Origin of the sequence: Olsenella kribbiana (genome assembly GCF_036408795.1) — a bacterium.
GTDB lineage: Bacteria > Actinomycetota > Coriobacteriia > Coriobacteriales > Atopobiaceae > Olsenella_L > Olsenella_L kribbiana.
In genome coordinates, this window is the sequence record NZ_JAZGJP010000008.1 from 1 (window position 1) to 55,567 (window position 55,567).

Annotated in this window: 54 protein-coding genes (1 of these 54 cut by a window edge); 38 read left to right on the plus strand and 16 right to left on the minus strand. The window is 60.6% G+C overall.

The window, feature by feature from the left end; all coding sequences use genetic code 11:
* The first annotated feature begins 539 nt into the window (after positions 1-539).
* A complete protein-coding gene (gene mgtA, locus VXJ24_RS06555; protein ID WP_330972125.1) occupies positions 540-3,269 on the plus strand; it encodes a magnesium-translocating P-type ATPase in 2,730 nt (909 codons plus the stop codon).
* A 42-nt stretch (positions 3,270-3,311) separates the two neighbouring features.
* On the opposite strand, the gene VXJ24_RS06560 is transcribed toward mgtA, so the two are convergent.
* Positions 3,312-3,929 (minus strand): tRNA (cytidine(34)-2'-O)-methyltransferase, encoded by a 618-nt coding sequence (locus tag VXJ24_RS06560; RefSeq protein ID WP_330972126.1) that lies wholly within the window; start codon positions 3,927-3,929, stop codon positions 3,312-3,314.
* An 80-nt stretch (positions 3,930-4,009) separates the two neighbouring features.
* Here VXJ24_RS06560 and VXJ24_RS06565 point away from each other — a divergent pair, with 80 nt between their 5' ends.
* Positions 4,010-4,789: a YaaA family protein gene (locus tag VXJ24_RS06565; RefSeq protein ID WP_330972127.1), complete on the plus strand. Its 780-nt coding sequence runs from the start codon at positions 4,010-4,012 to the stop codon at positions 4,787-4,789.
* Here VXJ24_RS06565 and VXJ24_RS06570 read toward each other — a convergent pair.
* Both VXJ24_RS06570 and VXJ24_RS06575 read right to left on the minus strand, forming a co-directional pair.
* Positions 4,783-4,983, minus strand: a complete 201-nt coding sequence (locus VXJ24_RS06570) for a hypothetical protein (protein ID WP_330972128.1) — start codon at positions 4,981-4,983, stop codon at positions 4,783-4,785. The two genes, VXJ24_RS06565 and VXJ24_RS06570, sit on opposite strands and share 7 nt — an antisense overlap.
* 30 nt (positions 4,984-5,013) lie before the next feature.
* Positions 5,014-5,856 (minus strand): histidinol-phosphatase HisJ family protein, encoded by an 843-nt coding sequence (locus VXJ24_RS06575; RefSeq protein WP_330972129.1) that lies wholly within the window; start codon positions 5,854-5,856, stop codon positions 5,014-5,016.
* Between the two features lie 207 nt (positions 5,857-6,063).
* On the opposite strand from VXJ24_RS06575, the gene VXJ24_RS06580 reads away from it, so the two are divergent.
* The 3 genes from VXJ24_RS06580 to VXJ24_RS06590 all read left to right on the plus strand — a co-directional run bounded on the left by VXJ24_RS06580 (position 6,064) and on the right by VXJ24_RS06590 (position 9,057).
* A complete protein-coding gene (locus VXJ24_RS06580) occupies positions 6,064-6,756 on the plus strand; it encodes a DUF4230 domain-containing protein (RefSeq protein WP_330972130.1) in 693 nt (230 codons plus the stop codon).
* A 15-nt stretch (positions 6,757-6,771) separates the two neighbouring features.
* Positions 6,772-7,359, plus strand: a complete 588-nt coding sequence (thpR, locus tag VXJ24_RS06585; protein ID WP_330972131.1) for an RNA 2',3'-cyclic phosphodiesterase — start codon at positions 6,772-6,774, stop codon at positions 7,357-7,359.
* A 117-nt stretch (positions 7,360-7,476) separates the two neighbouring features.
* Positions 7,477-9,057, plus strand: coding sequence for a zinc-ribbon domain-containing protein (locus VXJ24_RS06590; RefSeq protein ID WP_330972132.1), 1,581 nt, complete (start codon positions 7,477-7,479; stop codon positions 9,055-9,057).
* Between the two features lie 63 nt (positions 9,058-9,120).
* On the opposite strand, the gene VXJ24_RS06595 is transcribed toward VXJ24_RS06590, so the two are convergent.
* The gene (locus VXJ24_RS06595) at positions 9,121-9,822 is read right to left on the minus strand and encodes a DUF434 domain-containing protein (RefSeq protein ID WP_330972133.1); all 702 of its coding nucleotides are present in this window, start codon (positions 9,820-9,822) and stop codon (positions 9,121-9,123) included.
* Positions 9,823-9,930: 108 nt separating this feature from the next.
* On the opposite strand from VXJ24_RS06595, the gene VXJ24_RS06600 reads away from it, so the two are divergent.
* Positions 9,931-11,079 carry a glycerate kinase family protein gene (locus VXJ24_RS06600; RefSeq protein ID WP_330972134.1) on the plus strand — a complete coding sequence of 383 codons (1,149 nt, stop codon included), beginning with the start codon at positions 9,931-9,933 and terminating at the stop codon, positions 11,077-11,079.
* A 94-nt stretch (positions 11,080-11,173) separates the two neighbouring features.
* The gene (locus VXJ24_RS06605; protein WP_330972135.1) at positions 11,174-11,872 is read left to right on the plus strand and encodes a B3/B4 domain-containing protein; all 699 of its coding nucleotides are present in this window, start codon (positions 11,174-11,176) and stop codon (positions 11,870-11,872) included.
* 61 nt (positions 11,873-11,933) lie between these two features.
* Here VXJ24_RS06605 and VXJ24_RS06610 read toward each other — a convergent pair whose 3' ends face one another.
* The gene (locus tag VXJ24_RS06610; RefSeq protein ID WP_330972136.1) at positions 11,934-12,650 is read right to left on the minus strand and encodes a NifB/NifX family molybdenum-iron cluster-binding protein; all 717 of its coding nucleotides are present in this window, start codon (positions 12,648-12,650) and stop codon (positions 11,934-11,936) included.
* Between the two features lie 232 nt (positions 12,651-12,882).
* Here VXJ24_RS06610 and VXJ24_RS06615 point away from each other — a divergent pair, with 232 nt between their 5' ends.
* Positions 12,883-13,332 carry a Dps family protein gene (locus VXJ24_RS06615; protein WP_330972137.1) on the plus strand — a complete coding sequence of 150 codons (450 nt, stop codon included), beginning with the start codon at positions 12,883-12,885 and terminating at the stop codon, positions 13,330-13,332.
* Positions 13,333-13,373: 41 nt separating this feature from the next.
* Here the strand turns inward: VXJ24_RS06615 and VXJ24_RS06620 are convergent, their stop codons facing one another.
* The gene (locus tag VXJ24_RS06620; protein WP_330972138.1) at positions 13,374-14,396 is read right to left on the minus strand and encodes a helix-turn-helix transcriptional regulator; all 1,023 of its coding nucleotides are present in this window, start codon (positions 14,394-14,396) and stop codon (positions 13,374-13,376) included.
* A gap of 153 nt (positions 14,397-14,549) precedes the next feature.
* On the opposite strand from VXJ24_RS06620, the gene VXJ24_RS06625 reads away from it, so the two are divergent.
* Positions 14,550-14,897, plus strand: coding sequence for an HIRAN domain-containing protein (locus VXJ24_RS06625; protein ID WP_330972139.1), 348 nt, complete (start codon positions 14,550-14,552; stop codon positions 14,895-14,897).
* A 25-nt stretch (positions 14,898-14,922) separates the two neighbouring features.
* Complete coding sequence (locus tag VXJ24_RS06630) at positions 14,923-15,771, plus strand: FxLYD domain-containing protein (protein WP_330972140.1); 849 nt, start codon at positions 14,923-14,925, stop codon at positions 15,769-15,771.
* A gap of 72 nt (positions 15,772-15,843) precedes the next feature.
* Here the strand turns inward: VXJ24_RS06630 and VXJ24_RS06635 are convergent, their stop codons facing one another.
* Positions 15,844-16,035, minus strand: a complete 192-nt coding sequence (locus VXJ24_RS06635) for a hypothetical protein (protein WP_330972141.1) — start codon at positions 16,033-16,035, stop codon at positions 15,844-15,846.
* 406 nt (positions 16,036-16,441) lie between these two features.
* On the opposite strand from VXJ24_RS06635, the gene VXJ24_RS06640 reads away from it, so the two are divergent.
* The 5 genes from VXJ24_RS06640 (at position 16,442) to VXJ24_RS06660 (ending at position 23,715) form a co-directional block, all read left to right on the plus strand.
* On the plus strand, positions 16,442-17,839 hold the full coding sequence (locus VXJ24_RS06640) for a TrpB-like pyridoxal phosphate-dependent enzyme (RefSeq protein WP_330972142.1): 1,398 nt from the start codon (positions 16,442-16,444) through the stop codon (positions 17,837-17,839).
* Positions 17,840-17,972: 133 nt separating this feature from the next.
* Positions 17,973-19,478, plus strand: coding sequence for a M20/M25/M40 family metallo-hydrolase (locus VXJ24_RS06645; protein ID WP_330972143.1), 1,506 nt, complete (start codon positions 17,973-17,975; stop codon positions 19,476-19,478).
* Positions 19,479-19,510: 32 nt separating this feature from the next.
* Positions 19,511-20,842, plus strand: coding sequence for an MFS transporter (locus tag VXJ24_RS06650; protein WP_330972144.1), 1,332 nt, complete (start codon positions 19,511-19,513; stop codon positions 20,840-20,842).
* A gap of 71 nt (positions 20,843-20,913) precedes the next feature.
* Positions 20,914-21,282 carry a VOC family protein gene (locus VXJ24_RS06655; RefSeq protein WP_330972145.1) on the plus strand — a complete coding sequence of 123 codons (369 nt, stop codon included), beginning with the start codon at positions 20,914-20,916 and terminating at the stop codon, positions 21,280-21,282.
* A gap of 441 nt (positions 21,283-21,723) precedes the next feature.
* Entirely contained in the window at positions 21,724-23,715 is a 1,992-nt protein-coding gene (locus tag VXJ24_RS06660) for a DUF4012 domain-containing protein (protein ID WP_330972146.1), read from the plus strand.
* 81 nt (positions 23,716-23,796) lie between these two features.
* Here the strand turns inward: VXJ24_RS06660 and VXJ24_RS06665 are convergent, their stop codons facing one another.
* From VXJ24_RS06665 to VXJ24_RS06675, 3 genes are read right to left on the minus strand one after another with little or no spacing between them, the layout of a single operon-like run.
* On the minus strand, positions 23,797-25,521 hold the full coding sequence (locus tag VXJ24_RS06665) for an acyl-CoA dehydratase activase (RefSeq protein WP_330972147.1): 1,725 nt from the start codon (positions 25,519-25,521) through the stop codon (positions 23,797-23,799).
* Positions 25,514-26,839: a 2-hydroxyacyl-CoA dehydratase subunit D gene (locus VXJ24_RS06670; RefSeq protein ID WP_330972148.1), complete on the minus strand. Its 1,326-nt coding sequence runs from the start codon at positions 26,837-26,839 to the stop codon at positions 25,514-25,516. The genes VXJ24_RS06665 and VXJ24_RS06670 overlap by 8 nt, the downstream gene beginning before the upstream one ends.
* A complete protein-coding gene (locus VXJ24_RS06675) occupies positions 26,840-29,809 on the minus strand; it encodes an insulinase family protein (RefSeq protein ID WP_330972149.1) in 2,970 nt (989 codons plus the stop codon). It abuts the gene before it with no gap.
* A 206-nt stretch (positions 29,810-30,015) separates the two neighbouring features.
* Between VXJ24_RS06675 and VXJ24_RS06680 the strand changes: the two genes are divergently transcribed.
* From VXJ24_RS06680 to VXJ24_RS06690, 3 genes are all read left to right on the plus strand, one after another.
* Entirely contained in the window at positions 30,016-30,147 is a 132-nt protein-coding gene (locus tag VXJ24_RS06680; protein ID WP_330972150.1) for a hypothetical protein, read from the plus strand.
* Positions 30,148-30,470: 323 nt separating this feature from the next.
* Positions 30,471-30,983 carry a pyridoxamine 5'-phosphate oxidase family protein gene (locus tag VXJ24_RS06685; protein WP_330972151.1) on the plus strand — a complete coding sequence of 171 codons (513 nt, stop codon included), beginning with the start codon at positions 30,471-30,473 and terminating at the stop codon, positions 30,981-30,983.
* A 110-nt stretch (positions 30,984-31,093) separates the two neighbouring features.
* Entirely contained in the window at positions 31,094-32,002 is a 909-nt protein-coding gene (locus VXJ24_RS06690) for a DMT family transporter (protein ID WP_330972152.1), read from the plus strand.
* A gap of 54 nt (positions 32,003-32,056) precedes the next feature.
* Here VXJ24_RS06690 and VXJ24_RS06695 read toward each other — a convergent pair whose 3' ends face one another.
* A complete protein-coding gene (locus VXJ24_RS06695) occupies positions 32,057-32,506 on the minus strand; it encodes a universal stress protein (RefSeq protein ID WP_330972153.1) in 450 nt (149 codons plus the stop codon).
* A 219-nt stretch (positions 32,507-32,725) separates the two neighbouring features.
* On the opposite strand from VXJ24_RS06695, the gene VXJ24_RS06700 reads away from it, so the two are divergent.
* The 6 genes from VXJ24_RS06700 (at position 32,726) to VXJ24_RS06725 (ending at position 39,544) form a co-directional block, all read left to right on the plus strand.
* Positions 32,726-33,661, plus strand: a complete 936-nt coding sequence (locus VXJ24_RS06700) for an undecaprenyl-diphosphate phosphatase (RefSeq protein ID WP_330972154.1) — start codon at positions 32,726-32,728, stop codon at positions 33,659-33,661.
* 26 nt (positions 33,662-33,687) lie between these two features.
* Positions 33,688-34,899 (plus strand): peptidase U32 family protein, encoded by a 1,212-nt coding sequence (locus VXJ24_RS06705; RefSeq protein ID WP_330972155.1) that lies wholly within the window; start codon positions 33,688-33,690, stop codon positions 34,897-34,899.
* Between the two features lie 101 nt (positions 34,900-35,000).
* Positions 35,001-37,481, plus strand: a complete 2,481-nt coding sequence (locus VXJ24_RS06710) for an ATP-dependent helicase (protein ID WP_330972156.1) — start codon at positions 35,001-35,003, stop codon at positions 37,479-37,481.
* A gap of 1 nt (position 37,482) precedes the next feature.
* Positions 37,483-38,304 (plus strand): mechanosensitive ion channel family protein, encoded by an 822-nt coding sequence (locus VXJ24_RS06715; protein ID WP_330972157.1) that lies wholly within the window; start codon positions 37,483-37,485, stop codon positions 38,302-38,304.
* Between the two features lie 30 nt (positions 38,305-38,334).
* A complete protein-coding gene (locus tag VXJ24_RS06720) occupies positions 38,335-38,823 on the plus strand; it encodes an S-ribosylhomocysteine lyase (RefSeq protein ID WP_330972158.1) in 489 nt (162 codons plus the stop codon).
* A gap of 10 nt (positions 38,824-38,833) precedes the next feature.
* Positions 38,834-39,544: a 5'-methylthioadenosine/adenosylhomocysteine nucleosidase gene (locus VXJ24_RS06725; RefSeq protein WP_330972159.1), complete on the plus strand. Its 711-nt coding sequence runs from the start codon at positions 38,834-38,836 to the stop codon at positions 39,542-39,544.
* Positions 39,545-39,623: 79 nt separating this feature from the next.
* Here the strand turns inward: VXJ24_RS06725 and VXJ24_RS06730 are convergent, their stop codons facing one another.
* Both VXJ24_RS06730 and VXJ24_RS06735 read right to left on the minus strand, forming a co-directional pair.
* On the minus strand, positions 39,624-40,451 hold the full coding sequence (locus VXJ24_RS06730) for a carbon-nitrogen hydrolase family protein (protein ID WP_330972160.1): 828 nt from the start codon (positions 40,449-40,451) through the stop codon (positions 39,624-39,626).
* Between the two features lie 54 nt (positions 40,452-40,505).
* Positions 40,506-41,768, minus strand: a complete 1,263-nt coding sequence (locus VXJ24_RS06735; RefSeq protein ID WP_330972161.1) for a DUF349 domain-containing protein — start codon at positions 41,766-41,768, stop codon at positions 40,506-40,508.
* Positions 41,769-42,924: 1,156 nt separating this feature from the next.
* Between VXJ24_RS06735 and VXJ24_RS06740 the strand changes: the two genes are divergently transcribed.
* Positions 42,925-43,353 carry a hypothetical protein gene (locus VXJ24_RS06740; RefSeq protein WP_330972162.1) on the plus strand — a complete coding sequence of 143 codons (429 nt, stop codon included), beginning with the start codon at positions 42,925-42,927 and terminating at the stop codon, positions 43,351-43,353.
* A 56-nt stretch (positions 43,354-43,409) separates the two neighbouring features.
* Here VXJ24_RS06740 and VXJ24_RS06745 read toward each other — a convergent pair whose 3' ends face one another.
* Positions 43,410-43,901: a hypothetical protein gene (locus VXJ24_RS06745; protein ID WP_330972163.1), complete on the minus strand. Its 492-nt coding sequence runs from the start codon at positions 43,899-43,901 to the stop codon at positions 43,410-43,412.
* A gap of 144 nt (positions 43,902-44,045) precedes the next feature.
* On the opposite strand from VXJ24_RS06745, the gene VXJ24_RS06750 reads away from it, so the two are divergent.
* The 4 genes from VXJ24_RS06750 to VXJ24_RS06765 are packed head-to-tail and all read left to right on the plus strand — an operon-like array spanning position 44,046 to position 46,685.
* Positions 44,046-44,729, plus strand: coding sequence for a YdcF family protein (locus VXJ24_RS06750; RefSeq protein ID WP_330972164.1), 684 nt, complete (start codon positions 44,046-44,048; stop codon positions 44,727-44,729).
* 33 nt (positions 44,730-44,762) lie between these two features.
* Positions 44,763-45,611 carry a Cof-type HAD-IIB family hydrolase gene (locus VXJ24_RS06755; protein WP_330972165.1) on the plus strand — a complete coding sequence of 283 codons (849 nt, stop codon included), beginning with the start codon at positions 44,763-44,765 and terminating at the stop codon, positions 45,609-45,611.
* 11 nt (positions 45,612-45,622) lie between these two features.
* Positions 45,623-46,147, plus strand: coding sequence for an HD domain-containing protein (locus VXJ24_RS06760; RefSeq protein ID WP_330972166.1), 525 nt, complete (start codon positions 45,623-45,625; stop codon positions 46,145-46,147).
* On the plus strand, positions 46,140-46,685 hold the full coding sequence (locus VXJ24_RS06765) for a GNAT family N-acetyltransferase (protein WP_330972167.1): 546 nt from the start codon (positions 46,140-46,142) through the stop codon (positions 46,683-46,685). The genes VXJ24_RS06760 and VXJ24_RS06765 overlap by 8 nt, the downstream gene beginning before the upstream one ends.
* Before the next feature lie 61 nt (positions 46,686-46,746).
* Here the strand turns inward: VXJ24_RS06765 and VXJ24_RS06770 are convergent, their stop codons facing one another.
* Positions 46,747-47,673: a DMT family transporter gene (locus tag VXJ24_RS06770; RefSeq protein WP_330972168.1), complete on the minus strand. Its 927-nt coding sequence runs from the start codon at positions 47,671-47,673 to the stop codon at positions 46,747-46,749.
* 114 nt (positions 47,674-47,787) lie between these two features.
* On the opposite strand from VXJ24_RS06770, the gene VXJ24_RS06775 reads away from it, so the two are divergent.
* The gene (locus tag VXJ24_RS06775; RefSeq protein WP_330972169.1) at positions 47,788-48,666 is read left to right on the plus strand and encodes a LysR family transcriptional regulator; all 879 of its coding nucleotides are present in this window, start codon (positions 47,788-47,790) and stop codon (positions 48,664-48,666) included.
* Here VXJ24_RS06775 and VXJ24_RS06780 read toward each other — a convergent pair.
* On the minus strand, positions 48,663-49,220 hold the full coding sequence (locus VXJ24_RS06780) for a macro domain-containing protein (protein WP_330972170.1): 558 nt from the start codon (positions 49,218-49,220) through the stop codon (positions 48,663-48,665). The genes VXJ24_RS06775 and VXJ24_RS06780 overlap by 4 nt on opposite strands.
* A 69-nt stretch (positions 49,221-49,289) precedes the next feature.
* On the opposite strand from VXJ24_RS06780, the gene VXJ24_RS06785 reads away from it, so the two are divergent.
* The 8 genes from VXJ24_RS06785 to VXJ24_RS06820 all read left to right on the plus strand — a co-directional run.
* Positions 49,290-49,913, plus strand: coding sequence for a DUF362 domain-containing protein (locus VXJ24_RS06785; protein WP_330972171.1), 624 nt, complete (start codon positions 49,290-49,292; stop codon positions 49,911-49,913).
* A gap of 22 nt (positions 49,914-49,935) precedes the next feature.
* A complete protein-coding gene (gene murI / locus VXJ24_RS06790) occupies positions 49,936-50,709 on the plus strand; it encodes a glutamate racemase (protein ID WP_330972172.1) in 774 nt (257 codons plus the stop codon).
* 2 nt (positions 50,710-50,711) lie between these two features.
* A complete protein-coding gene (locus tag VXJ24_RS06795; protein WP_330972173.1) occupies positions 50,712-51,386 on the plus strand; it encodes an HAD family hydrolase in 675 nt (224 codons plus the stop codon).
* 120 nt (positions 51,387-51,506) lie between these two features.
* Entirely contained in the window at positions 51,507-51,947 is a 441-nt protein-coding gene (locus VXJ24_RS06800; RefSeq protein WP_330972174.1) for a hypothetical protein, read from the plus strand.
* 185 nt (positions 51,948-52,132) lie between these two features.
* Positions 52,133-53,044, plus strand: coding sequence for a cysteine synthase A (gene cysK, locus VXJ24_RS06805; RefSeq protein WP_330972175.1), 912 nt, complete (start codon positions 52,133-52,135; stop codon positions 53,042-53,044).
* A 362-nt stretch (positions 53,045-53,406) separates the two neighbouring features.
* The gene (cysE, locus tag VXJ24_RS06810) at positions 53,407-54,072 is read left to right on the plus strand and encodes a serine O-acetyltransferase (RefSeq protein WP_330972176.1); all 666 of its coding nucleotides are present in this window, start codon (positions 53,407-53,409) and stop codon (positions 54,070-54,072) included.
* Positions 54,073-54,209: 137 nt separating this feature from the next.
* A complete protein-coding gene (locus VXJ24_RS06815; protein WP_330972177.1) occupies positions 54,210-55,241 on the plus strand; it encodes a 3-deoxy-7-phosphoheptulonate synthase in 1,032 nt (343 codons plus the stop codon).
* A 165-nt stretch (positions 55,242-55,406) separates the two neighbouring features.
* Positions 55,407-55,567, plus strand: the 5' end (the start) of a protein-coding gene (locus VXJ24_RS06820) for a C69 family dipeptidase (protein WP_330972178.1). Its footprint extends 1,336 nt past the window's final position; the window shows 161 of its 1,497 coding nt (coding positions 1-161); its start codon is at positions 55,407-55,409; the stop codon falls past the right edge of the window.

A 55,567-nucleotide genomic window follows, 5' to 3' on the forward strand; every position in this document is an offset into this window, starting at 1 on the left:
CCTGCGGAGAGCCTTCTCGTAGTCGCTATAGGGAACCATTCCTGCCATCGTTACCACTCCTTCAAGTGTTCCGGAGGCCCTTCTGGACCTCCTCGGGTTTCGCTTATATATATTGCCGGCTAAGATAGTTTTATACACTAGAAAGAAGAAAATTTTAGTCAATAAGACTTAGATAACGTGAAAGCAGAGAGACAGATAGAAACAGGCAGCTGGTGCTGGCAGTGCTGCAGACACTGCGGACAGGGCGCTTTCCGGGTACAAGGAAGATATGGGCCTTCCGTGGTGCGGCAAGGTCCCATGATACGGTTTATCACCACATGCGTGAGGCGTGCATCGATCCTTTGGCCCTGTGCCCCAACTTCTGGGAGGTGCTTCCTATGAGCGACGGCTCTTCTCCATCCGGAAAACGAACTGAACTGAGAATGGGATGCCCGCACATCGGGGAGCGGGGCATCGCTGCAGGGCTCCTCTGGAGCTGATGCAGCCCGGAAGATGAGCATGCTTGCTTCCGGCTGGTCCCCGGGATTGGCGGACCATATATGTTCACCATCAAGAATCTGAAGCATCTGTCCTCCAAGCGTGCCTCCAAGGCAGAGGCCTATCCCGTCTCCTGGGTGCGCCAGATTGCCGCTTCTGGCACCGAGGAGCTCTTCGAGGAATTCAACACACGGCCAGGAGGGCTCGAGCCTGATGAGGTCGAGCTGGCGCGCGCCTCATATGGCGCAAACGAGCTCAGCCACAAGAAGCGCGACCCAGAGTGGCTCCGCTTCCTCAAGGCCTTTGCCGATCCCTTCACCGGTGTGCTCGCACTTCTTGCGCTCGTGACCCTTGCGGGAGATGTGCTCTTTGCCGCGCCTGAAGACAGGAATCCGCTGTCCCTCCTCATCATCTGCGGCATGATCTTGGTCTCCGGCATCCTGCGCTTTGTCCAGGAGGGCAAGAGCAGCGTGGCGGCAGATGCCCTGGCAAGCTCCATCGAGACGTTCTGCTCGGTCGAGCGGGCAGGGGAGGGCGTCATCGCGCTGCCGCTCTCCGAGATTGTCGCAGGAGATATCGTGCATCTTCAGGCAGGAGACATCGTGCCGGCAGATGCCTGCCTGATATCTGCCCGCGATCTCTTTGTCGGCATGTCCTCGCTCACGGGCGAGAGCCTCCCTGTGGAGCGTGTGGCTGGACCTGCTGCGGCAGATGAGACGGTGCCCGTGGCCGATCTTTCCGATATCGTCTTCATGGGCTCCTCCGTCGTTTCCGGAAGCGGCAAGGCGGTCGTCTTCGCGACGGGCTCCCATACGCTGATCGGAAGCATGGCAAGAGGACTCGACGAGGGGCGCACGAAGACGGCCTACGACGAGGGCATCGCCGACACGAGCAGGCTGCTTCTGCGCTTCATGCTTGTTATGGCGCCTCTGGTCTTTGCTATCTGCGGCCTTACGAAGGGCGACTGGCTCCAGGCGCTCCTGTTTGCGCTCTCCGTGGCGGTGGGCCTTACGCCTGAGATGCTGCCGATGATCGTCACGACCTGCCTTGCAAAGGGCGCACGCGACCTGGCCGAGCATGAGGTCATCGTGAAGAGGCTCGATGCGGTGCAGAACCTCGGTGCGGTCGATGTGCTCTGTACAGACAAGACCGGCACGCTTACGGAGGACCATGTGATACTCGAGCGCCATCTCGATCTGGATGGCAAGGAGGATGCACGGGTCCTGGGCTATGCCTACCTCAACAGCTTCTTCGGCACCGGCGTCAAGAACCTGATGGATTCTGCCATCATCGAGCGTGCGGCGCTCGAGACGAAGCGCACAGGCGCTCTCGATGCGGACAGGCTCGCGGATGCCTGGCAGCATGCAGACGAGCTGCCCTTCGACTTCAGCCGCAGGCGTGTCTCGGTCATCGTACGTGCAGATGATGGCACGCTCCTTATGGTCGAGAAGGGGGCTGTCGAGGAAGTGCTCGCGACCTGCACGGAAGCTGAGCTCGGAGGCGTGGCTACGCTGCTGACTCCTGAGGTGCGCAGCCTCATCGAGCGCAAGGTGGCAGATCTGGGGCGGCGCGGCATGCGTGTCCTTGCTGTGGCAGTGAAGGAGTGCACAGGGCATGTGGGTGCCTTCACGGCAGAAGACGAGTGCGACATGAAGCTTGTCGGCTATCTTGCCTTCCTGGATCCTCCCAAGAGGAGCGCCGCTTCTGCCATCGAGGCGCTCACTGCACACGGCGTGGCAACCAAGGTGCTTACCGGCGATGCTCTGGGTGTCGCCGTGACCGTGGCGCAGACAATCGGCATCCCCACCGATCATGTGCTCGAAGGGGCGAAGATCCAGACGCTTTCGGACGAAGAGCTCGAGCGCCGCGCAGAGGAGACGACGATCTTTGCAAAGCTCACGCCTGACCAGAAGGTGCGTGTCGTCTCGGCGCTGAGGCGTGCAGGCCATGTCGTTGCCTTCATGGGCGACGGCGTGAACGATGCCGGTGCGATGCGGGCAAGCGACTGCGGCATCTCGGTCGACACGGCAGCCGATGTCTCGAAGGAGGCAGCAGACATCATCCTCACGAAGAAGGATCTTGCCGTGCTCGAAGAGGGCATCGTGAGCGGCAGGCGCACGTCTGTCAACATGAACAAGTATGTGAAGATGTGTGCGAGCTCGAACTTCGGCAACATCTTCTCCGTGCTCGTGGCAAGCATCTGCCTGCCCTTCCTGCCCATGACCGCCGTGCAGCTCCTGCTTCTCAACTTCATCAATGACTGCGCATCCTGCGCCCTGCCGTGGGACCGCGTGGACGAGGAAGCGCTGGCACGGCCTGTGAAGTGGCAGTCGGGCGCCGTCTCGGGCTTCATGCGTCTCTTCGGCCCCGTGAGCTCTGCCTTCGATATCCTGACCTTTGTGGCCCTCTTCTTCTGGATCTGTCCTGCTGTGGCAGGAGGGAGCTGGGAGGCATTGGCTGGAGATGCTGCTGCCCGTCTGCTCTTTGCCGGGACATTCCAGGCGGCATGGTTTGCGGAGTCGATGGTCACGCAGATGCTCTTCGTCCATCTGGCAAGGACGGAGAAGAAGCCTTTCGTGGAGTCGCGTGCAGACGTGCGCCTTGCAGGTCTCAGCGCAGGTGCCGCTCTTCTGTCGCTCCTGATTCCCGAGACTGCCATCGGTGCCTCTCTGGGCTTTGCAGCGCTTCCGGCAAGCTTCATTGCGCTCCTGCCGGCACTGGCGCTCGGCTATGCGGTCTCAGTGCTGCTGCAGCGCAGGCGCTACATCGCCCGCTTCGGCAGGCTCATCTGAATGTCTGGTGCTCCGGGGGATGTCCTCCGGAGCACTCAGCGTCTAGCTGAGGCCGGGATAGCCGCACTGCCGAAGCGCTTCGAAGAGCACGATGGCGCAGGCATTCGAGAGATTGAGCGACGTCACGACCGAGGCTCTCGGGTCGACGAAGTTGCCGCAGGCGTCGCGCTCGAGTTCGGGGTGGAGGGCGTCGAAGCGCTCATGCCAGCTCTCGGCATTTGCAAGCACCATATCGGTCTTCATCGGGATGCGTTCAGCCAGGGCAGGATGGGCTGAGATGAGCTCGCGGGAAAGGCCTGCGCTCTCCTTTCCGAAGACGAGATAGTCGCCGTCGTGGTAGATGCTCTCGCCGATGCTTCTCTTTCCTGCCTTCGTGAGCAGATGCACGTGGATATCGGACGCCTCCGAGCTCTCTTCCGTATTGCGGACAAGGGCAGCCCGCACTGCAGGATTTGCCTCGACGAAGCTTTTCCAGCCGGGGTAGGTCACGATATCGAGGCTCTGCCAGTAGGCGAGGCCTGCACGCTTCAGGGCATGCGCATCGAGGGAGAAGCCGAGAGGGCCGACCAGGTGGAGACGGGCGCCAGCAAGGACGCAGGTACGGCCTATGTTTCCGGTATTGGCAGGAATCTCGGGCTCGACGAGCACGACATTGAACACGATGCATCCCTTCTCTTGTGAGCTGGAGGAGCTCCCAGTATAGACTGAAGGGGACAAGCACCGAAACGAAGGAGGTCTCCGTGCTCTTTCTCATATCTCCCGCCAAGCAGATGCAGCGAGACGACGGATTCTCGCTCAGGCTCCAGGAGCCGCGCTTCCTGGCCGAGGCAGAGGAGCTTGCCGGCGCTCTCTGCTCTCTGGGAAAGCAGGGCGCCCAGAAAGTGTGGCGCACGAGCGACACGCTTACGGAGCGTGCCTGGGAGATCACGGAGCACCTGCCGGAAGAGCTTAGCTACGGCGTGCGCACCCCTGCTGTCATGGCATATGTCGGCATCCAGTACCGGCATCTGGCGCCTTCTGTCATGACAGAGAAGGAGCTCCTGTGGCTCGACCGGCATCTCCGGATTCTCTCGGGGCTCTATGGGGTGGTGGCACCGAATGACGGAATCGTCCCGTACAGGCTCGAGATGGGATCGAAGCTCGCCGTGGGCGGAGGCAAGGATCTCTACAGCTTCTGGGGAGGAAAGATCGCAGCATCTCTTGCAGAGGAGCGAGGAGGGGAGACCTTCGTGCTGTGCGCCTCGCATGAGTATGCGCGCGCCGTGCTCCCGCATGTGCCGGAGGGCGTGGCTGTCCTCTCGTGCGAGTTCATGGCACCACGGAAGCGGGATGGCAAGCTCGCCGAGGCAGCGCCTGAGGTCAAGGCAGCGCGGGGCTGCTTCGTGCGCTGGTGTGCCGAAGAAGGCATAGAGGATGCGTCAGAGCTCGTGCACTTTGCCGAGCGTGGCTACCGCTTCGCGCCTACGCTGTCTCTCGGAGGGCATCTCGTCTTTGTCCGGGCGGCCTCGTACTCTCAATAGTCCATATCCGCGTCGAGGTCCTGCTTGCCGATGCCGGAAAGCGATGCTGATGCTGCGGTCCCGAGAGGCTCGGGCGCTCGAGGCGGCTCTTCGAGTGCGGCGTCGATCTCTTCGCGCGAGAGGCCGGCCAGGGTGTGCCCTGCCCCATGGGACGTCCTGGGGCATCCTGCCTGTGCCGTCTTCTCTCTCCTCATCGCTTCCGCCTTTCTTGCAGCGAGCATCTGCTACAGGATGTGATGGTGCGGCTCGAGGTTCTCGAACGTGCAGAACGAGGAGAAGCCGAGCGAGCGTGCCATGTCCTCGGCGACCTTCAGGTAGGCGCCGAGCTGGCCCTGGCGGATGCAGCCCGATCCGAACGTGAGGATCGTGCCGCCGAGGTCGCGGTAGAGCGTGAGGATGTCTCTTGACGGCATGGGCGCCTTCTCGCCGTGGCACAGGGCTGAAGTGTTTATCTCGAGTCCATGGCCGCCCTCGATCGTCTTCTCGAGGATGGCAGCCACGATATCCTCTGTGCTCTCGAACGGAAGCGGGCCTTCGCCTGAGTAGTCGTGATAACGGATGAGGTCGAGGTGCGCAAGCACGGACCAGGAATCGAAATGCTCGATGCAGCCGAGCACGGCCTCATAGTAGCCGCGCGTGAATTCGAGCTGCGTCTTGCCTTCCTGATACTCGTTCGTCCAGAACTCGAGGTTGCCGATCTCATGCACGGAGAGAAGGACCATATCGAGGTGGTCCTGCCACTCGCCGAAGAGCTTCTCATAGGCAGGGATGGTCTCTTTCTGGATGCCGAACTCGAGGCCACGACCGCACCAGAGCACCTTGCCATAGCGCTCGCGCATCTCTTCGAGCTCTGCGAAGTAGGCAGGATAGGCACAGTTCGTGAGGGGGCGTCCGTTCTCGAAGCGGGCACCTTCTGGGTGGTCCCAGTCAGGCTTCACGCCGTAGTCGACCCGCTCTGTGAAGCATATGCCATCGAGGTTGAGCCTGATTGCATCGATCGTGGCCTGCTCCATCGGATAGTCGGACTCGGGAGAGTAGCTGGAGTGGACGTGGCAGTCGTGGAGCATGGAGGCCCCTTTCGGTCTGGGAAAGCTGCTTCATGAAGCATGGCGCAGGAAGAGGGACAGTTTTCTGAGGATTCTCTGAAGGGAGCTGTCGATTCCGTGAAGTGCCTATAGAGAGAAGCTGGAAAGTGGCTGCAGGTTTTCTGGAGGCATGAGGGGCCTCCCCGAATGGGGTACGACCTCAATCTATGGAACTCAAGAAGGAGGATCATGCATCTTTTCAAGAAGAATGGGAAAGACCCGAAGACATCTCGCACGAAGGGCTGGCGTCCTCTGGTCCTGGCAGCGCTTGCCGGTGCAGTCCTTGCTATCGTGCTTGTGGCAGCGTTCTCGAATTTCCAGACAGCGCAGCCGTCATCCGTCGCCTCGACGACGATCAAGAATTCGCTCTCGGACATCTCGGAGCTCTCCACAGAAGAGTACAGCTTCGCGAATGTCGGCAAGTATACCGAAGACGACCTCAAGGTCCTCGGCATCTCGATTCCATTCACGGGCAGCTCCTTTGTCGCAACCTACGAAGGCACCGTGAAGGCAGGCATCTCTGATATCGAGGCAGCCGATGTCGCGGTCGACGACAGCACGAAGACCGTGACCGTGACGCTTCCGGATGTCGAGATCCTGAGCTGCTCGATCGATCCCTCGACGATCGAGGCCTACGACCAGACGTTCAATCCGATCAACCAGATCCAGGTCTCGGATGTCTCGAGCTTCCTCTCGTCTGAAGAGGACAAGGAGGAAGAGGAGGCCAAGACGAACGGCACGCTCGACAAGGCACGTACGCATGCAGAGAAGATTGTGAAATCTGTCGTCTCCTCGATCCTTTCGGGCACAAGCCGCGACGGCTATGCGGTCAAGGTGTCCTGGACCACGTCCGGAACCGATACGTCAGCGGATGCTGCATAAGGAGGCCTTGGAGGCATGATGCTTGAGGAGCAGGGTGCGCCACGCCGCCTCTTTCTGGCGCTGCGCTTCACAGATGCGGAAAGAGACGAGCTTGAAGGAATAGCCTGTGCCGCTGCTGCAAGGATGGGGCGCGGCACGCCTGCACTCAGAGAGAACCTCCATCTGACGCTTGCCTTCCTCGGCATGTGTGATGCCAGGACCGAGGAGGCGGCAAGGCTTGCAGGGGCGGCAGCTGCAGAGGCAGCGGGACCAGTTTCAGAGACTCTTGGAGACCTTGGGTCCTTCTCGCACCGGCGATCTTCTGTGATATGGCGAGGAGTGGCTGAGGAGTCGGGGCTTCGGGAACTGCAGGCCAGAATCGCTGCAGAGCTCAAGGAGCAGGACGTTCCCTTCGACGACAGGCCGTTTGTGCCCCACGTGACGCTTGTTCGCGGAGCGGCAGCGCAGCAAGGCGAGGATATCGATAAGATTCTTGCAGACCTGTCGGGGAAGCTCCATCCTCTCTGTGCACACCATGCAGAGGTCGCGCTCATGTGGAGCCACCATCCAGAGGGGTCGCCTGTGATCTATACGCCGGTTGCCTGCTTCCCTCTGCTTGCGTAGGTTTTCTGGACGCAGGGTCCGTATGCGGGCAAGGGTCTAGGATATGAGAGGGCGCAATGGTTCCATGCCTGCGCTCTGGTCTGCCTGCCCGGCAGACGAAACGAGGAGGAATGACTCATGATTTGCCCTCACTGCGGATCCGTGATACCGGACAACAGTGCGTTCTGTGCGCAGTGCGGAGCACGCCTTGCTGAGCCTCAGCAGGATGGCGCTCCTGCAGCTGAGCCGGCCAAGGCACAGGCTCCAGGTACCGAGGCAAATACGCGCGCAGCAGAGATTGCAGGGAGCGTGCCTCCTGTCGATGCTCCTGCCGGTACGGCAGAGCCTGCCGCTGGTGCAGGAGAGACCCAGCTCATGCCTGAGGGGGCAGCTGGCGCATCTTCTTCACCCAGCCCAGAGCAGGTGCCCGAGATAGACAAGACCATGGTGCGCCCCGGTGCGTTTGCTGCGCACAGAGACTCTGCCGCAGCCGAAAAGGAGCTGGCCCAGCTTCCCCGCATCGACGAGCCTCCTGCTGACATGCCTCCTGCCATCCCTATCGAGGGAACGCCTGTCGCAGAGCCGGAACCGGACATCTCCGATTTCCTGCCGAAGCAGCCTGCGGTGTCTGAGGTCCCCGAAGCTTCCGATGTGCCGGAGGTTCCTGGTGTACCCGAGGTGCCGGCAGCGCCGGAGCGTACCGAGCAGAGGATGCCTGAGCCGGAGCGCATCGTGCAGAGGAATGCTCCTGCAGCGGCGCATCCTGAGCCGTTCCAGACAATCTCTCCATCTGCTGGTGCAACGCCGCTTCTCAAGGTGCCCGTGAATTCGCATGACACGTCCGACTACCGCAACAGCGTGAAGCGCCGCCGCCACGCCCGTGCCGAAGCCCAGCAGTCGCATCCGTTCGCGCAGACGGTCTCCCGCTCCGTGTATGAATCCCGCATGCAGGATGAGAGCTACACGGAGGCAGTGAGCGAGGTCTCCGGCGCAGCGTCTCAGCGCAGCTCTTCGGCCTTCAGGCCGGAGGAGGGGCAGAGCTTGGAAGAGCATGCCCGCCGTGCGGAGAGCGCGCTTTCGGGTGGCGTCTATGTCGCAGAGCGCCGCCGCTCCAAGGGCCCCATCATTGTCGCTATCTGCCTCATCTGCGCCGTCGCGGCTGCGGGCTATCTGATCTATCAGAACATGCAGGCAGCTGAGACCACCGCCGATACAGAGACGACCGAGGCCGTCGCGACCGATACGGAAGCCGCTGTACCCGAGCCGGCAGCGACGTCTCCGGTCACAGCATCCGACGAGGTCTCCTACAACTCCGATACGGGGCTTCTGACGATGGAGAACTACGGCTTCTCCGTGACGCTTCCGACCGGCATGACCGCGGCTGTCTCCTCTGACGGCTATGGCCTCGATCTCACGGATGAGACGGACGGTGTCCAGATCAATGCCTGGGTGAAGCCCAATACGCAGGGCGCAACCCTGGACCAGCTCTCGGATGAGGCCATGGACGTGACGAACCTCACATATGCCCACGTCTCGACCCTGAACAACTGGTTCGTCGTGAGCTACTGGAAGGGATCGGAAGGCTACTACATCCGCGAGTATGTCGACTCAGAGCGCATCCTTGCACTCGAGTTCACGTGGCAGAAGGCAAGCGAGACGGCAGCCACTGAGGTCATCGACAACATGACAGACACAATCTCCATGGCGGGGGAGAAGTAGGCACAGGTCTGCGGAAAAGCCATTCGGAAGGGCTCTCTTCGCAGGAAGGGAGCCCTTCTTCTGTCACGAGAAGTCGAGGAGCCAGGCATCGGGGCAGAGGCGCAGGAGATCTCGGTCGAGCGAGACCCAGGACAAAGCTTCGTCTATCACATGGGAATCGTTCGAGGCTGCGCACCGAGCTTTGCCGAGCGTTCTGTCGCAGGTACGGTCAAGCGTGATGGAGACCGGATAGGGGAGATTCTTGAGTGCCTCCTCATAAAGCCCTGCGAGCTTTCCTGAGTTCGAGACTGGCTCATCGAGGAGGATGTGCGCTTCGGCAAGAGGTGCTGCAGCGAGTGCCTGCGCGACGAGCGAGAGGGCCTGCTCCGTTGCAGGAATCGGGCGCCAGGTGCCCGAGAGGCCGGCAAGGTCTCTGACAGAGCCATCGTCTGCCAGGATCACGGGTCCTCCTGTGAGGGCGACTTCGAGAGGGATCAGCACATTGAAGCCATCGATGAGGAGCACTTCGTCTGCGCAGCAAGAAAGCGCGCGGAGCTTCTTCTGGCGTGCTGCAGCGGCACGCTTCCCTGCAGTCGCACGCAGGAGAGCAAGGCGCTGGCGCTCCTGGAACTGGTAGCGGTTGCCGACGAAGGCGGCAGCGGTGTCTCTCGGATAGCCATGATCGAGAAGATAGCCGAGCTCCTCATGCGCCTTCCTGAGGCGTCTGACATTCTCAGGCGAGAAGGTCCTTCTGTCCTTCGGGTCGTATCCGCGGTGTGTTCCCATGAGCTGCGCCTCCTGCAAGAAGCATAAGGCTTGCTCCTGCAGACAGGCGAGGGAAGATTGGAGGACCTGAGCGCTACGATAGTGTCCAGTCGATTCCAGGAGGCTGCCATGGGCGCACATACCTTCATCCTTGCATCCGATTCCTACAAGGGCTCTGCCACAAGCCAGGAGGTCGAGAGCTCTATCGCAGAAGGCATCTGGTCGCTTCTGCCGGATGCCACAATCTATTCCTATCCGGTAGCCGATGGCGGGGAAGGGACGGTTGCAGCGCTGGTGGCGGCAGGAAAGGGGACGCTCCGCACAAGGCTCGTGCATGGTCCTCTCGGGGATATGGCAGAGGCATCCTATGCCGTGCTCGAAGACGGCTCTGCCCTCATCGAATGTGCGGCCGCTTCCGGCATCACGCTCACGCATCAGGCGGAAGATGAAGCGCTTCGTGCCTCCACGTACGGCACAGGCGAGCTCATCCGTGATGCGCTCGACGAGGGATGCCGGCATATCCTTGTCGGCCTCGGAGGGAGTGCCACGACCGACGGGGGAGCGGGCATGGCTGAGGCCCTCGGGGTGCGCTTCCTCGACAGTGCAGGCCAGTCCATAGGTTCCGGCATTGCAGGGCTCGAAGAACTTGCGGAGGTCGACCTTTCCGGGATAGATCCGCGTCTTGCCGCCTGCACGTTCGAGGCGCTTTCCGATGTGCAGAATCCTCTTGCCGGACCGGATGGCGCCGTCTTCGTCTACGGGCCGCAGAAGGGCCTTCCTGCCGCACGCCTCTCCGAGCTTGACCGGACGCTCGAGCGCTATGGGGAGCTTGTCAGCAAGGCAGTAGGCAGTGACATATCCTGTCTTCCTGGTGCGGGGGCAGCAGGCGGCCTCGGCGCTGGCCTTGCCGCCTTCTGCGCAGCGAAGATCAGGTCGGGAATCGATGCCGTGCTCGATGCGCTCTCCTTCGACGAGCACCTCGGCGAGGCCGATCTCGTCGTCACCGGCGAAGGGCGCATGGATGCACAGACCGCCAAGGGAAAGGCTCCTGTCGGCATTGCCCGGCGTGCTGCGCGCTACGGCGTGCCGGTAGCTGCCATCGTCGGCTCCTGCGCAGATGATATCGAGGCGGTGCACGAGGCTGGCATCGATATCGTGCTTTCCTGCGTGATGGCGCCATCGACCCTCGAAGAATGCATCGAGAAGACGCCGGATGCTCTGAGGCGTGCCGGAAGGAGGCTTGCCCGCATCGTAGCCCTTGCGGAGCGCCTCCGCTAGGAGCTGTCTCCTTCTTTGCATCTTGAAGAAGGTTCTGCCTGATGGAAATCCCTGCTTCTATACTCCACAGCATATGGCAAGCAAGGAGGCAGGCATGTTTTCCATCGACAAGGATGTCTTCGATGTGCTGCCGACGCTCTGCGTCGGCCTTGTCGTAGCCCATAACATCGACAATACGAAAGACTATCCGGCAGTCGACGGCGTGCTCGACAAAGCGGTGGATGAAGCACGAGAGCGTCTTTCTGGCATGAATGCATCAGAAGACCCGAGAGTCCAGCCCTATCGGGAGGCCTTCCATGCCCTCGCCATGAGTCCCTCGCGCTATCCTTCATCGAACATTGCGCTGCTGCGCCGCATCGTGAAGGGCAAGGCGCTCTGGCGCGTGAATCCTGTTGTCGACCTCGGCAATGCCATCTCGATCGGCTATGGGGTGCCGTTGGGCGCCCATGCGCTCGAGACGCCTGACGAGCATCTCGAGCTTCGCTTCTCGCGTCCGGATGATGTCTTCATCGCGCTCGGAGAGGATGCGCCCGATCCGACGCTCGAGCCAGGCGAGCTCGTCTACGCTGTCGGCAATCTCGTGCACACGAGGCGCTGGACCTGGCGGCAGAGCGAGAACGGAAAGATCGTGCCCGAGACGACCTCTGTCGCCTTCCCGATAGATGGCTTCACGGACAGGAATCTCGGCCAGGTAGAGTCCGCCTGCGGAGACCTCAAGAAGGAGCTCGAAGACATCTTCGGCTGCACGGCGACGTTTGCGCTCGCAGATGCCGAGCATCCAATCGTTGCGTAAGCGAGAAGGAGGGCGCGCGTCCACAAGGACCCGCGCCCTCCTGGCAGATATATATGCACTCTTAGTGGCAGCAGTGGCCGCCCGCGCCGCAGTGGCCGCCTTCATGATGATGGGCACCGCAGGTCGGTGCCGCCGAAGGTGTGAGCGTGCCTGCGAGGAAGGCCTTGACGGCCTCATCTGCAGAGCCTGAAGCGCCCGGCACGACGCGGATGCCCTGCGAAGCAAGTGCCGCGAGCGCGCCTCCGCCGATGCCGCCGCAGATCAGTACATCGACGCCGCCCTGTGCAAGAAGGCCAGCAAGCGCGCCGTGGCTCACACCGTTCGAGCTGACGACCTCGGAGCGCTTCACCTCGCCGTTCTCGATATCGTAGAGCTTGAACTGCTCGGCCCTTCCGAAGTGGGGGAAGATCTCTCCGCCGGAATAGGTTGCAGCGATACGCATGATGTTTCCTTCCTTCCCTGTCCAGGAGGCTTCTGGCTCGCCTTCGAAGTTGGCAGCGCCGCGGACGACTTCGATCGTCTTGCCGTTCACGAGGGCATCTGCCACCTTCCGGTGTGCCGAAGCGGCAATGCTCGCGATGGTCGCACGCGAGACGCCGAGCGAGGCAGCTGCTTCCTTCTGGCTTCTGCCTTCGTAGTCGAGGATTCTCAGGACTTCGAGCTCATCTGCTGCAAGCTCGATTTTCCAGCAGCAGCATGCGGGCACTCCTATGGGTGCGAATCCCGTATATTCGGGTACGAGCTGCACCTTCCTGCGCTTTTCTGGCCTTCCTGCCATGAAGCCTCCTATTACTGACATATGTCAGTAATTACTATAGCGAGCAGATGGGAGAGTGCAAGGAAGAGATCAGGGAAGCTGAAGATGAATGGTTCTCCTTTATTAATGATAGATAGTATCAATATAAAGAAACTGTGAAGAAAAAACTAAGAGCAAATCTCATTAATGAAAACTGGTTGCTGGGTATATTGTCACTAACAAAAACAAGTACTAACAAAAGAAAGGAACTGATATGGCAACCACCAAGAACATCGACGCTCTCAACCAGCTCCTCGCAGATCTTACGGTCGACTACCACAAGCTCCAGAATGCCCACTGGTACATCACGGGCAAGGATTTCTTCCAGGTGCACGCAACGCTCGAAGAGCTCTATGACGGCGTGCTCCCGCACATCGACGAGGTAGCAGAGCTCATCCTCCAGGAAGGCGGACGTCCTGTTGCCTCCCTCAAGGAGACCCTTGCGCTTTCGAAGGTCGAAGAGCGTCCCTCCGAGCCGCTATCGAGCGAGGAAGCTTTCTCGATCGTGAAGGCTGACTTCGAGCTTCTCCAGAGCGATGCTGCTACCGTGAAGTCGCTCGCAGATGAGTCCGGACGCACGGTCGTGAGCGCCGCTATGGACGATATCCTGGCCGAGCTCTCGAAGAATCTCTGGATGCTCCGCCAGCAGGCGCAGGAGATCTAGACCATCCCCCGGGCCTTTTGGGGAAGGAGGCCCGCATACCTTCATCGGAGGGAGGAAGCAGGTGCGCTTCCTCCCTCTTCTTCTGTCTCGGCAAGAAGCCTCTCGAGGAAGGCACGCCAATCCTCTCTGAGCCAGGACGGTCCTGCAATCTTCACCATGCCGCCCATGCCGGCTATCCAGCCGAAGAACTGGTCTGATTCGAAGACCTTCGCATGGGCCAGGACCCAGCCATCTCCTGCCGGCTCGAATGTGGCCGATGTCCCGAAGCGGTCGCGCACGATCTCGGTCTTGCCATCACGTACGGCAAGCAAGGCGTCTGCCTTCCTTCCCTTGAAGCGTCCGAATGCCTCATAGGCACTTTCTGCATAGTGCCAGGAGGCTATCGTCTCGTTCTCATCTGCAGGGGCATACTCGATCCGTACGGGGCCCATGCGGTCGCATCTGAACTCTGCGATATCCTGCCGTGCTTCCTCCCAGGCGCTCAGATAGTAGAAGCCCTCGTCGTAGACGATATCGAGCGGCGTCACGACATAGCGCTTGCCGTTGTGGACAGCTCTCGGTGTGCCTGTCGCATCGAGGTGGAAATAGGGAAACGAGATCTGCCGCCTCTCTCTCAGCGCTTCATGGATCTGGTCGATGTTTCCAAAGACGCTCCTGTTCTGCGACTTGATGCGTCCCACGACGTGGATCCGTCTGTCGAGCTTCTCCTGCTCATAGCTGTTTGCAAGCGTCTTGATGCTTGCAACGAGGTTTCTGGCCTGCCGCTCCGTGATGGCACGGCAGGATTCGATTGCATCGACCATAAGCATGAGCTCGCCGAGCGTGAAGTCGGGATGTGCCAGAGCGTAGCGCGGAGGATGCGTGCCATAGGTCGCGATTGCGATATCGAAATCGCGGAGTGCCTGGATGTCGCGATAGATGCTCTTGCGCTCTGCCTCTATGCCATACGCCTTGAGCTTCTCGATGAGCTCTGCCATCGTGAGTCCATGCTCAGGGTCGGTCTCCTCCTGGAAGATCTTCCAGAGATAGAGGATCTTGAGCTTCTCGTTTCCGGTCTTGGCCACGTGTCCTCCTTTGCTGTTCGGACCCCATGATAGGCTCGGCGAGCCCCACAATCTCCACCTGTCCCATAAACGGTACTGTCCCATAACTGGGACAGATAAAGGAAGGACGATGGATACCATAAGCTTTGAGAACGGAAGCTGAAAGGGGCAGATATGGCAGAGGATTCAAGGCATCTTGCAGATTTCTTCGTGGCTGGCATGCGCTATTGGGATGGCGCTCTCGTCGTCTCCGACCTGAAGCCGGGAAAGAAGCTCCGCCTTGTGGCAGAGCCCGACAATGCCTACGACCACAACGCCGTGGCAATCTGGCGCAAGAAGACGAAGCTCGGCTATATCCCGGCTGACGAGAATGCGCTCGCAGCCCAGCTCCTGCGCTTCGGGCACGGCGATGTTATCGAGTGCCGAGTGCTTTCGGTCGACCCGACCGCAGATTCCTGGAAGCAGGTCAGGGCAGGACTCTTCATCACCGACGCACGCAAGGATGCGCAGACGCAAGAATAGCGTCCGCGGAGAGGAAGGAGCAGCTATGGAGAAGGATGAAGACAAGGCGCCAGCGCCCGCAGAGCCTGAGGAGGGAAAGCCTGAGAAGAAGCACAGGAGGGGACGCGTCGTCCTCATTGCCGCAATCGTCCTCGTCGTCCTCATCGCTCTTGTCGGCGCCTTCGGCGGCAGCAAGAAGAAATCGGACGAACCCTTCGATCCGAGCACCTATGAGAGCATGGACTACGCGGCAGTCGCGCAGAATCCCGACTCCTACAAGGGCAAGAAGCTCTATGCGAAGGGTAAGATCGTGCAGGTCATCGAAGGCGACTCTGAGACGGATCTGCGCGTCGCGACTGCCACGAACGGCTACGACGATATCGTCTTCGTTGCCTACGATCCCGATATCCTCGACGGTGCGCATCTGACGGAGGGGCAGTATATCGGCGTCTATGGGCACTGCAAGGGCCAGGTGAGCTATACATCTGCGCTCGGTGCAAAGATTTCGATTCCGGGACTCGATGCCGACTCCATCGACCAGACCGTCAAGAATCCTCAGGAAGTCCAGATCGAAGCCATGCAGGCAATGCTTGACGGAGCAGACTTCGAGAAGGTCGACACATCGGGATACGGCACCTGGAAGTACGTTGCAAAGATCCAGAACACGACGGAGAACGACTACAGCAATGTGTCTCTTGTCCTCGGCATCTACGATGCATCGGGCATGCGCATCGGCGAGACCTATGCCAATGCGACAAGCTGGGCTCCGGGAGAGACCGTACAGTTCGAAGGCTATCTCGACAGCACGAAGGCCGATGCGGCCGTCTCTGTGAAACCCGAGATTCAGGGCTTCTCGATCGGGTCGGACTATTATTCGCCAAGCCAGCTCTCGTAAGCGAGCTTGCTTATAGGAAGGGAAGAGGAGGAGGCCTTCGGGTCTCCTCTCTCTTGTGTGGAGCGGCAAGGCTCAGGATTTCCTTGCCCTGTGTGCGACATAGCAGGCAAGCGCGAAGAAGCCGGCCGTCACGATGGGGAGGATGACCTGCCAGAAGGCGGCAAAGGCACCCCCGACCCAAAGGGCAAGACACTCCACGGCGAGCATGAGGCCGAGGACGCAGGCGGCGTAGAGGCTGTATTCCTGAAACGAGATGTCTCCCATCATGGCCTCCCGGACAAGAAGCGGATTGCAGCCTATGCTAGGCAGCTCCGATAAGCGCAGAGAAAGCCATCTGTCAGCCATCTGTTACGGAGATTCGAACAGGGCGCTGAGGACTCTGCACAAAAGCTGAAGGAAAAAGCGGGCGAGCCGTAATATGGCCGAAACAGAATCTCCGTATGCTCGTCTTATCGTCCACAGGAAGGATGCAGTCCATGTTCGCAGCCACCGACAATGCAGTTCTGAGCGCTCAGCGCGTGCTGGGTGCATGGTGGCGTACAAGGACTTCGAAACTTCCGGCGTGACGACGGCCTTGTCTTCATACACATCTGGGGCTCTCGGTTACGTACCGGGAGCCCCTTTTTTGTATGCAGACGCACAGCATTCCCTGAAGAGAAAGAGGAACAAGATGGGCGCAGAAGCAGCAAAGACCGATCCTTACCGCATCTATCTGAAGGAAGACCAGATTCCGACCGCCTGGTACAACCTGCGTGCCGATATGCCGGAACCACCCGAGCCGATGAGGCTGCCGAATGGCAAGGTCGCGACGGTCGACGATATCAAGCCAGTCTTTGCGGACGAGCTCTGCCGCCAGGAACTCGATGACACGACGCGCTACTTCGAGATTCCAGCTCCTGTCATGGAGATGTACAAGGTCTACCGGCCGAGCCCGCTCTGTCGTGCCTACAACCTCGAGCGCGCGCTCGACACCCCGGCGAAGATCTATTACAAGTTCGAAGGCAACAACACGTCCGGCTCGCACAAGCTGAACTCCGCCCTTGCCCAGGCCTACTATGCCTATGCCCAGGGCATCACGAACATCACGACCGAGACCGGCGCTGGCCAGTGGGGCACGGCGCTCTCCGAGGCAGCAGCGCACTTCGGCCTCAACCTCGACGTGTTCATGGTGAAGTGCTCGTATGAGCAGAAGCCCTTCCGCCGTTCTGTCATGCAGACGTTCGGCGCGACAATCACGCCGTCGCCGTCCGATACGACCGAGGCAGGCAGGAAGATCCTTGCCGCCGATCCGACGTGCACGGGATCTCTCGGCACCGCCATCTCCGAGGCGGTCGAGCGTGCGCTCAACGTGCCGGGCAACAAGGGACGCTACCAGCTCGGCAGCGTGCTCAACCAGGTCGTGCTCCATCAGTCGATCATCGGCCTCGAGTCCTATGAGGCGCTCCGTGAGCTCGGCGAATATCCTGACATTGTTATCGGCTGCTGCGGTGGCGGCTCGAACTTCGCTGGCCTCATCGCCCCCTTCATGCGCGACAAGCTGACAGGCGTGCATCCTGATACACGCTTCATCGGTGTCGAGCCGGCAAGCTGCCCGTCGCTTACCCGCGGCGTCTATGCCTATGACTACGCTGATACGGGCCAGACCTGCCCGCTCTGCAAGATGTATACGCTCGGCAATGGCTTCATCCCGAGCTCTGACCATGCAGGTGGCCTGCGCTATCACGGCATGAGCCCAATCGTCTCGAAGCTCAAGCACGATGGCTGTATGGAGGCTGTCGCCGTGAAGCAGACTGATGTCTTCGCTGCAGCAGAGAAGTTTGCAAAGCTTGAGACGATTCTGCCGGCACCGGAGAGCTCGCACGCAATCCTTCAGGCCATCCGCGAGGCAGAAGCCTGCCGAGAGACGGGCGAGGCGAAGACGATCCTCTTCGGCCTCACCGGCACCGGCTACTTCGATATGGTCGCTTATGACAAGTACAACAAGGGCGAGCTCGAGGACCATATCCCCACGGACGAAGAGCTGCAGGCTGGCTTCGATACGATTCCCCATATTCCGGGCATCCAGTAGAAGGAAGCATCTGCCGCTGGCAGGTCTGAGATAACAAGACAGAGACAATGTGTGCGATTGTGCTCATGTCAAGTCGCATTTCGGGTAAGCTCCTCCCTAAAAGACCTTCTGGCCTACGGGGGGAGCTCATATCATGGCTGATTTGAAACGGACGGCTCTGGTGTCTGCCGGAGCAGCAGCGGCATGCGTGGCAACTTTGGCGTCGGTGAAGACGGCACTTCTCAAGCCTTCCAGGCCCAAAGGTGCTCCGATCGGAGCGGATGGCTATGAGGCAGGGATGGATGCGGTCGAGCGCTTCCAGGAGCTCCTCCGGATTCCTACGGTCTCGAGAGACAATGTCTCGGTGCGCGACGATGAGGCATTCAGGCGCTGGATCCCGACGCTCGAGCGGCTCTATCCGAAGACGCTTGCGGCAACGGAGCTTCATCGCATCGATGATTTCGGCATCCTCCTCCGCTGGCCAGGACGCGATGCTTCCCTCGACCCTGTCATCGTTATGGCGCATCAGGATGTCGTGCCCACAGAAGGGCAGGCCTGGACGCATGATCCCTTTGCGGCAGAGATCTCTGATGGTGAAATCTGGGGCAGGGGAACGCTCGATACGAAGTGCATCGACTGTGCGCTCTTCGAAGCGATGGAATATCTGATCAGTGAGGGCTATGTGCCGCCACGCGATGTGTGGTTCTTCTCTTCGGATGGCGAGGAGATCAATGCGCCGACCTCGAAGCATGCGGTTGCCTGGCTCAAGGAGCACAACATCACGCCCTATATGGTGCTCGATGAGGGAGGGGCGCTTGCAACAGATGCAGGCCTGGGCGTCACGACCCCGATTGCTATGGTCGGCGTCTCCGAGAAGGGGCATGTCGACCTGCTGGTGAAGGCGTATGCCGAAGGCGGCCATGCCTCGACGCCGGGCAGAAACGATGCGGCGGCACTGCTCTCCCGTGTCGTTTCGCGCATCGTGGACAACCCGCCCAAACCGCGCCTGATTCCTGTCGTGGCACGCACGCTCTCAGAGATCGGTGCCTGGGCAGGAGGGCCGTATCCGGCTGTGTTTGCAAACCTCTGGGCGACGAAGCCTCTTGTCGAGCAGCTCATGAGCAAGAGCCCGGAGACGGCCGCAATGCTTCGGACCACGTATGCCGTGACGCAGCTCAAGGGGTCGGCAGCGCATAACGTGCTGCCGGCTGTTGCCGAAGCGAACCTCAATGTGCGCGTCGCCCCGTTTGAGACGATCTCCGATGCACTCGAGCGTGCACGCATGCTTGCAGCAGCAGAATGCAAGGCATCGGGTGTGCCGCCCACGAGGGTCGAGGTCTCGATCCGCGAGGAGTGCCCCTACGGAGAGCCGGCTCCCATCAGCCCCTGGGAGCATGAGCGCGCCTTCGACTATATCCATCGCTGCGTGGCAGGCGTCTATCCCGAAGCAGGCTTTGCGCCCTACGTGCAGAACTCCTCGACCGATTCGCTCCAGTTCTGTGCCATCTGCAAGCGGGTCTACCGCTTTGCCGGCTTCATCTATTCGAAGGAAGCCCGCTCCCTCATTCATGCGGCGAATGAGCGCATCGGCGTCGATGTGTTCAGACGCGGCATTGGCTTCTATGTGGCGTTTCTGGGACACCTCGAGGAGCTGGCATAGAGCAAGAAGATATCCATTGGCAGGAGGTTTGCATGAGCGAGAAGGATATGCGCAAGAAGGCAGCGAAGATCGACTATGCGACAGTTGCATTCGCGAGCCTGCCATTCATGGGGATGATCAGCTTCTGGCAGGTCTTTGACGGCATCATTCCGAAGATGCTCACGCAGACCTTCGGCCTCTCGAATGCCGTGACTGGATTCGTGATGGCAATAGACAACATCTTCGGGCTGTTCCTTCTGCCGCTCTTCGGCATCCTCTCGGACCGCTGCACCTCGAAGCTCGGGCGCCGCACGCCCTTCATCATTGCAGGCTCGATCCTGGCCGTTATCGGAACGCCGCTCATCGCAATTGCGAACAATGTCGGCAGCCTGGCCCTTCTGATCTCCGCCATCATCCTGACGCTTGTCGCGATCTGCATGTATAGGACCATGACCGTGGCAATCGTGGCAGATATCACGCCGCGTCCCCTGCGCATGAAGACCGACTCCGTCAAGAAGCTTGTCGGCTATGCCGGCACCGGCGTCATGCTTGTCTGCATCTCGGCCATGGTGCCGAAGACAGAGCATCCTGACTATCTGCCGCTCTTCCTCGTGCAGGCAGGGATGATCCTGCTCTCGCTTCTTCTCTATCTTGCCAAGGTCAGGGAGCCGAAGCTCGTCGAGGAGATGCATGCCAAGAGCCTCGAGATGGGCATCAAGGAAGACGAGATCGAGAAGGACGACTCGCCTGAGGCGGGCGGCAAGGACAAGATCACAGACCCTGACATCCACCGCTCGCTCGTGCTGCTTCTTGCGGCAGACTTCTTCTACTACATGAGCTACAACGCAATGACCACGAACATCAGCAGGTATGCCGACACATTCTACGGAATGCAGGGAGGCTCCTTTGCGATCATCAACATCGTGACGATCATCGGTGCCCTTGCGACCTATGTGCCGCTGGCGAACCTGTCGCTTCGTATCGGCAGGAAGAAGGTCGGCCTCCTCTGTGGCGCTGCCATGGCAGTGTGCCCCGTGATTCTGTGGCTTGTGCCGGGCTTCCATCCTGCCTTCTATGCCCTCTTCCTTGTTATGGGTGCAGGCCTGGGCGGCGTCGACCTCTGCGTCTTCAACATGATCCTGGAGCTCTGCTCGGCCCGCTCCGTCGGACGCTATTCCGGCTACTACTACACGGTGTCCATGGCAGCGCAGGTCGCAACGCCTATCCTCTCTGGCCTCGTTATGGATGTGGCGCCTGGGACGCTCTTCCTCTACATCGCCCTCATGGGTCTTGCTATGGTCATCTCGCTGGTCCTTGCGAAGCACGGCGACGCAATCTTGATCGACGAGGTCGCAGCACGCGAGGAGAAGGCTGAAGCGCACTAGATGGAGCTTTGCTGAGCCGAGCTTCCGCTCTGCTACGCTTTGAAGCAGATCCGGACTTCAAGGAGGAAACCATGCAGGCACGCTTCATCCACCGCTGCACCCACGTGCTCGATCTCGAAGCCACGAAGAAGTTCTATGAGAAGGCGCTCGGCTTCCACGTCGTGAGGGTATCGGGACCCGAGGACGGCTCCTGGTCGAACACGTTCATGGCAAACGACGCAGCGCCCTTCGAGCTCGAGCTTACCTGGAACAGGGGACGCACGGAGCCCTACGACAATGGCGGGAGGGACACCCACATCGCCTTTGCGGTCGATGACTTCGAGGCCTACCACGAGCTTCACCGCCAGATGGGCGTCATCGACAAGGAGAATCCCGCGATGGGACTCTACTTCATCTGCGATCCTGACGGGCAGAGGATCGAGATCCTGCCTGAGAAATAAGCGGCAGGGAAACCTGCGTCTCAAGGGCTTCCGGAATATTCCGGGAGCCCTTCTTCTTTGGGCGAAGGCATGGACGGAAGACCAACTCGACAGGGAAAAGTCTCAACTCGACACCCCTGAGCGTGAACTCGACAGGAACTTCTGAAGATGCCTTCAAGGACGCGTTTCGGTAGTGTGAATGTATGGGCTGATGCTGAGGAATTTCGGCTATCCTCGAGGTCAAGACCTTTCTCGGCGCTATGATTCATGCGCATGAATCCTTCCCGTATGGATATCCCTTCCCAAGATCGCATGGCAGAGCTCTCTCTGCCCCACACAAGACGAAACCCCCGGCTTTGCCGGAGCGGCAGGTCCTGCAGGAAGAGACAGGAAAGATCTCACGGGAAAGGCTGAAGACAGAATCGTCCGCCTGGCAGGCGCCAGGCAGGTGGAGTGATAGCAATGACAGACAAGCAGCATGCACGCCATTTCAAGGAAGAGGAGCCGAAGCGCCGGCGCAGAGAGAGAAAGACCAAGGAAGAGAAGGCTCCTCAGCGTCCCGCCAAGAGGGAAGAGGCCGCTGCGTATCCCGAAGCTGAACCAGAAGACGAGGATGGCTTCACGCAGATAGCCGATGTCGTGGATTCTGCGGCGGGAGATGCGTGGGACGATCCCTTCGACCTCATGCCTGAGATGCAGGAAGAGTCTGAACCTGTCCAGCTGAAGGCAGAGCCTGAGCCGGAGCCGAAGAAGCATCACCCAATCCGAAACCTGATCGTCTTCCTTCTTGTCCTCTTCATTGCAGCGGCAGGTGTCTTCGGCTACGAGTTCCATGAGAGTGCCCAGTCTGTCGCCTCCTCTGCACGTGCTGTGGCAGCGACAGGATCTGACTTCATGTCGTCGGTGCAGTCGGGCTCGACCACCTCGCTTTCCGGGAATGCCGAGAGCCTTGCGCGCTATGCCGCCTCGATGGAGCAGGAGACCGAGAGTCCGGTCTGGAAGATCGCAGAGCACCTTCCTGTCATCGGAGACGATGCGTCGCGTGTGGCTACGCTTGCCGATGTGGTCCAGGACCTGACGGACAATGTCGCGAAGCCGGTCGCAGAGAGCCTTTCTGCTGTCTCAGGCGAGCAGCCCTTTGCCGATCATGCAATCAATGCCTCGGTCCTGAAGACCTACTGCGACGCGCTGGCCGATGCTGCGCCTTCGCTTGCCGCCGCGCGGGAGACGGTCGACAGTCTCGGCACGGCAGATTTCGCTGAGGTTGCTGAACCGCTTGCTGCCATACAGGAGAGGCTCGACACGATTGGCGCTGTTGCAGGACGTGCCGAGGAGCTCTCGCCGGTGATCTCCGGCATGTTCGGGGCAGAGGGGGAGAGGACCTATCTCTTCGTCGTCGAGGACACTTCCGACATCCGCTCGGTCGGCGGCGCTGCGACGTCTGCTGCGGTCATGACCATAGACAATGGAGCAATCAGGCTCGAGAGCTTCGAGGATCTCTCCGATGAGCTTGTCAGAGATGATGTGCTGACCGACGACGAGCAGACGCTTCTCGGCCTCATGGGGCATGACGGCAGCTTCACGGCAGACGACGCAGGCTCGCTTCCGAGCTTCTCCCGCGCCGCGCAGGTCCTCATCCAGGCGGCAGAGGCTTCTGGCAAGACGAAGATTGACGGCGTGATTGCGGTCGACCCGATGTTCCTGCAGAGCATGCTTGGCCTTACGAGTGGCGTCACGGCATCCGATGGCACGAAGATCGACGGGACAAATCTCGCAGCCCTGCTGCTTGCCCCTGATGATGAGGACACCGCCAATACGTCGTTTGCGCAGACCGCGAGCCTTGCGGTCAATGCCGTGCTCTCGAACATGGACGAGATGTCCTACGGCAGCCTCGCAAAGGTCCTGAATGCCGGCGTGGACGAGGGACGCCTGCTCTTCTACATGGCAGAAGACGATGAGGAGAAGGTGCTCGATGCTATCGGTGCGGCTGGCTCCTTTGCAGAGGATGCCTCGACGTCTGAGACCGGCTTCTTCCTCTCCGATGTCTCGGATACGGGGCTCGGCAGCTCGATCTCGATCGAAGGAACCATCGGCGATGCGGTGGTCGCATCCGATGGCAGCATCTCCTACGACGTGACCGTGAAGCTTGCCAACAGTGCCGAAGACACAGACGAAGAGCGGACACTTTCGGCTCCGGGCAAGGAGGCAGAGGAGCCCTCGACACTCATGGGCTTTGCTATCACCGCCCCTGCAGGTGCTGCAATCTCCAAGCTTTCCTGCGATGCAGCATCCGAGTCGGACGATGAGCTTTCGCTTTACGGGACCGATGTGTGGGCGGGCACGTTCAGCCTCGGTGCGGGAGAGTCGGCATCCTTCACCTACACGGTGACGCTTCCTGCGGGAGCAGATGCCGCGCTCACGCTCAGGATGACGCCGCAGCCGATGGCTGCCTGAGAGGACTGCAAGATGCGAGAAAGGCTCCTGGCGGATGGTCCGCCAGGAGCCTTTCCATGTCTGGATCCTCTCCCGCGATGTCTATCTCTTCAGGCCCTGAAGTCCCAGAAGCGCTGCTCCGATGGCTCCGCAGAGCTGGGAGTCGGGATGCGTGGCGACAGGGGAGCCGAGTGCCTCGGAGAGGGCTGTGACGACACCTGCGTTCTGGGCGACGCCTCCGGTCATGAGATAGGGGCCCTCGGCGTGCACGCGCTTTGCGAGCGCCACGGTCTTGGCGGCAACCGAGACATCGAGGCCGTGGATGATGTCAGGGACAGGCGTGTCCTGTGCGACGAGGCTCACGACCTCCGACTCGGCGAAGACCGTGCACATGCTCGAGATCTTCACCTCGTGCTTCCAGGTGAGGCCGAGGCGGCAGAATTCGTCGAGCGGCAGTTCAAGCGTCCTTGCCATCATCTCGAGGAAGCGGCCCGTGCCGGCGGCGCACTTGTCGTTCATTGCGAACGAGAGCACCTCGCCTTCGGGAGAGAGATGGATCGCCTTCGAGTCCTGGCCGCCGATATCGATGATCGAGCGGACAGAGGGCATGAGGTAATGGGCGCCGGCAGCATGGCAGGTGATCTCAGTGATGGTCGTATCCATGCCAGGGATGTTCATGCGACCGTAGCCGGTAGCCACAGAGAGGCCGATGTCTTCCGGAGAAAGGCCTGCCTCCTCGAGCACGGCTGCCTTTGCCGCTTCGGCGGCGCGGCTCGCCTTGGCGCCGGTAGCCAGGATCTTCGTTGCGAGGATATGGCCATCGGCGTCCATGAGGACGGCGTCGGTCGAAGTTGAGCCTGAGTCGATGCCGAGAACATAGCGGACCGGGGCATCCGTACGTGTTGCGGCTGGCTGCTTCTTGGCGCCGATCGTCTCCGTGAATGCCTCGATGCGCGTGGCAAGCTGGCCTGCGCTCTGGGAGCTTCCGTCTGTCTCTATCTTCACGGTGGGCACGCTGCCTTTCATGTCGCGGCATTCGAAGCCGTAGTAGTCGCAGAATTTCATCGTGTGGTAGATGATGCCGCGCTCGCCCTTTTCGCTGAAGAGCTTCTGGCGTGCAGTGTCGTCCTGCATGCGCATGCACGGCATCTGGTCGAGGAGTGCCTCCGCGTACCAGTCAAGGAAGGCAGAAAGAGGCTCTCTCTTCTCTTCAGGGCCGCAGGCTTCGCAGTGCCCCTGCCTCTCCATGCGGGCGAGGCTTCGGGGCAGCGTATCAGGAAGATGCCGGGAAGTGCAGGTCGCATTCTCGACAGGAAGCGCTACCTCGCGCCCGACAGCAGAGAGCAGGGCTTTCGAGGCATGGGCGCCGGCAAGCGTCACGTGATCCTGCGCAAGCGGGACTGTCGGCTCGAGAGCGGCTAGCGCACGTCCGAGGTCGAACGTCTTGCCGCAAGTCTCGGCATAGCTTTTCGCAAGCGTCTCGAGCCGCGCGCGAAAGAGGGCTGCCTCTCTCGGTCCGCGCTTCCTCGGAAGATCGAGCAGATAGAGGAAGCGGTAGCGTCCGGGGTGCTTCTCTTCGGTCTCTCTGAGCACGTCGAATACGCGCTTCACAGCGTCGCAGCACGTGACAAGCACGACCTCGTGCACATCGTCCTCGAGCAGGCGCTCGAGCATGCCTTTTGCGTAGCCGCAGAGGTTTGCGTGCGCGAGCGTTGCGGCAGCCTGAAAGTCGGATGTGTCTGTCTCGGCGAGGTGTGCTGCGGTGCCGAAGCCGGCAAAGAGCTCCGTCGGCGTGTACTTGCAGGCGTAGAAGATCTCGTCAGCCACGGTGTGCCTCCAGAAGCTCGAGGAAGGCATCGAATCTCGTGGTCATCTGTCCTTCCATGCAGTTTGCGCGGTCGACCGCATCGCCGTCGAGCACGAGGACCGGATATCCTGCGTCTTCGAGCATCTGGCGCATGAGCTGTGAGGCGCCTGCCGTCTGTCGGCATCCCCAATGGCAGAAGATCACGGCGCCATCGGCATGCGTCGCCTGAGCGAGGCGTACAAGCGTGCGTCCGCGGCGCTCGGCAGGGCCGTTGAAGCAGTTCCTGACGACCCTTTCTGCCATGAACTCATAGGGAGTCCCTGGTCCGAAGAGAAGCCCGTCCGCACGGGCACCCTGAAGCCTGGCCTCTTCGCCCTCCGGCTCAAGGAAGTCAAACATCATGTCCGACGCTACGATCTGGGCGCGCTCTGTGCAGTCGATCTGCCTTCCTATGCCTTCGAGGAAATACGGGGAGACATGGCCCCAGACAAGGTTCAGGCCCTGGTACGTATCGGCGTAGGCGATATCGTGCTTCATGCGTGTCGCAAATCGCTCTGCCTCAGGCCTGCCAAGCAGGAGATGCAGGTCGAGCATCTCCATCATCTCGAGCGTCATCGTGTTCCTGAGATTCTTGCCGCTGCGGTGGGGAAGGGTAGAGAGAAGCGCCTTCCTCGTGCGTTCGGAGCTCTCGCAGAGCTCTGTGAGCTTCGTCTCGCTGAGCTTCTTTCCGAAGGCTTCCTCTGCCATCTTCCCCATGTCCCTGAGCTCGTCTGCGACGTAGAGGATTGCATTGCGGGAGAGCTCGTAGGGGACATCGATGAAGGAGAAGGGCACGCCCCAGCGCGCAGCGAGCGTCTTGAAGCTCAGATTGTTCGCGTCGCAGGCGACGGAGGTCGCAGCAAGCATGCGGGGCGCCTCGAGCACGCCTGTCGTGGCAAGGCCCATGAGCGTCTTGTGGTAGCTGCAGTAGGTCTCGGGGATGCCTGAGGCTTCTGCGGCTGCGATGATGCCGGACTCTGCCTGGGCGCCGCTTGCAAAGCTTGCAATGGCTTCGGCTGTCGCAGGCAGGGCATCGAGCGCATGGAAGATCTCGTTGGGCGTGAAGATGCTCGTCACTGCCATGCGCTCAGGATGTGCCATGGCAGTGACGACGCGGGACATGAAGAGGGCATAGCCCTCGCGTCCCGAAGGCAGGAAGCGCCTGTCTCCTGCTATCTGCGTCTTTGCCGCCATGCCCTTGTAGCCTGCCATGAGCCAGGCGCGGGCAAAGGAAGGACGTGTGGCCAGCGCATTGTCGGCCACACGTCCATACCAGGCGATAATGTCGTCTGCCGTCATCTATGCCTCATCCGGTGACATGAGCTGGACGACCTCGAACGGATGCTTCGAGGAGGCGATGATGTCAGAAGAGCCGAAGACGCAGGACACGTGGTGCTCGGCACACCAGGCAAGCGGCGTGGCCAGGCCCCTGATATCGTCTGCAGACGTCTCGAGCACCTCGTGCCTCAGATTCTGTCGCCACGTGGCGGGACGCTCCTGGAAGCGTGCGCCATCCTGGAGCCGTGCCCAGGAGCGGGGCTTCTTCGGCGCATCGATGCCGGCGACGGTCGAGACGAGGTATCCCGTGAGCTCGCCGTCCTGCGGCTCCCAGTCCTTGAGCCAGGCAGCCTGGCCTTCGTAGCGCGCAAGCGTCTCGTCGATATGGGGGTCGCGGTAGGAGTAGTTCTGCGTCATTCCGTTCGACTGATGACGGATGCCGGCGCCGTAGGCGCCGCCCTTCACGCGGACCTCGTTCCAGAGGTAGCCGAAGGAGAGCGGACGGGTACCGACCTGCCAGACACCGAGCGAGCTCGTATCGTCAGGGCAGGGAAGCGAGGACGTCCCGACATAGACGACGTTCGATGGCACGACGAAGGCCTCGTCGACAGGCTCTGCAGGCGGAATCTTGAGATTCTCCTCGGTGACCTGGCCGCCCTTGAAGGGAAGGCCGAGGTCACCTGCGGCATCCCAGAAGCGGGCAAGGTCCTCGTCTGAACCGGTGAAGCTCACTTGGATATCGTCTGCCGTGAAGATGCGGCCGGCAAGGTTGTAGAGCACCTCGACGGTCGGCTGCTTCCTGTACTGCCAGCGGTCCAGGAGCTTCTTCAGGAACAGATAGAAGTCGACGCCCGAGAGCTTGTCCATGAAGCGGGAGAGCGGCAGGATCTTCGACGTGGCCCTGTTCATCGCAAGGACATGGCCGTTGTTCATGAACTCCTGCTCCATTGCAACACGGCGCTGCTGGAGGATCTGGTAGATCTTGTCGGTGTCCTCGCCGAAGAGCGTCTCTGCCCAGACCTCGCGCGGAATCGAGGCAAGGGACGCCACGTTCTCGGAGAGTGCGGAGGCGCCGACGACGAGCTTCGGATTCACGAAGCCGAGGTCGCCCTGCTTGCCATAGGCCTCGCAGAACACGCTGAAGCTGCCGAGCTTCGTCTCGACGAGCGTGTCGAGATCGGATGCCGTGTGGTGCTGCGTCGAGAGATTGCCCAGAAGGTCGGAAAGGATCGCGACATAGGGGAGCTCTTCGAAGCCGACGCGCTTGAGGTCGAAGTAGTAATAGACATAGTCGATGTGGTGCGTCTCGATCCTGTGGTGCCAGCAGGGAAGAGGCGTGCTCGACTCTGCGACTTCAGGATCTTTCGTTCCCTCATCGATATCGGAGAGGGCAAGGGCGGGAAGCTTCGCCAAGTTCTCCGGGCTGTCTGGCGCCTCCTGCTCGGCCCTGAGCGCAGCCTCCTCGTCCATCACCTGCTGAAGGGCAGCGTCGTCCATCTTGGCCTTGAGGTCGGAGAGCTCCTTCTCCTCTTCGGCGTGGCTTCCTTCCTCGGCAGGCACGAGCTCGACGGCGGCGGTGTGTGCGCTTTCGCAGATGAGCTCGGAGAGGAGCTTCTCGAAGTAGCCCTTCTCGATGCCTGCATGCATATGGGCCAGTGCATCCTCATAGCGCAGGTAGTCATAGGGACGATCGTCGTCGTAGAGCCAGCTCGAGAGGGCCTGGATCGAGAGCGCGACACCGTCGGAGTAGCCCCAGTCGCCTTCGCGCAGGTTGAACTCTGCCTGGGCAAGGGAGGCTTCGAGCTTCTCATGGTCGATACCGTCGGAGACGAGCTTTTGGCAGAAGTCCTCGACGAAGGGACGGAACTTCTCTGCAGCTCCGTCGTGGAGCCCCTTGAGCTCGAGGAAGGCAAGCGGCTGCTGCACGCCGTCGACAAGCGTCGCCGTGAAGTCGTCTGCAAGCCCTGCTTCCATCACGGCATGCTTCAAGGGTGCCTCGTTCGAGCCGGCAAGGGTATCGAGCAGGACATCTGTGGCCAGCACGCGCTCGCGGTCATGCGAGGTGCCGATTACATAGCCCAAGGCAGCGGAAGCGTTCTCCTTCGCTGTTGCCATCTCCAGCCTCTTCATCTCAAGGCTCTTGAGAGGCTTCTGGAGCGGAAGCGGATTGGGGTCTTTGGCATGGCGGTCGGTGGCGCCTTCGAAGCGCTCGCCGATGAAGGCAAGCTCGCGCTCGATATCCATGTCGCCGTAGAGCACGGTGTAGGAATTCCTGAGCTGGTAGTGGCGGGCGTGGGTGTCGAGGAACTGCTCGTAGGTGAGCGTCACGATCTTCCTCGGGTCGCCGCCCGACTCGAAGGCATAGGGCGTATCCGGGAAGAGCGCTTCCTGCATTCCGTGGTAGAGGACATCGTCGGGATCGGAGAGGGCTCCCTTCATCTCGTTCAGGACGACACCGTTATACGTGAGCGGGGCGTCTTTCGAGGCAAGCTCCAGGTGCCAGCCTTCCTGCTCGAAGATGCGCGGACGCGTATAGATGGCAGGATGCAGCACGGCGTCGAGATAGACGTCCATGAGGTTCTCGAGGTCCTTCTCGTTCGTGGAGGACACGGGATAGACCGTCTTGTCCGGGAATGTCATTGCGTTCAAAAACGTCTGCATCGACGTCTTGAGGAGGTTGACGAAAGGCTCCTTTACGGGGAACTTCTCCGAGCCATCGAGGACGGAGTGCTCGAGGATATGGAAGACGCCGGTCGAATCCTGTGGCGCCGTCTTGAAGCCGATCGCGAAGGACTTGTTCGTATCGTCGGTTGCAAGCCAGAGCAGGCGTGCTCCTGTTGCCTCATGCTTCATCACATAGGCGCAGCCGGGGAGCTCCGAGATGGGCTCGGCAGAGACGACCTTAAATCCATGGTGGACGGTGCCCGGAGCAAGAGACGGATCGGGCTTGAGGAAATCGGGAGCCTTTGCTCCCTCGGAAGAATCAGGCATGGAGCCTCCTTGCATGTGTTGCGTACGAGAGCTGCCTGACAGCTCTTATGTGTCATGCTTCAAGACTTTAGCATGAGTCGGGGCGGTGCTTCAGGCCTGCGCCAAGGCAACATTGTTGTCGGCGGCACGCGCTGCGCTTTCCACGGGGGAAACCAGGCACTCTCTGGAAGATGTGCCGGAAAGCATGGGACGGGAGGAGAAGAGATATGGAGCGGATAGACACGGGCAAGCTCCATCAGTTCAGATGCGTCGTGAATCCCTATCTCAGGCATCTCGAAGCACAGGGGGCGCTCTGCCCGAAGTGTGCAGCAAGGCTCTCTATTGAGCCTGCTTCCTAAAGCCCTGATTTCGGCCTCTGGGTCTGCCCGAGGTGCGGCGTCGTGGACGGCGTGCAGGCTCCTGAGTTTGCATCGATGCCCATGGATGAGGCGATTGCGGCGGACAGGGCAATGGCAGAAGACCCAGATGAGAAGAGCCGCCAGCAGAGCGGCATGCTGCAGAACGGGAGGCAGCTTGCTCACGGAGATGCTTCAAGCCTGTCTAGGGGCTCGGAACTTATTCATGTCTCCGCATGCCGGAAGGACGCCAGAGGTCCTGAAGGAAGCTTCCTCTCGGGCGCTACAATCTGGATGGAACAGCAAATCGAGGAGGCGCCGTGCAGATGATGACAGAAGACGAGCTCGACAAGGCGGAAAGCTACTGGACAAGCCAGGAAAAGGATGCCAAGAAGATGCCGGCCGAGGTGCTGCGCGAGAAAGCCGAGGCATTCCTCACGTCGCACAATACCTGCGCGCTTGCGTGCGGTGCAGGCGATTTCGTGCGCTGCACGCCGCTCGAATATGTCTGGCGTGACGGGGCCATCTGGATCTTCACCGAAGGCGGACTCAAGTTCCACGCCCTCCGCAAGAATCTGCGTGTGAGCCTTGCCGTGTTCGAGCCGTATGCGGGCTTCGGCAAGCTTGCGAGCATCCAGGTCACCGGCACGGCCGAGATCGTGGACCCCGAGAGTGCAGAGTATGCGGCAGCTGCCGCAGCGAAGGGCATACCCCAGGAGATGCTCGAGCGTGTGCGGACCCGTCTCCATCTCCTGAAGATAGAGCCCTCCCATATGGATCTTCTCATGAGCGGCTTGCATGATGAGGGCTACAGCCCGCGCCAGAGCCTCGACTGCTAGCTTCTGTCCGCCAAGACATCCTGGCATCTGTCCTGCTTGGGTGTTGTGCCCATCGCTATACTCTTTGTGCGGACTCTCGGGAGGAGCGTTCGGCACTTGAGGGGAGCGGCATGGCAGAGGAGAAGATAAACGAGCATCCGGCACGGCCTGTGCTGGTGCGCGGCATCCTGATCACGCTTGCAGGAGCGGCGCTCTGGGGAATGAACGGCACGATTGCCAAGGTCCTCATGGAGCGCTATGAGGCGGATCCGCTCTGGATCGCGTGCTTCCGGCAGCTTGGCAGCTGCGTGCTCTTCCTGCTTGCGGCCCATATCGCGCAGAAGGGGAGGGTCGGCGAGCTTGTGCATGACCGGCAGGCGCTCAAGGGCGTCTTCGGCGTGGCGCTCGGATCCTTCCTGCTTTCCCAGGTTGCCTACCTCATGGCCATCAAATGGACGAACTCCGGCACGGCAACAGTTCTCCAGAGCCTGCAGATGCTCATCTGCCTTGCCTATGTCTGTGTGAAGGTGAGAAGGCGACCGAGGAGGCGCGAGCTTCTGGGGGCTGCCCTGGCCTTGGCAGGCACCTACCTCATCGCAACCGGCGGAAATCCAGGCACGCTGCAGCTGCCGCCTCTGGGGCTCTTCTGGGGGCTTGTCGCTGCCCTTGCGGGTGCAATACTTGCCATCCAGCCTGCAAAGCTCCTCGCCAGGTGGGGAAGCTTTGCCGTGAACGGCGTCGGCTTCCTGATTTCGGGCCTGATCTTGACAGCCTTCTTCCAGCCCTGGAACCATATGCCGGCACTTGACGGATTCGGCTGGCTTCTCATCACGCTCTCGATTGTCCTCGGCACCTTCGGTGCCTACGGTCTCTATCTCCAGGGCGTGAAGGAAGTGGGGTCGCTCCGGGCAACGCTTCTCGGCACGATGGAGCCGGCCATGGCAACAGTGACATCGGTCGTATGGCTCGGTACCGTGTTCGACCCGGCGACGCTCGTCGGCTTTGTCCTCGTTATCGCAATGGTCTATCTCACCGCATAGAAGAAGCGGCGCCTGCGGGCGCCGCTTCTGGCATATCTGCTGCTGTGATTCCTGCTACTTCACGACGAGCACGTCGCACTTCGAGCTCCTGATCAGATAGGTCGAGATGGAGCCCAGAAGGGCATACTTGATTGACGAGAGGCCACGGGCGCCGCAGATCACGATATCCGGCTGGATGATATCGAGCATCTCTTCCTTCAAGGTCTCGCGGATGCGTCCTGCCTTCACGACGACTTCGACCTTCTTGATCTGCTCGATGCCCTCGGCACGCTTGACCTGATCGGCTATGGAGTCGCGGAAGCCGGCTTCGAGCGTCGGGATGAGCTCGAGCGGATAGGTTCCTGCCGTCTCGAGCGCGGTCGAGTCGATGACGTGGCCGATGTAGAGCTCTGCATTGTTGTTTGCCGCCACGATGATGGCGCGGTCGAGCACCTTGTCCTGCTGCTCCGATCCATCGAGAGAGACGAATACCTTGTCGTAGCCGAGATCCTGGAAGCTTGTCATGACAACCTCCTCGCACGGGGCGCCTTTTTTGTGTCTAGCGGCGCCGGTAACCCTCAAAGGGGCATCAGTTCGTCCTGTACCCCGGAAATGATGCGCTTTGCGCGAAAGCGGCGGACTTTGCGGCGAGCGGCAGCTTTGCTGTCTATGATGGGTTGGATGAAACGTCAGAGAAAGATTGTGGGCATGCAGGGTGCGTGCCCTTGTAGGAGGTAGATACCTGTGCCCGTTATCGAGCTTCTGAAAGCTGCGCTCTACGGCCTCGTCGAAGGCATCACCGAATGGCTGCCGATTTCTTCGACCGGCCATATGCTCCTTCTGAACCAGTTCGTCACCCTCGATGTCTCGCAGGACTTCTGGGACATGTTCCTCGTCGTGATCCAGCTTGGTGCCATCCTCGCTGTCGTCGTGCTGTTCTTCTATCAGCTGAACCCGTTCTCTCCCTCGAAGGGCAAGGACGGAAGAAAGGCGACCTGGCGCCTCTGGGGCCAGATCATCGTTGCCTGCCTTCCTGCTGCGATCATCGGCGTGCCGCTCGATGACTGGATGGAAGAGCATCTTGGCAGTCCCTTCGTTATCGCTGCAGCACTCATCGTCTACGGCATTGCCTTCATCGCAATCGAGTCCCACCGCGAGCACAAGGCGAAGCGCCTTGCAGACGAGCAGGCAGCAGAGGGCCATGCAAAGCACTTCGCGGTCCGCACGTTCGAGGACTTCGATACGCCGTCCGAGCTTGCTGACGCCGATGCGGCTGTCCAGGATGTGAAGGAGATGCCGTGGAAGACTGCCTTCGGCATCGGCTGCTTCCAGGTGCTCTCGATGGTACCGGGAACCTCGCGCTCTGGCTCCACGATCATCGGTGGCCTCCTTCTCGGGTGCTCGCGTGCCGTGGCAGCAGAGTTCACGTTCTACCTTGCCATTCCTGTCATGGTCGGCGCATCCGGCCTTCGTCTCGTGAAGTTCTTCTTGAAGGGCAACAGCTTCACGACGACCGAGGCCCAGGTTCTGGGTGTCGGCTGCATCGTCGCCTTTGTCGTCTCGCTTCTTGCGATCCGCTTCCTCATGAGCTTCGTGAAGAAGCATGACTTCAAGCCGTTCGGCTGGTACCGCATCATCCTCGGTGCCCTGGTCATTGCCTACTTCGCGCTGGTGGCCTAGTGGGAGCTTCTCCTCAACAGAAGAGCGTGCCGGAGCTCCTTGCTCCGGCTGGTGGCCCCGAGCAGCTGCTCGAGGCCATCCATTTCGGTGCCGATGCCGTGTATCTGGCAGGGCCGAGGTGGGGCATGCGCGCAAAGGCGAGGAACTTCTCGCTCGAAGAGCTCGTGCATGCTGTGCAGACTGCCCATGCGGCCGACGTGAAGGTGCACGTGACGCTCAATACTGTGATGCGCGATGCAGACATGGCAGAGCTTCCGGCCTACCTTGGGGCGCTTGCAGAGGCAGGCGTCGATGCCCTGATCGTGGCCGACCTCGGTGCGATGCAGCTTGCACGGACATATGCTCCCACGATCGAGCTCCACGTCTCGACGCAGGCCAATGTGACGAGCGCCGAGACGGCCAAGGCGTTCCAGAGCTTGGGCGCCAAGAGGATTGTGCTTGCGCGTGAGATGACAATAGAAGAGATTGCGCATATGCGCGACGAGCTGCCGCCCGAGCTTGAACTCGAAGCCTTCGTGCATGGCTCGCTCTGCCTTGCCTATGCGGGGCGCTGCCTTCTCTCTTCTGCCCTCATGGGACCCGAGCGTGCTGCATCGCGCGGTGCCTGTGCGCAGCCCTGCCGCTGGGGCTGGGCGCTTGCAGACGAGCGGGATCCCTCGCGCAGGCTTCCCCTCATCGAGGAAGGCAAGGAGAGCTTCATCCTCTCCTCGAACGATATCTGCATGATCGAGCATCTCGATGACCTCATCGCGGCGGGAGTCGACTCCCTCAAGATCGAGGGCAGGAACAAGGGCGCCTACTATGTGGCCTGCGTCACGAATGCCTATAGGCAGGTGCTAGACGGGGGAGAGGCGGGCCTGTGGCGCGAGGAGCTCGAGCACGTGAGCCACCGTCCCTATTCATGCGGCTACTACTATGGGCACCCGGAAGAGAACCAGGGCGAGCCCGAGTATGCCCGCGACCGTGCGCTCATAGGCATCGTCGCTGACGTGAAGACGGAAGATGGCACGTGCTGGGCAGAGTTCCCGCTCAGGAACCGGGTCGACGCAGGATGTGCGCTTACGGTGCTCTCTCCTCATGAGCCCGTGCGAACGTTCGTGCCTGAGCATCTGGAAGCCTGGGATGAGGAGAGCGCATCCTGGAAGGATGTGCCCTCGCTTACAAAGACCATGGGGCGCTGCCGCATGGAAGTTCCCTTTGCGGTCTCTTCCGGAGACGTGCTTGCACGGGAGCTCTAGCTCTCCTCTTTTCGCGGAGGAGCGCATGCGCGCTCTTACCTGTCGCGTGCAGCCATTAGACTTGAATCTTGCAAACGACTGATCTTTCCAAGGAAGCACATATGCTTTTGACCCAACGCTCGCTCTTCCAGCCCGACCATGCACCTCAAACGCCCCAGGCACCCGAGGCAACCTTCAATGGACCCGACCTTTCTGCCCTGAATCCCCAGCAGAGGGAGGCGGCGCTCTGCACGAAGGGCCCGCTTCTCGTCCTTGCCGGCGCAGGCTCGGGCAAGACGCGCGTCCTCACGATGCGCATCGCGCACATGATTGCCGATGAAGGGGTGCGTCCCTGGCAGGTCCTTGCCATCACGTTCACGAACAAGGCGGCGACTGAGATGCGCGAGCGTCTCGCCCAGGTTGTGCCGGGCGGCATCCGTGGCATGTGGGTCTGCACGTTCCATGCCATGTGCGTGAGGATGCTCCGCGAGGACGGCGAGCTTCTCGGCTATACGAATTCGTTCTCCATCTACGACGACGATGATTCGAAGCGTCTCGTGAAGTCGATCATGACAAGCATGGATATCGACCAGAAGCAGTTCCCGATTCCTGCCATCCGCTCGCGCATCTCGAATGCGAAGAACGCGATGATCGGTCCCGACGAGCTTGGCTCCCAGTCGAACTCTCCGCTCGACCAGAAGGCAGCCCGCGTCTGGCGCGAGCTCGACCGCAGGCTCGAGCGAGCCAATGCGATGGACTTCGATGACCTTCTGCTCAAGGCATATGAGCTCCTGAGCAAGCATCCTGAGGTGCTGAGCAAATATCAGGAACGCTTCCGCCAGATCAGCGTCGATGAGTATCAGGATACGAACGGCGTGCAGTATGCGCTCACGAACCTTCTGGCCAGCCGCTACCGCAACCTCATGGTCGTCGGCGACGACGACCAGTCGATCTATTCCTGGCGTGGTGCTGACATCAAGAATATCCTCTCGTTCGAGCAGGACTATCCGGATGCGAAGGTCGTGAAGCTCGAGCAGAACTACCGCTCGACGGGACACATCCTGAACGCCGCGAATGCGGTCGTGGCGCACAATTCGAAGCGCAAGCCGAAGCGGCTCTTCACGGACAAGGGGGACGGGGAGAAGATCCGCGTCTTCCAGGCAGCAGACGAGCGCGATGAAGGACGCTGGATCGGTGCCGAGATCGAGAAGCTGCACGATGCGGGCACATCCTACGACGATATGGCGCTCTTCTACCGTACGAATGCCCAGTCCCGCATCCTCGAAGATATGCTCCTGCGTGCCGGCGTCCCGTACAAGATCGTCGGCGGCACGCGCTTCTTCGACCGTGCCGAGATCCGCGATGTGATGGCATACCTGAAGCTCGTCGTGAACCCCCATGACGATGTCAGCGCCCTGCGCGTCGTGAATACGCCGAGGCGCGGCATCGGCTCGACCTCCATCGGGAAGATTCAGGCATTCGCACGCGATGAAGGCATCTCGTTCTTCAGCGCCTGCGAGGCTGCGGCGACGGAGACGGGGCTGCTCTCTGCCAAGGCACGAAATGCCCTCATGAGCTTCACGCAGACGATCGAGACGGGGCGCCACTACACAGGCGAGCTTTCCCAGGTCGTCTCGATGATCGTCGACCAGTCGGGCCTCATCAAGGCACTCGAGGCAGAGCATTCCGAGGAAGCGGATTCCCGCATCGAGAACATCAAGGAATTCTTCGGCGTCGCGCAGGAATTCGACGAGAGCCATGAGGACATGACAGCGACGCTCGAGAGCCTGGAAGAGCTCAAGGAGGCGGGTGCGCTCGATGCACGGACAGCCTCGGGCGTCGGGACGCCCGAGGAGGCGGCGCCCCAGGGCGACATCCTGCCGCCTCCGGCATCTGACAAGCTCCCTGCCTTCATGGAATGGCTGGCGCTCAGGAGCGACCTCGATGCGCTCGGCGACTCGACGAGCGCTGTCACGCTCATGACGGTACACTCCGCAAAGGGCCTGGAGTTTCCAGTCGTCTTCGTTGCCGGCATGGAGGAAGGCATCTTCCCGCACTCCGGACACCAGGAGGACCCTGCGGGACTCGAGGAGGAGCGCAGGCTTGCCTATGTCGCAATCACGCGTGCAGAGAAGCGCCTCTATCTGACATATGCGGCAACGAGGCGTACCTACGGCTCGACCCAGGCAAATCCCAGAAGCCGCTTCGTCGATGAGATCCCGGCCAAGGATATCGAGCCCGTCGGCGTCGGCTCTGCAGGATTTTCCGGTGTCGGCTGGGAGAAGAGGGGAGACCGCCGCGGCACGTTCGGCAGCGGCCGAGGCTCTCAGGTCTACGGCGGCCATGTCTTCGGCTCGGTCACGCGCTCCACGAATGCCGGTGCCCATGCGCAGGCGGGGGCACAGCGCGCTCCTGAGCGTCCGCAGCCGACGCGTGCGGCGCAGACGTCCTTTGCGCCGGGCGACAAGGTCACGCACAAGACGTTCGGCCCTGGTGTTGTCATCAAGGCCGACCGCGATACGATCGATGTGCGCTTCGACCGTACTGGCAAGACGAAGAAGCTCATGAAGGGCTTCGCGCCTATCGTGAAGATCGAGGGATAGCATGGACTGGGGAGCAATGGCGGCATTCTTCTCGCTCGATGCAATCGGCGGCAAGATCCTGTATCTCGCTGTCGTGGCAGGCATCGCCTATGTGATCGAGCGGGCGCTCTCAGCCTTCCTCTCGCGCGTCTTCGATGCGACGGATATCCCCGCTGCCTCGATCTTCGTGAACATCGTGAAGGCCTTCATCTGGGCGCTTGCCCTGCTCGCGGTGCTCCAGCCTGTCTTTGGCATCCAGCCGACTGCCTTTGTCGCAGCCCTGGGCGTCACCTCCGTCGTAATCTCTCTGGGCCTCCAGGATACGGTCTCGAACGTGATCGGCGGCCTTGCCCTCATGCTCGGCCAGGTCGTGAAGCCGGGCGACTACATCACGGTCGGCTCCCAGTCGGGCATCGTGATCGATGTCACCTGGAGGAACACCCTTCTCACGGATGCGACAGGATCGACCCAGATCATCCCGAACTCGGTCCTCAACAAGACAGCTGTGACGATCCGCTCTGCCTCCGATGTCACGTCCTGCACCGTGCCGCTCCTGCTCAGAAGCGATGTGGATGTGGATGAGGCGACAGCTGACATCCTGAAGAAGGGACAGGAGGCACTGGGCGACTGGGCGGACTCCGATTTCAAGCCGCTTCTCTGCCTCATCTCGTTCGGGACGTATGGCATAGAGGCAAAGGCCATCTTCCATGCAAAGGCAGACCAGAGCTCGCTTCTGGCTGCCGACAGGGTGGCGCGTGCCATCGCCGGCACGCCCTGGCTTGCGAGGATGGACCGTGAAGTGCCAGAACATGGGTCTGCATCCGGGCAATCTCGCCTATCCTGAGTTCTGTCAGCAACCGTGAAGGAGTTCGTAATGGAAAAGATTGCAAGCTTCACGATCAACCATCTTCTGCTCGAGCCAGGAATCTATCTGTCCCGCAAGGACAAGGACCCTGAGACGGGCTGCATCATCAGTACGTTCGATCTCAGGCTCACAGCACCCAACCGCGAGCCTGTCATGAACACGGCGGGGGTCCACGCTATCGAGCATCTCGGCGCCACGTATCTGAGGAACGATCCCAAGTGGGCAGCACGTACGGTCTACTTCGGGCCCATGGGCTGCCGCACCGGCTTCTATCTCGTCGTCTTCGGCGACTATAGCTCGAAGGACATGGTGGATATCGTGAAGAGGCTCTTCGAATTCATCCGCGATTTCGAAGGGGACATTCCGGGTGCCACGCCGCGCGACTGCGGCAACTGGCATGACGCGGACCTGAACGAGGCAAAGTGGTGGGCTCGCCGCTATCTCAGCGAGACGCTTGATGGTATCGACGAAGCGCACCTCAACTATCCCGAAGCGTAAAGGAGCATCCATGGAGGCAATCAAGGTCGGCATCATCGGTGCCATGGCAGAAGAAGTGAACTGGCTCAAGGCCCAGCTCAAGGACTCTCAGACAACGCAGATTGCCCAGCGCGACTTCTGCGAGGGCAAGCTCGGCGGAACGGATGTCGTGGTCTGCGAGTGCGGCGTCGGCAAGGTCAATGCCGCTATGGTCGCGCAGACCCTCTGCGAGCGCTACCACGTGACCCATCTCATCAACACCGGTGTCGCAGGCTCGCTCAACAACGACATCAACATCGGCGACATCGTCGTTGCGACCGACGCCGTCCACCACGATATGGACGTCTGCAACCTCGGCTTCAAGCCGGGAGAGGTGCCGGGGCTCGATACCGTGGCCTTCCCGGCAGACCCTGAGCTCCGCGCTGCAGCGCTCGATGCAGTCGCTGCCGTCGCTCCGGAGATCAAGGGCTTCGCAGGGCGCGTTGCCTCGGGCGAGCAGTTCGTCCGTACGCAGGAGCAGAAGGACCGCATCAAGTCCCTGTTCGACGCTGACTGCACCGAGATGGAGGGCGCACCTATCGCCCAGGTAGCCTACCTCAACAAGGTGCCGTTCGTCGTCGTGCGTGCCATCTCCGACAAGGCAGACGGCTCTGCCTCTGTCGACTATCCGACATTCGAGAAGCAGGCAGCAGAGCACTGCGCAAAGATCGTCGAGTACCTCGTTGCCAAGCTCACGGCCTAGACGCTTCAAGAGGCCCAGAAGGAAGGGAGGCCGGATGCCTGCAGGCATCCGGCCTCCCTCATGTCTATCTGTTGTGACCTCAGAGATAGAGATCGGGCCTGCGCTCATCGAGCCAGGTACGCTCGCTGCGGATCTTGACAACACGGCCGAGGTCGATGTCTGCGACAAAGAGGCTCTCCTCGGCTCCTGCCTTGCCGACGAGCGTGCCATCGGGTGCTGTTACAAGCGACTCCCCAGCAAAGACGGGGTCGTCGTTCGGCTCCTTGCCCGATCGGTTGCAGAGTGCGACATAGCAGGTGTTCTGGAATGCCTGGACGCGCATCTCCCATTCGAAGAGCTCGAGCGGCTCGTCCTCGACATTCACGGTCGGCACGAGCACAAGCGCGGCACCTTGGGCAGCGCAGCTCCTGATGCTTTCCGGGAAGTGGCGGTCATAGCAGATCACGACACCGATCCTGCCCCAGGGGGTGTCGTAGACCTGAAAGCCCGAAGGGGAGGGCGTATAGTAGTCGGCCTCGAAGAAGCCGGGATAGCTTGCGACATGGACCATGCGGGCAGGCTCGCCCAGAAGCGTGCCATCCGGACCTGCCGTGATCGACGTGTCGTAGGCATGGCCATCAGGCCACCTGCACCAGAGATTGAACGAGGCAGCGATGTCAAGAGAGCGGCAGGTGCCGAGGAGCTGCCCCAAGGCAGGAGATCCGAGGTCGGGGCACATCTCGGCGAGCTTTCCGCTATAGGGGCTCTCGTCTTTTCTCCAGGCAGGGAAGAACGGCGTGAGCTGCGCTTCAGGAAAGAGCACGAGGTCAGCCTCTGCGGCATCGGCCTGCCTCAGATAGGCAATGCTCGCTTCGAGATTGTCTGCCATCGATTCCTGCATCTGCATCTGTGCCAGAGCGAGGCGCATAGGGACTCCAAACGACAAAGGGCGGCATGCCCAATTGCATGCCGCCCTCTCAGCTTATCTGAGTTTCTGCCTGATGTCTTCGATCTGTGCCTTCAGATCCTGGATGCGCTCTTCCTTCTCCTGGATCCAGCCTTCCATGTTGTCGAGGTACTCCTGGCTGGTCGTCGTCTCCATCTTGTCGCGGAGGTGGTCGATCTGGCCCTGGAGGTTCTCGATCTGTGCCTCTCTGCGCTCGATGGCCTCCTCGGACTTCTTCTGGGCTATCTCGTGCCGCGCCTCATGGTAGGCACGCTTCTGGAGCCAGAACTTCTCCTTTGCGTCATGGAAGCTCTCCCAGAGCGCATCGTTCGTCTTCGGGCCGGCATAGCCGATGGCCTTCCACTTGACGTCCAGGCCCTTCATCGTCTCGGTCGCCTCGGGACCGAAGTCCATAGCGGCAGAGACGCGCTTGGCGGTGTCGATGAGCTCCTGCTTCGCCTCGGCGTTCTTCTTGTACTGTGCCTCGACCGCAGCGTAGTGGGCATGCTGGGCATCGAAGAACTTCTGGCGGAGTCCATTGAACTCTTCCCAGAGACGGTCGTTCTCTTCGCGGCCTGCCTGGCCGGCAGCTCGCCATTCCGTCATCAGGTCATGGACCTGGTTCGTCTGTGCCTTCCACTGCGAGGCGCCCCAGGACTCGTCAGGCTGCGGCAGCGCGCGCAGGCGCTCGATGAGCCCCTGCTTCTTGGCGCGGGCCTTTGCGTGGAGGGAGTCAAGCTCCTGGTAATGGGCATTCCTGCGCTCGAAGAACTCATGCTGGGCGCCATTGAACTTCTCCCAGAGGCGGTCGTCCTCTTCGTGGCCAGCAGAGCCTGCCTTCTTCCACGCATCCATCAGGAGGTGGAAGCGCTCGGTCGTGGCCTTCCACTCGCGCGAATCGCGGAGCTTGTCGGCTTCCTCGACGAGCTTCTCCTTTGCGGCCTGCGATGCTTCCCGCTCATGGGTGCGCTCTGCATAGATCGTGTGGCGGGCGGTCTGGAAGGCTTCCCAGAGCTCGTCCTCCTTGGCGGTATGCCAGTTGTGGATGGCGCGCCAGGCGTCCATCGTCGGCCTCAGCTGCTGCGAGCCGTGGCGCCAGTCGGATGTGCGTACGAATTCCTGGAGCTCGCTGACGAGCGCTTCCTTCTTTGCGATGTCAGCCTCGCGCAGAGGATTCGGCTGCACTTCCGGCTCTGTGCTGGATTCTGTCTTTGCCTCGTCTGCCTTCTGCGCATCCGGCACGCTTTCCTGTGCCGTGGTCTCGGTCGCCTCGGTGTCGCGTTCCTCATTCAAAGCCATGGTCACTCCCTGGGTGAGCGAAGAGTAGAGGTGATGTGTGGATGCAGTTCCCACAAGCCGAAAGACTACCACGTACGGCTTCAGATTTTCACCACATCTCCGGCTTTGGACAGCTGGATTCTGTGGGTGGACGCCGTAACAGAAGCGTGCGCAATCAGAAACTTAGAAGAGTGCTTCGGGAAAGCTTCACGGCACCAAGCCATCCTAGACTGGCTTCAGGCGAGCGGGAAACGGGAATCTATTCCAGCCGACCGTAAGCCCCTCCCTCCCTGTTGCCTCTGCCTGTCCAAGGGATTGGCAGAGGCATATCAGGCAGAGCTGTCTCGTGGGATTCCTGGCGACTCGGCCGTTCGGCGCCAAATTGGCACCGCTCGGCACGGGAGTCCCGAAAGAGGCGAAGGACCTGGGTAGGAATATAAGCGAACAGAAAAGGGTCGCACCAAAGAGGCTGCGACGAGAGAAGGGGGTGAGTCCGATGGGCATAGATGAGAGCTCTATAGTGCGTCTGCCCGAGGACCGCTGACCTTATCTGACGGGTGTGGGTTTCAGCCCCCCCCCGCGTACTGGCTGTCCGAGACAGAGCAATGCCAGCCGGGCAATCGGGCAGACGTATGATATTTAGCTGGGTGAGCTCCGGTGCTTCGTGCATCCATTTCACTTTGGTCCAGCACGTGACGAGCGCGTGGCTGTGGCGGCGGGAATGGGCACTGCGAGCCTGAGGAAGGTTCCGACGTCTGTTTCGGCATGATGCAGGAAGCAAAGTTCCGATTCCGTTTTGGCGCCTGGCGCCGAGAGGGATGACACCAAAGTTCTGAGCAGCAGGGGGTCTTTCCCCACATCAGGCATCTGTAGTCCGTCATCTGAAATGGGGATGACACCAAAGTTCTAGCGAGCGGGAGCAGAAGCTCCCTCATTGAGGCATCTATCGGATTGCCGCACTTCGATGGAAGGCGGCAGAGCGGAGGAGGGGATACCGAAGTAATAGAGACGATCTATCCAATCGTTCGGTTTTTCGCTATCCTCGCTCTCGATGATAGCTGAGCTGTGGGGCGGACCGCGCAATCGGGCACGGTCCGCCCTGTTTCATGTCGGGCGTGTCTGAAAAGCTGCAGGCTGGGTATAGCTTGGAGCCAGAAAGACAACTTGGGGAGGCATGATGGACGAAGAAGCTGAGTACGTGGTCCCGTCGGATGAAGAGGAACGCAGAGAGGCACGCGAGGCAGGAGAGCGTGCGCTCAAGAGCCTCAGGGAGGCCCGGGGCTACCTTGCAAAGGCAAGCAGCTGGGGCCTCGTCGACCTCTTCGGCGGCAACTTCATCTCCGGTGCGCTGAAGCATGCCCGCCTTGCCGAGGCGCGCGAGGCGATCGGCCAGGCAAAGCGCGATGTCCAGGCCTTCCAGAAGGAGCTCGGCGACGTCCGGGATGTCGAGCATCTGAAGGTCGATGTGGATGGCTTCCTCGAGTTTGCCGATTTCGTATTTGATGGCGCGATTGCCGACATCCTGGTCCAGTCCAGGATCGAGAAGGCAAAAGACTCGGTCGATGATGCTATCGCCGGCATCGAGCGCTCGCTCAGAGACCTGTAAGAGAAGCGGGAGGGACACGAAAAGCCTCTCCCGCTTTTGCATTCCTTCGGATGTTCTTACTGGGCTGCCGTGAACGTCAGATGCCCGAGCACGGTATCCAGATCGTCCATGCCAGAGGCATCGCGCAGATAGATGTAGTTCTTTCCATCAGGCACCTCGATCAGGGCCTCTGCGATACCGGAGTCCGTATAGGTGATGACAGAGGAGCCGTTGATCTCGGTCGTCGTGTAGTCTGAAGCGGATTTTGCAGAGGCGACGTAGGAGTCGTAGTCGGCCTTCAGGATCAGGAACCCATAGGCTGCGACCTTGCCGTCTTTCGAGACATCGAAGTTCACGCCCTGTTGCACGAGGTCATAGCCATCCGACGTATCGCAGCTGATAGCGACATCGGCATTCTGGAGGATGCCGGTCGTGATCGTCGCTCCGGATGTCTGCTGCGATGCAGCGGTCGTGGTCTCGCCCGTGCTTCCGCAGGCAGAAAGGCTTGCCGCAAGGAGCAGGCCCGACACGAGGGCACAGACGCGGTGTGCGAGCTTGGCCGGTTTCATGGATGCTCCTTTCGGGACGGTCTGAAAAGCATGCCTTTCATGCTACCCGAAGATGGCGGAAGCTGTCGGGATTTGATGATTCCTGCACCTCGTGCACCGGCGGCTTGCTAGGCTTGAAGCAGAAGCTGCGAGGAAGGTGCTGCTATGGATTCTCAGGATATCGATCGGCTGGCGCGCTTGATCTTCGAATACGGCGAGAGTGCAGATTCAGAGCTTATGCCTGCATCTGCCATCCTGGCCTTTGGAAGCCACGACGAGCATGTGGCGGAGCGGGCAGCGGAGCTCTGGCATGAGGGGCTTGCTCCCTTCATCATCTTCACAGGTGGCCTGGGACGCATAACGAAGAGGCTCTGGCAGGAACCGGAAGCAGAGCGCTTCGCCCATATCGCCGAGGAGGCGGGCGTTCCTGCCGATGCGATCGTCACTGAGCCCGATTCCACGAATACGGGCGACAATATCCGCTTCACGCGGGAGCTCATGAGGAAGAAGGGGATTGCGAAGGCACGCCTCATTGTCGTCGAGCGTCCCTACCGTGCGCTTCGCACAAGGGCGACCGTGAGCTGCCTCTGGCCGGGACTGACGTTCCAGGTTGCCGTGCCGGATATCGGCTACGATGAGTATGCACGCTGGTACGCAAGCGGCCTGGCACCGATCTCGAAGCATGAGTTCATCTCGGTGCTCGTGGGCGATGTCGAGCGCAATGTCATCTATCCCGAGCGCGGCTGGCAGGACCCCGTCATGACGCCAGAGACGGTGCTCGATGCAAGCAGGATGCTTGCACAGGCGGGCTACACAGAACAGCTGCTGCCCGATGTGAGCATCTGGTAGGACAGCAGGGGACCCGAAAGATTGGGGGCAGACATGATCGAAGCGATTCTGCTCGATGTGGACGGCACGCTCACGAACGACAGGAAGGAGATCACGCCGAAGACCGAGGCTGCGCTCAGGGCTGCTGAAGCGGCGGGCATCCGGCTTGTGCTGGCAAGCGGCAGGACCGACAACGGCCTTTCGCGCTTCGGACGCCAGCTTGGCATGTATGAGCACGACGGTGTCTTTGTCTGCTACAACGGCGCAAAGGCCGTGGACTGCCAGACAGGAGAGATCCTCTTCAACCAGGCCATGAGCGTAGATGCTGCCAAGCGTGTCCTCGAGCATATGAAGCGCTTCTGTGTGTGGCCGATCATGGACCACGGCTGCTACATGTACGTGAACGATGTCTTTGCCGGCATGGTCACGAATCCGGATGGCACCCGCCGCAACATCATCGAGTACGAGTCGCGCTCGAACAGCTACCTGCTCTGCGAAGAGCGCGACCTTGCCGCGTTCGTCGACTGGGAGCCGAACAAGATTCTCGTCGCCGGCGAGCCTGCCTACCTCGAGAAGCATTGGCAAAAGATGGCAGAGCCCTTCGAGGGCGAGCTCAGCTCCATGTTCACGGCACCCTACTACTACGAGTTCACGGCCAAGGGCGTCGACAAGTCGAAGGCGCTCCGCGAGAGCTTCTCTGCTCTCGACATCGCTCCCGAGAACGTGATCGCCTTCGGCGATGCGCAGAACGATATCACGATGCTCAAGTGGGCAGGCATAGGGGTCGCTATGGGCAACGCCGTCGACGAGACGAAGGAAGCGGCCGACGAGGTGACGCTCTCGAACGAGGAGGACGGCATCGCCGCTTCCCTCGCGAAGCATCTGCCGGATATCTGCGGATAGGGACGGCTTGCATGGATGTACAGATGGCCGACCCCGATGCTCTGGCAGAGGCGCTCTTCGGCACCGATGAACGTGCGATGCGTGCCTATGCCCTTGCCAGGCGTGCCCATGCAGGGCAGCGCGACAAGGCGGGAGCGCCCTATATCCTGCATCCCCTGAGCGTGGCTCAGGGAGTGATGGCAAGCGGGGATGAAGATGCCCTCGTCTGCGCCCTGCTCCATGATGTGGTGGAGGATGGAGGCGTGGACCTCGATGAGATACGGCAGGAGTTCGGAGACGCGGCAGGGGATGCCGTGGGGCTTCTGACGCATGAAGAGGGCGTGCCCTACCTTGACTATGTAAGGCATATCGCCGAGAGCGGTTCTGCTGCGGCTATCCGGTGCAAGATCTCGGACCTTGCGCAGAACCTCGATATCGCGCGTCTTCCCGAGGCAGGCCAGCAGGATTTTGAGCGGTTGGAGAAGAAATACCTGCCGGCACTCCGCATCCTGCTCGACAGGCTCGAGAAAGGTGTGGCAGACGCAGCCGATGAATGAGCTTTCGGTTGCTTGTGCAGAGCATCTTGCCGGCGAAGATGAAGAAGCCGTCCTGGCACTTCTTGAAGAGACGGAAGGCGAGTTCGTGCCGCCGCTCTCCAAGAGGGCATCGACCCATCAGACAGACTTGAGCACGCCTGCAGCCTCAGACAAGACTGGGGTCGAAGCCTACTTTGCAGAGCTTGCAGGCCAGCCGTTCCTGCTTGCGCGGGAAGGCAGGAGGTTTGCCGGCTTTCTCTCCTATATCAGAGGCTTCGATGCGGGATGGATCCGTCTCGGTGCAGATGCGGTCTACATTACGACCATCTGCACCGCGCCAGAATTTCGCCATCGCGGTGTTGCTTCTGCGCTCTACCGCGCCCTCGAGAAGAGGATCTGCCCTTCTGCCATGCTCATAAGGACCTGGTCGACAAATGGGGCGCAGCGCTCGCTGCTCGAGAAGGGCGGCTATCGCATGGTGCGCTGCCTCGCAGATGACCGCGGGCCTGGCATCGACACGCTCTACTATCTGAAGGAGCTCGGGAAGGTCTCAATCTAGGGGAGAAGAAAAGGACCCGGTGCCTTCTGGCATCGGGTCCTTGAGCATTGATGGCTCTGCGCTAGCGTGCCTGCTGGAGGCTCCTCGAGGGGATGGGTGCTGTCTTTTCAGCAGGCTTGGCCTTCGCCTTGCCGGAGAGCTCCGAGAAGGCTGCGCCGCCGAGGATGAGGACAGCTCCTGCAAGCTGCGCTGCGCTCATGGGCTCGCCGAGCAGGATGACGGAGAAGACGACAGCAGAGAGCGGCTCGAGATAGCCGCAGACCGACACGGTCTGGACCGGCAGGTCGTGCATCGCAGCGAAGTAGAGGAAGCAGCCAAGGCCGGTATTGACGAAGCCGAGCATGAGGGCAGGAGCGATATCGGTGGCAGCAAAGGAAGGAAGCGCCTGGCCTGTCAGAAGAGCATAGATGAAGACGCAGGCAAAGCTGCCGATGAGCTGCACGGTCGCATTCTCGAGGCCGCAGATGTCGGTGACCTTCTTCGAGAAGATGACCATGAGGGCATACATGACCGCGGACATGAAGCCGCAGATAAGGCCGAACAGAGAGAGCGTGCCCTGAAGTCCCTGGCCGACGACGAGGAAGCATCCGCCGACGACAGCTGCAAAGCCGGCAAGCTTGCGGGCACCGAGGTGCATATGGAAGAGAATCGGCGAGAGGGCCATGACAATGACAGGGCCGCAATAGTAGAGAAGGGAAGAGACGCCGACGCCGATCAGACGGTAGGCCTGGAAGAGGAAGATCCAGCCGCCGCCAAGTGCTGCTCCCGAAAGGGCAAGGAAGAGCGCCTGCTTCGGGTGTGCGGCACTCTGGAGCGTCTCATGGCTGCGGAGAAGCCCGGCTGCGAGTATGACGGCGAGGAGGAGGCTGCCGAGGAACGTGCGCACGAGCACGATCTGGGTGGAAGGAAGGAGCATCTGTGCCGCTACAATGCCATTGGAGCCAAAGAGAAGCAGCGCTGCGAGATAGCGGAGCAGGGATTTCCTCATGGATGCACCTTTCCAGATGATTGCCGTGCCACCCATTTTCCCAGAGCGCTTTTTACAATAAAAGCGAATATGATAAATATGTTGTATTATGAATTGTGATGGAAAGGAGCGGGCATGGACACGAACATCCAGAAGTACCGCGCCCTTATCGAGGCAGTCGATCAGGGCAGCTTCTCGCGGGCGGCAGAGGTCCTCGAATGCTCGCAGCCGGGCATCAGCCGCATGATTGCAGATCTCGAGCATGACTGGCGCGTCCGCCTTGTCGAACGTGGCCGTGGCGGCGTCTCGCTCACGGCTGAAGGCAAGAAGATCCTGCCGTACGTGCGCCGGGTCGTCGAAGAGGACCGGGAGCTCCACAGCCGGATCGACGACGTGAACGGCCTTGCAGTCGGCACGGTGCGCATCGGCTCGTTCACGAGCGTGGCCACGCACTGGCTCCCGCATGTGATTGCGCGCTTCCAGAAGGACTTCCCCCAGATCGACTATGAGCTCGTGATGGGCGACTACACCGAGATAGAGCGCTGGGTGCAGGAGGGCAGGGTCGACTGCGGCTTCATTGCCGGAAAGCCGAAGAGCACCCTCATGGACAGGCTGCTCGACCGTGACGAGATGCTGGCTGTGGTGCCCGAAGGGCACCGGCTCGCTTCCAGGGATTCCTGCGCTCTCGAGGACCTCTGCCGCGAGCCGTTCATGATGCTGCAGCAGAGCGGCGACACCGAGGTCTCAGGCATATTCGAGGCTGCGCATCTTGCACCTGACGTCCGCTTCGTGACCTGGGATGACTATGCAATCATGTCGATGGTGGAAAACGGCCTCGGCGTCTCCGTGCTGCCGAGTCTCGTGCTCAAGCGCAATCCCTATCACATCAAGCTGCTGCACCTCGAGGAGCCAGCCTTCAGAAACATCCGCGTGATCACACGTCCGGACATCTCGAAGATCGCCTCGAAGTTCCTGGAATACCTGAAGTACAGAAACGAGACAGTGGAGGACTAGCGCAGCTTCTCCACTTCTATGCCTTCTGGCGCATCCTTGCAGACAAAGAGCTGCTCTGCCAGAACCTTGCCCTGGCAGAACTCTGTGTCCTTGAAGAGGCAGAAGCGGATCTCGTCGAAAGAGGGCGCTTCTGCAAGGAGGATCTCGAGCGCCAGAGGCAGTGCCTCTTCGAGGGGATAGCCATAGACGCCTGTCGAGATCGAGCAGAACGAGATCGTGCGCGCGCCTGCATGTCTTGCCTCTTCGCATGAGGTGCGGTAGCAGGAGGCAAGCTGCTCGCGTGCGCGCTGAGGAGTCTCCCTTGCATAGATGGGGCCGACGGTATGCACGATGAAGCGGCAGCCGGTGCGGGCTTCAAGGTTGAAAGACGGCGTCACGACAGCCTGTCCCGTCGGGCAGAAGCCAATCTTCCTGCAGGCACGGTCAAGCTCTGGACCGGCAAGCGCATGGATCGCTCCGTCGACGCCGCCCCCTCCGGCAAGCGCGCGGTTTGCAGCATTGACGATTGCGTCGGTCTTCTGGTCTGCGACCGAGCCATGGATGAGATAGAGCATGAACATTCGCCCCTTCTTTTGCCATACACTATAGACGTTTGCAGAAATGCGCTGCCAGAGAGGTGACCCATGCAGATAGCGTCAGACGGAGAGGCCCTTGTGCCTGCACTCGAGGAGCTGGTCTCGAGGGAGCATCCAGTCCTCATCGGTTCTGCTGTCGATGCAGACGAGAGGCCGCGGACAGACGAAGTGTGGCTCGAAGGCTTCGATGGGGAAGGCCTCGCCTTTGCCGTGCGCGCAGGCACGGCGCTCTCATCGTCTCTTCGCCATAGGCGCTATGTCTCGGCGATGGGAGGCGTCGTATGGGAGGGAAGGCCTGCGTTCGTGGGATTTGCAGGACGTGTGCATGAGCTCTCCCAGAGCGATCTTTCGCTTCGCCTCAGGGAGACAGGCGCGGATGCGGACAGCGTGCTTGCAGGAGGCTATGGGAGCCTTGCCGGCTTTGTCCTCTTCGATGGACGGGGAATACTTCGCCAGGATGGCACCGAATGGAAGTTCGGCGTCGGCACGGCAGAGCCGCCTGCAACGTATTACGTCACGAACTCCTGCACAGGCTGCGGCATCTGCGTCGTGGCCTGCCCGCAGCTTGCGATAGATCTCACGAAGAGCCCGGTCATGATCAGCCAGCCGCGCTGCATCCATTGCGGCACCTGCTTCGAGAGCTGCCCGAATCATGCCATCATCAGGCTCTAGCAGAAGGAAGGTCATGGGTTCCATGGGACAACATGAGGGATGGGTCGGCGTCTTCGATTCGGGCGTCGGCGGCATCAGCGTGCTCGAGCATCTCGTGCGCGAGCTTCCGCATGAGCGCTTCCTCTTCTTTGGGGACTCGGCGAATGCACCGTACGGAGAGAAGACGGACGAAGAGGTCATGAAGCTCTCCCGTGCCATCGTGGAGTACATGGTGCATGAAGGCTGCAAGGCCATTGTCATTGCCTGCAATACAGCGACCTCGGTCGCGGCGGCGACGCTTCGTGCCGAGTATCCAGATCTTCCAATCATCGGCGTCGAGCCAGCGCTCAAGCCGGCAACGCTTGCTCCGAAGCACAGAAGAGTGCTGGTCATGGCAACACCGGTGACGCTCAGGCTCGACAAGTACCATCAGCTCGCAGCTACCTGGGGCTCCGACTCCGAAGTCATCTCCCAGCCCTGTCCGGGGCTTGCGGCAAGGATAGAGCATGGCAACCTCGATGCTCCCGACCTCACAGAGCTCATCGAGCGCCTTGTCGGCCGGTATGCCGGAACGGTCGATTCCGTCGTGCTGGGGTGCACGCACTATCCCTTCGTGGCTCGTCAGATTCGCTCGGTTGTCGGCGATGTGCCGCTCTTCGAATCGGGTGCCGGCGCGGCACGCGAGCTCAGGCGCCGCCTCGAGGAGACGGGCAGGCTTGCGCCTGCGTCGCAGGAAGGCATGGTCGAGTTCCGGTCGAGCAGGAATACGCCGGAGGAGCTTGCGCTCTACCGCTGGTTCTTCGCGCAGGAGGTATAGGCATGATCCAGGGCGCAATCTTCGATATGGATGGCCTCATGGTCGACTCCGAGCGCGTCTGGTGTGCCCAGTGGCCCCAGGTCTGCGAAGAGGCGGGAGTGCCCTATCGCCCTGAAGTCGCAGACAGGACGCGCGGCACGACGGACGAGCGGGGAGCTGAAATCCTCGAGGAAATCTATAGCGACATCAAGGATGTCGACGGGGCGCAGATGATCAGAAGGCTTCATGAGCTTGCAGGCGTCGTCTTCAGGACCCAGGGTGTTCCGGCAAAGCCTGGCCTCTTCGAACTCATGAACTATCTCGGCGGCTGGCATATACCCTGCGCCGTGGCGTCATCTTCTCCGCTCGAGCTCATCCATCTCCACCTCGGCCATCTCGGGCTCGAAGGAGCTTACCAGGCCATCGTGAGCGGCAGGGATTCCGGCATCGCGCACAGCAAGCCGGCACCCGATATCTTCCTCGAGGCAGCGCGACAGCTTGGGGTAGAGCCCGAGCGCACGCTTGTGCTCGAGGATTCCTACTCGGGTGTCAAGGCAGGAGCCGCAGGGCATTTCATAACCATCATGGTGCCCGATCTCTCGCCCGTGACAGATGAGATGCGAGGCATGGCATCCTACATCTGCCAGGACCTGGCCGAGGTCGCAGACCTTCTGGACCAGGGCTTCATCGATGCCTGATTGAGACTTCTCTCAGCTTCATAGGCGTTCCGTGTCGGTTTCCTGCCGATCCTAAGGGCCGGCAGGAAACCTGCCTCAAGAGGCGATTATGGAGTGTGGCATCCTCATCGAAAGGAACACATGAACAGGAAGACCTATATCGTTCTCATGATCGTCTCTGCGGTTGTTGCCGTGCTCTCGCTTGCCATGGTCCTCTGGACGCATATGTCCGAGAGCGCCTACGAGTCGCTCGTCACGGCCTCCATGGGCCTGCAGCTTGCCTATATCGTCTCTTCGCCCCTGCTTGTCGAGAGCATCGCCTTTGCCGGCATGATCACGCTCGTGCATCTCGGGCACCTGCGCCTCGGCAAGACCCAGAGGATCGTCTCGCTTGTGCTTGGCTGCGTGCTTACGCTCTTCGTCGTCGCAGGCTCGCTCGTGGCAGCATATCTGCCGTCGGCCCTTCAGGTCGTGGTCGTCGTCTGCGTCCTCATTGCGGCCCAGTACCCGCTCTGCATGATTGCACCTGCCCTCATGCTCGGATTTGGCCTTGCGCTTCCGAAGGAGCAGGCAGAGGCCTAGGCCCGATCTGGGCTGGTTTAATTCCTCTATGTAACTAGGAATTAACAGAGCAATCCCATATTCCCACTTGAATGGTAGGAATATAAGTGCCATTCTGTACACAACGAGCTTGCAGGCCATCCAGGACTTGTGTCCCCGGCCAAACCACCCTCGTATCCAGCAGATAGCAACAGAAAGGCACGAACATGAAGGTCGCAAAGCACGTCGAGGCACTGATTGGCACCACCCCGCTTGTGGACCTCTCCGCCCTCGTCGACGGCAAGGCTACGATTCTCGGCAAGTACGAGGCAACGAACCCTGGCGGATCTGTGAAGGACCGTATCGCGAAGGCCATCCTCGATGCCGCAGAGGCAGACGGCACCCTGAAGCCAGGAGGCACGGTCATCGAGCCGACGAGCGGCAACACCGGTGTCGGTCTTGCCATGCTTTCCGCAGCGCGTGGCTACCATATGATTCTCGTGATGCCTGAGACGATGTCCATCGAGCGCCGCAAGCTTGCTGCCTCCTATGGTGCAGAGATCGTCCTCACGCCGGGCAAGGATGGCATGAAGGGCGCCATCGCAAAGGCAGACGAGCTCAAGGCCCAGACGCCGGGCGCAATCGTTGCCGGCCAGTTCGTGAATCCTGCAAACCCGCGTGCCCACTACAAGACGACCGGACCTGAGATCTGGCGCGACACCGAAGGCACCGTCGATGCAGTCGTCGCAGGCGTCGGCACGGGCGGCACGATCTCCGGCACCGCGAAGTTCCTGAAGGAGCAGAAGGCTTCCGTCAAGGGCATCGCTGTCGAGCCGGCAGAATCTGCTGTGCTCGAGGGCAAGCCGGCAGGCCCCCACAAGATTCAGGGCATCGGTGCTGGCTTCATCCCGAAGACCTATGATGCCTCCGTCGTGGACGAGGTCGTGCCTATCGCTTCCCAGACTGCAATCGACACGAAGAAGAAGCTCTCCGACGACTTCGGCATCCTCGTCGGCATCTCCTCCGGCGCTGCTGTCGCTGCCGCCGTCGAGCTTGGCAACCGTCCCGAGTATGCTGGCAAGACGATTGTCGCGATCATGCCGGATACCGGCGAGCGCTATCTCTCCATGGACCTCTAAAGCAGATATGCACAGATGGGGGAGGGCAGCCTGCATCGCAGGATGCCCTCCCTTTTCTTGGCTCGAGACGTGCTGCTCCTGTTGACCGGAGTGCCCTTCGAGCGGTATAACTGTCTCTGAAATACCGCTACGCAAGTATGATTTAGAAGGGCCGGTGCTCGATGCAAAGGGCTGGCAGGAGACAGACGGGAGCCGCCTTGGGCCATGTGCCAGGCGCGCTCTGTATATCCCGCTAGGTCATATCGGCACGTTCGGCAAGGAGGCTGCCAGTGGCTGAAGCTGTTGCAGCAGCGGAATGCGGCATTTTCTCTGGAGAGGCAATGAATGCAGATGAGAGGGGCTTCCTCGAAGCTCCGGAAGATATGAGCCGTGAACACGGCAAGATCGGCCTTATCAAGATGATGAAGGAGGATGCACGTGCGGTCGTCGCACGCGATCCTTCGGTGTCGTCTGTGCATGAGGTCGTGTTCTTTGCGGCGGGCCTGCGTGCGGTCTGGGCCTATAGGCGCCAGCATTGGCTGTGGACCCACGGCATGCATTCGCTTGCCATGTGGTCGCAGAGCCATACGCGCAAGCGCTATGCCATCGATATCCATCCTGCCGCTACGATCGGCAGGCGTTTCGTGATCGACCACGGCATCGGCATCGTTATCGGCTCCACCGCCATCCTGGGCGATGACTGTATGCTCTATCAGGGCGTGACCTTGGGCATGACAGGACACCATGCTGGCAAGCGCCATCCTACCCTCGGCAACAATGTGATGGTCGGCGCGCGTGCAACGGTGCTCGGAGCGATCACGATAGGGGACAACGTGAAGGTCGGCGCGAATGCGGTCGTGCTCGAGGATGTCCCGGCCAATGTCACGGTTGCAGGCATCCCAGCCCACATCGTGAAAGATCATCGCTGCTGGGAGATGCCCCAGTTCTCGCTCGTGGACGGCGAGGCTGCGGTGAAGAGCCTCTTGGGCGAGGAAAAGGGCAATATCCTCGACGATGATGAGAACAAGCGCTGGTCCTGCGCACTCTGACAGCTTGCTTGAGCCTCGCTGAAATAGTTTCCGTCTGTTTACAGGTCCGAGACATCTCCGGACTTGCACGTACCATAGCCACAACTCGATAGTCCGCTGCAGGGGATATCTGCAGCTATCCTTGAAAGCGAGGTTCCATGTCTGCAAATTTCAAGAGGCGCCTTCCCATCCCGCAGGATCTCAAGAAGGAGATGCCGCTTTCCGATGAGAGCGCCGAGCGTAAGAAGGCAGTCGACGCCGAGGTTGCCTCGATCATCCGTGGCGAGTCTGACAAGAAGCTCATCATCGTCGGCCCCTGCTCTGCCGACAACGAGGACGCCGTGCTCGACTACGCGAGCCGTCTTGCCGTGCTCCAGCAGTGCGTCCAGGACAAGCTCGTCATCGTCATGCGCGTCTACACGAACAAGCCGCGCACGAACGGCACCGGCTACAAGGGACTGCTCCATCAGCCGGATCCTGAGGGCGCTCCTGACCTGCTCGAGGGCCTCAAGGCCATCCGCCACATGCATATGCGCGTCATCGAGGAGACGGGCCTCTTCACGGCAGATGAGATGCTCTATCCGGAGAACGACCGCTTCCTGAGCGACCTTCTGGCCTATGTCGCTGTCGGCGCCCGTTCGGTCGAGAACCAGCAGCACCGTCTTGTCGCTTCTGGCATCGAGGTCCCTGTCGGCATGAAGAACCCGACGGGTGGCTCCATGTCCGTGATGCTGAACTCCGTCTATGCAGCCCAGCATCCGCAGACCTTCATCTACCGCAACTGGGAGGTCGAGACAACCGGCAACCCGCTTGCTCACTGCATCCTGCGCGGATACCGCGGCCTCGACGATATCAACTACCCGAACTACCACTATGAGTACCTCGAGCGCCTCGCTGCTGCCTACGAGGAGAACGAGAAGTACCAGAATCCGGCTGTCATCATTGACACGAACCACGACAACTCGGGCAAGCGTCCTCTCGAACAGATTCGCATCTGCAACGAGGTCCTCGATTCCGCCCACAGGAACGAGGCCATCGGCAAGCTCTTCCGTGGCTTCATGATCGAGTCCTACATCGAGGACGGCAACCAGCCTATCGGCGGCGGCGTGTATGGCAAGTCCATCACGGATCCCTGCCTCGGCTGGGCAAAGACGCAGAACCTCATCATGCACATTGCAGACCGCATCTAGCATCTGTTTCCCAAGATCTTGCGGGGAGGCTGGCTTTCGGGCTGGCCTCCTTTTCTGTGCTTGGGCATTCCGTGCATGCGATGCCGGAAGTGCGTGTTGCGGGTAGGATAGGGGAGCATGCAAGCGGCAGCACACGCTGCCAAAGACAAGAAGGAGCATGATTCTATGCCTTGCACAACCCTTCTGATCGGCAAGAAGGCCTCCTATGACGGCTCCACGATCGTGGCCAGGAACGAGGATTCAGGATCGGGCAGCTTCTGCCCGAAGCGCTTTGTCGTCGTGCATCCCGAAGAGCAGCCGCGCCACTACGTCTCGAAGATTGCCCA

Excerpts from the sequence above, each read along its gene's own strand:
- mgtA (WP_330972125.1), top strand. The coding sequence starts at position 540 with ATGTTCACCATCAAGAATCTGAAGCATCTGTCCTCCAAGCGTGCCTCC.
- VXJ24_RS06570 (WP_330972128.1), bottom strand. The coding sequence starts at position 4,983 with ATGAGGAGAGAGAAGACGGCACAGGCAGGATGCCCCAGGACGTCCCAT.
- VXJ24_RS06575 (WP_330972129.1), bottom strand. The coding sequence starts at position 5,856 with ATGCTCCACGACTGCCACGTCCACTCCAGCTACTCTCCCGAGTCCGAC.
- VXJ24_RS06580 (WP_330972130.1), top strand. The coding sequence starts at position 6,064 with ATGCATCTTTTCAAGAAGAATGGGAAAGACCCGAAGACATCTCGCACG.
- thpR (WP_330972131.1), top strand. The coding sequence starts at position 6,772 with ATGATGCTTGAGGAGCAGGGTGCGCCACGCCGCCTCTTTCTGGCGCTG.
- VXJ24_RS06590 (WP_330972132.1), top strand. The coding sequence starts at position 7,477 with ATGATTTGCCCTCACTGCGGATCCGTGATACCGGACAACAGTGCGTTC.
- VXJ24_RS06595 (WP_330972133.1), bottom strand. The coding sequence starts at position 9,822 with ATGGGAACACACCGCGGATACGACCCGAAGGACAGAAGGACCTTCTCG.
- VXJ24_RS06600 (WP_330972134.1), top strand. The coding sequence starts at position 9,931 with ATGGGCGCACATACCTTCATCCTTGCATCCGATTCCTACAAGGGCTCT.
- VXJ24_RS06605 (WP_330972135.1), top strand. The coding sequence starts at position 11,174 with ATGTTTTCCATCGACAAGGATGTCTTCGATGTGCTGCCGACGCTCTGC.
- VXJ24_RS06610 (WP_330972136.1), bottom strand. The coding sequence starts at position 12,650 with ATGGCAGGAAGGCCAGAAAAGCGCAGGAAGGTGCAGCTCGTACCCGAA.
- VXJ24_RS06615 (WP_330972137.1), top strand. The coding sequence starts at position 12,883 with ATGGCAACCACCAAGAACATCGACGCTCTCAACCAGCTCCTCGCAGAT.
- VXJ24_RS06625 (WP_330972139.1), top strand. The coding sequence starts at position 14,550 with ATGGCAGAGGATTCAAGGCATCTTGCAGATTTCTTCGTGGCTGGCATG.
- VXJ24_RS06630 (WP_330972140.1), top strand. The coding sequence starts at position 14,923 with ATGGAGAAGGATGAAGACAAGGCGCCAGCGCCCGCAGAGCCTGAGGAG.
- VXJ24_RS06635 (WP_330972141.1), bottom strand. The coding sequence starts at position 16,035 with ATGGGAGACATCTCGTTTCAGGAATACAGCCTCTACGCCGCCTGCGTC.
- VXJ24_RS06640 (WP_330972142.1), top strand. The coding sequence starts at position 16,442 with ATGGGCGCAGAAGCAGCAAAGACCGATCCTTACCGCATCTATCTGAAG.
- VXJ24_RS06645 (WP_330972143.1), top strand. The coding sequence starts at position 17,973 with ATGGCTGATTTGAAACGGACGGCTCTGGTGTCTGCCGGAGCAGCAGCG.
- VXJ24_RS06650 (WP_330972144.1), top strand. The coding sequence starts at position 19,511 with ATGAGCGAGAAGGATATGCGCAAGAAGGCAGCGAAGATCGACTATGCG.
- VXJ24_RS06655 (WP_330972145.1), top strand. The coding sequence starts at position 20,914 with ATGCAGGCACGCTTCATCCACCGCTGCACCCACGTGCTCGATCTCGAA.
- VXJ24_RS06660 (WP_330972146.1), top strand. The coding sequence starts at position 21,724 with ATGACAGACAAGCAGCATGCACGCCATTTCAAGGAAGAGGAGCCGAAG.
- VXJ24_RS06670 (WP_330972148.1), bottom strand. The coding sequence starts at position 26,839 with ATGACGGCAGACGACATTATCGCCTGGTATGGACGTGTGGCCGACAAT.
- VXJ24_RS06675 (WP_330972149.1), bottom strand. The coding sequence starts at position 29,809 with ATGCCTGATTCTTCCGAGGGAGCAAAGGCTCCCGATTTCCTCAAGCCC.
- VXJ24_RS06680 (WP_330972150.1), top strand. The coding sequence starts at position 30,016 with ATGGAGCGGATAGACACGGGCAAGCTCCATCAGTTCAGATGCGTCGTG.
- VXJ24_RS06685 (WP_330972151.1), top strand. The coding sequence starts at position 30,471 with ATGATGACAGAAGACGAGCTCGACAAGGCGGAAAGCTACTGGACAAGC.
- VXJ24_RS06690 (WP_330972152.1), top strand. The coding sequence starts at position 31,094 with ATGGCAGAGGAGAAGATAAACGAGCATCCGGCACGGCCTGTGCTGGTG.
- VXJ24_RS06695 (WP_330972153.1), bottom strand. The coding sequence starts at position 32,506 with ATGACAAGCTTCCAGGATCTCGGCTACGACAAGGTATTCGTCTCTCTC.
- VXJ24_RS06710 (WP_330972156.1), top strand. The coding sequence starts at position 35,001 with ATGCTTTTGACCCAACGCTCGCTCTTCCAGCCCGACCATGCACCTCAA.
- VXJ24_RS06715 (WP_330972157.1), top strand. The coding sequence starts at position 37,483 with ATGGACTGGGGAGCAATGGCGGCATTCTTCTCGCTCGATGCAATCGGC.
- VXJ24_RS06720 (WP_330972158.1), top strand. The coding sequence starts at position 38,335 with ATGGAAAAGATTGCAAGCTTCACGATCAACCATCTTCTGCTCGAGCCA.
- VXJ24_RS06725 (WP_330972159.1), top strand. The coding sequence starts at position 38,834 with ATGGAGGCAATCAAGGTCGGCATCATCGGTGCCATGGCAGAAGAAGTG.
- VXJ24_RS06730 (WP_330972160.1), bottom strand. The coding sequence starts at position 40,451 with ATGCGCCTCGCTCTGGCACAGATGCAGATGCAGGAATCGATGGCAGAC.
- VXJ24_RS06735 (WP_330972161.1), bottom strand. The coding sequence starts at position 41,768 with ATGGCTTTGAATGAGGAACGCGACACCGAGGCGACCGAGACCACGGCA.
- VXJ24_RS06740 (WP_330972162.1), top strand. The coding sequence starts at position 42,925 with ATGGACGAAGAAGCTGAGTACGTGGTCCCGTCGGATGAAGAGGAACGC.
- VXJ24_RS06745 (WP_330972163.1), bottom strand. The coding sequence starts at position 43,901 with ATGAAACCGGCCAAGCTCGCACACCGCGTCTGTGCCCTCGTGTCGGGC.
- VXJ24_RS06750 (WP_330972164.1), top strand. The coding sequence starts at position 44,046 with ATGGATTCTCAGGATATCGATCGGCTGGCGCGCTTGATCTTCGAATAC.
- VXJ24_RS06755 (WP_330972165.1), top strand. The coding sequence starts at position 44,763 with ATGATCGAAGCGATTCTGCTCGATGTGGACGGCACGCTCACGAACGAC.
- VXJ24_RS06760 (WP_330972166.1), top strand. The coding sequence starts at position 45,623 with ATGGATGTACAGATGGCCGACCCCGATGCTCTGGCAGAGGCGCTCTTC.
- VXJ24_RS06765 (WP_330972167.1), top strand. The coding sequence starts at position 46,140 with ATGAATGAGCTTTCGGTTGCTTGTGCAGAGCATCTTGCCGGCGAAGAT.
- VXJ24_RS06770 (WP_330972168.1), bottom strand. The coding sequence starts at position 47,673 with ATGAGGAAATCCCTGCTCCGCTATCTCGCAGCGCTGCTTCTCTTTGGC.
- VXJ24_RS06775 (WP_330972169.1), top strand. The coding sequence starts at position 47,788 with ATGGACACGAACATCCAGAAGTACCGCGCCCTTATCGAGGCAGTCGAT.
- VXJ24_RS06780 (WP_330972170.1), bottom strand. The coding sequence starts at position 49,220 with ATGCTCTATCTCATCCATGGCTCGGTCGCAGACCAGAAGACCGACGCA.
- VXJ24_RS06785 (WP_330972171.1), top strand. The coding sequence starts at position 49,290 with ATGCAGATAGCGTCAGACGGAGAGGCCCTTGTGCCTGCACTCGAGGAG.
- murI (WP_330972172.1), top strand. The coding sequence starts at position 49,936 with ATGGGACAACATGAGGGATGGGTCGGCGTCTTCGATTCGGGCGTCGGC.
- VXJ24_RS06795 (WP_330972173.1), top strand. The coding sequence starts at position 50,712 with ATGATCCAGGGCGCAATCTTCGATATGGATGGCCTCATGGTCGACTCC.
- VXJ24_RS06800 (WP_330972174.1), top strand. The coding sequence starts at position 51,507 with ATGAACAGGAAGACCTATATCGTTCTCATGATCGTCTCTGCGGTTGTT.
- cysK (WP_330972175.1), top strand. The coding sequence starts at position 52,133 with ATGAAGGTCGCAAAGCACGTCGAGGCACTGATTGGCACCACCCCGCTT.
- cysE (WP_330972176.1), top strand. The coding sequence starts at position 53,407 with ATGAGCCGTGAACACGGCAAGATCGGCCTTATCAAGATGATGAAGGAG.
- VXJ24_RS06815 (WP_330972177.1), top strand. The coding sequence starts at position 54,210 with ATGTCTGCAAATTTCAAGAGGCGCCTTCCCATCCCGCAGGATCTCAAG.